63 protein-coding genes (2 of these 63 cut by a window edge) are annotated in these 55514 nt (G+C 59.1%); 12 read left to right on the top strand and 51 right to left on the bottom strand.

Annotated elements, in window-relative coordinates; all coding sequences use genetic code 11:
- The 3 genes in view from ACEE43_RS00530 to ACEE43_RS00520 are tightly spaced (at most 58 nt apart) and all read left to right on the top strand, a layout consistent with a single transcriptional unit that may run on beyond the window.
- Positions 1-1579 carry the 3' portion of an alpha-glucosidase gene (locus tag ACEE43_RS00530; protein WP_449107485.1) on the top strand. It extends 155 nt beyond the left edge of the window, so 1579 of the gene's 1734 nt are visible here — the last part of the coding sequence; its start codon lies beyond the left edge, outside the window; its stop codon occupies positions 1577-1579.
- A 3-nt stretch (positions 1580-1582) separates the two neighbouring features.
- Positions 1583-3322 carry a glycoside hydrolase family 13 protein gene (locus ACEE43_RS00525; RefSeq protein WP_449107484.1) on the top strand — a complete coding sequence of 580 codons (1740 nt, stop codon included), beginning with the start codon at positions 1583-1585 and terminating at the stop codon, positions 3320-3322.
- 58 nt (positions 3323-3380) lie between these two features.
- On the top strand, positions 3381-3713 hold the full coding sequence (locus ACEE43_RS00520; RefSeq protein WP_449107483.1) for a VOC family protein: 333 nt from the start codon (positions 3381-3383) through the stop codon (positions 3711-3713).
- A gap of 418 nt (positions 3714-4131) precedes the next feature.
- On the opposite strand, the gene ACEE43_RS00515 is transcribed toward ACEE43_RS00520, so the two are convergent.
- The 10 genes from ACEE43_RS00515 to groES form a co-directional block, all read right to left on the bottom strand.
- Entirely contained in the window at positions 4132-5088 is a 957-nt protein-coding gene (locus ACEE43_RS00515) for a hypothetical protein (RefSeq protein ID WP_449107482.1), read from the bottom strand.
- A 3-nt stretch (positions 5089-5091) separates the two neighbouring features.
- Positions 5092-5292: a hypothetical protein gene (locus ACEE43_RS00510; RefSeq protein ID WP_449122290.1), complete on the bottom strand. Its 201-nt coding sequence runs from the start codon at positions 5290-5292 to the stop codon at positions 5092-5094.
- A gap of 498 nt (positions 5293-5790) precedes the next feature.
- Positions 5791-7383, bottom strand: a complete 1593-nt coding sequence (gene guaA / locus ACEE43_RS00505) for a glutamine-hydrolyzing GMP synthase (protein WP_237210308.1) — start codon at positions 7381-7383, stop codon at positions 5791-5793.
- Between the two features lie 72 nt (positions 7384-7455).
- A complete protein-coding gene (locus ACEE43_RS00500; RefSeq protein WP_237222611.1) occupies positions 7456-8007 on the bottom strand; it encodes a DUF3817 domain-containing protein in 552 nt (183 codons plus the stop codon).
- 71 nt (positions 8008-8078) lie between these two features.
- Positions 8079-9026, bottom strand: a complete 948-nt coding sequence (locus tag ACEE43_RS00495) for an SURF1 family cytochrome oxidase biogenesis protein (RefSeq protein WP_449107481.1) — start codon at positions 9024-9026, stop codon at positions 8079-8081.
- Between the two features lie 88 nt (positions 9027-9114).
- A complete protein-coding gene (locus tag ACEE43_RS00490) occupies positions 9115-10242 on the bottom strand; it encodes a GuaB3 family IMP dehydrogenase-related protein (protein WP_449107480.1) in 1128 nt (375 codons plus the stop codon).
- Between the two features lie 111 nt (positions 10243-10353).
- Positions 10354-11871: an IMP dehydrogenase gene (gene guaB / locus ACEE43_RS00485; RefSeq protein WP_237199177.1), complete on the bottom strand. Its 1518-nt coding sequence runs from the start codon at positions 11869-11871 to the stop codon at positions 10354-10356.
- Positions 11872-12045: 174 nt separating this feature from the next.
- Positions 12046-14211: an acyltransferase family protein gene (locus ACEE43_RS00480; RefSeq protein WP_449107479.1), complete on the bottom strand. Its 2166-nt coding sequence runs from the start codon at positions 14209-14211 to the stop codon at positions 12046-12048.
- Positions 14212-14424: 213 nt separating this feature from the next.
- On the bottom strand, positions 14425-16020 hold the full coding sequence (groL, locus tag ACEE43_RS00475; protein WP_237186019.1) for a chaperonin GroEL: 1596 nt from the start codon (positions 16018-16020) through the stop codon (positions 14425-14427).
- A 55-nt stretch (positions 16021-16075) separates the two neighbouring features.
- Positions 16076-16363 carry a co-chaperone GroES gene (groES, locus tag ACEE43_RS00470; RefSeq protein ID WP_135013045.1) on the bottom strand — a complete coding sequence of 96 codons (288 nt, stop codon included), beginning with the start codon at positions 16361-16363 and terminating at the stop codon, positions 16076-16078.
- A gap of 264 nt (positions 16364-16627) precedes the next feature.
- Between groES and ACEE43_RS00465 the strand changes: the two genes are divergently transcribed.
- From ACEE43_RS00465 to ACEE43_RS00455, 3 genes are all read left to right on the top strand, one after another.
- The gene (locus ACEE43_RS00465) at positions 16628-17464 is read left to right on the top strand and encodes an MFS transporter (protein WP_449107478.1); all 837 of its coding nucleotides are present in this window, start codon (positions 16628-16630) and stop codon (positions 17462-17464) included.
- Positions 17465-17630: 166 nt separating this feature from the next.
- On the top strand, positions 17631-18911 hold the full coding sequence (locus ACEE43_RS00460; RefSeq protein WP_449107477.1) for a class I SAM-dependent methyltransferase: 1281 nt from the start codon (positions 17631-17633) through the stop codon (positions 18909-18911).
- A gap of 110 nt (positions 18912-19021) precedes the next feature.
- Positions 19022-20164 carry a glutamate--cysteine ligase gene (locus ACEE43_RS00455; protein WP_449107476.1) on the top strand — a complete coding sequence of 381 codons (1143 nt, stop codon included), beginning with the start codon at positions 19022-19024 and terminating at the stop codon, positions 20162-20164.
- Between the two features lie 31 nt (positions 20165-20195).
- Here the strand turns inward: ACEE43_RS00455 and tsaD are convergent, their stop codons facing one another.
- From tsaD to alr, 5 genes are all read right to left on the bottom strand, one after another.
- Positions 20196-21302 (bottom strand): tRNA (adenosine(37)-N6)-threonylcarbamoyltransferase complex transferase subunit TsaD, encoded by a 1107-nt coding sequence (tsaD, locus tag ACEE43_RS00450; RefSeq protein ID WP_449107475.1) that lies wholly within the window; start codon positions 21300-21302, stop codon positions 20196-20198.
- Positions 21303-21318: 16 nt separating this feature from the next.
- Positions 21319-21819 (bottom strand): ribosomal protein S18-alanine N-acetyltransferase, encoded by a 501-nt coding sequence (gene rimI, locus ACEE43_RS00445; protein ID WP_449107474.1) that lies wholly within the window; start codon positions 21817-21819, stop codon positions 21319-21321.
- A complete protein-coding gene (tsaB, locus tag ACEE43_RS00440) occupies positions 21819-22496 on the bottom strand; it encodes a tRNA (adenosine(37)-N6)-threonylcarbamoyltransferase complex dimerization subunit type 1 TsaB (protein WP_449107473.1) in 678 nt (225 codons plus the stop codon). Before tsaB ends, rimI begins: the two co-directional genes overlap by 1 nt.
- 91 nt (positions 22497-22587) lie before the next feature.
- Positions 22588-23181 carry a tRNA (adenosine(37)-N6)-threonylcarbamoyltransferase complex ATPase subunit type 1 TsaE gene (tsaE, locus tag ACEE43_RS00435; RefSeq protein WP_449107472.1) on the bottom strand — a complete coding sequence of 198 codons (594 nt, stop codon included), beginning with the start codon at positions 23179-23181 and terminating at the stop codon, positions 22588-22590.
- 3 nt (positions 23182-23184) lie between these two features.
- A complete protein-coding gene (gene alr / locus ACEE43_RS00430) occupies positions 23185-24444 on the bottom strand; it encodes an alanine racemase (protein ID WP_449107471.1) in 1260 nt (419 codons plus the stop codon).
- Between the two features lie 116 nt (positions 24445-24560).
- Between alr and ACEE43_RS00425 the strand changes: the two genes are divergently transcribed.
- The 3 genes from ACEE43_RS00425 (at position 24561) to ACEE43_RS00415 (ending at position 28201) form a co-directional block, all read left to right on the top strand.
- A complete protein-coding gene (locus tag ACEE43_RS00425; protein WP_449107470.1) occupies positions 24561-25766 on the top strand; it encodes a glycosyltransferase in 1206 nt (401 codons plus the stop codon).
- Between the two features lie 9 nt (positions 25767-25775).
- The gene (locus tag ACEE43_RS00420; RefSeq protein WP_449107469.1) at positions 25776-26552 is read left to right on the top strand and encodes a phosphatase; all 777 of its coding nucleotides are present in this window, start codon (positions 25776-25778) and stop codon (positions 26550-26552) included.
- Positions 26553-26728: 176 nt separating this feature from the next.
- On the top strand, positions 26729-28201 hold the full coding sequence (locus ACEE43_RS00415) for a sugar transferase (protein WP_449107468.1): 1473 nt from the start codon (positions 26729-26731) through the stop codon (positions 28199-28201).
- A gap of 55 nt (positions 28202-28256) precedes the next feature.
- Here ACEE43_RS00415 and ACEE43_RS00410 read toward each other — a convergent pair whose 3' ends face one another.
- The 3 genes from ACEE43_RS00410 to glmS form a co-directional block, all read right to left on the bottom strand.
- Positions 28257-29180 (bottom strand): ADP-dependent NAD(P)H-hydrate dehydratase, encoded by a 924-nt coding sequence (locus tag ACEE43_RS00410; protein ID WP_449107467.1) that lies wholly within the window; start codon positions 29178-29180, stop codon positions 28257-28259.
- Between the two features lies 1 nt (position 29181).
- On the bottom strand, positions 29182-29619 hold the full coding sequence (locus ACEE43_RS00405; protein ID WP_449107466.1) for a holo-ACP synthase: 438 nt from the start codon (positions 29617-29619) through the stop codon (positions 29182-29184).
- 129 nt (positions 29620-29748) lie between these two features.
- Positions 29749-31632: a glutamine--fructose-6-phosphate transaminase (isomerizing) gene (gene glmS / locus ACEE43_RS00400; protein ID WP_449107521.1), complete on the bottom strand. Its 1884-nt coding sequence runs from the start codon at positions 31630-31632 to the stop codon at positions 29749-29751.
- A 128-nt stretch (positions 31633-31760) separates the two neighbouring features.
- On the opposite strand from glmS, the gene coaA reads away from it, so the two are divergent.
- The 3 genes from coaA (at position 31761) to mscL (ending at position 33782) form a co-directional block, all read left to right on the top strand.
- On the top strand, positions 31761-32717 hold the full coding sequence (gene coaA, locus ACEE43_RS00395; RefSeq protein ID WP_449107465.1) for a type I pantothenate kinase: 957 nt from the start codon (positions 31761-31763) through the stop codon (positions 32715-32717).
- A 12-nt stretch (positions 32718-32729) separates the two neighbouring features.
- On the top strand, positions 32730-33242 hold the full coding sequence (locus tag ACEE43_RS00390; protein ID WP_449107520.1) for a M15 family metallopeptidase: 513 nt from the start codon (positions 32730-32732) through the stop codon (positions 33240-33242).
- A 159-nt stretch (positions 33243-33401) separates the two neighbouring features.
- Positions 33402-33782 carry a large conductance mechanosensitive channel protein MscL gene (gene mscL / locus ACEE43_RS00385; RefSeq protein ID WP_431463369.1) on the top strand — a complete coding sequence of 127 codons (381 nt, stop codon included), beginning with the start codon at positions 33402-33404 and terminating at the stop codon, positions 33780-33782.
- Between the two features lie 192 nt (positions 33783-33974).
- Here mscL and glmM read toward each other — a convergent pair whose 3' ends face one another.
- The 33 genes from glmM to rplD form a co-directional block, all read right to left on the bottom strand.
- Positions 33975-35330, bottom strand: coding sequence for a phosphoglucosamine mutase (gene glmM / locus ACEE43_RS00380; protein WP_237204780.1), 1356 nt, complete (start codon positions 35328-35330; stop codon positions 33975-33977).
- A gap of 25 nt (positions 35331-35355) precedes the next feature.
- Positions 35356-36441: a polyphosphate kinase 2 gene (gene ppk2, locus ACEE43_RS00375; RefSeq protein ID WP_449107464.1), complete on the bottom strand. Its 1086-nt coding sequence runs from the start codon at positions 36439-36441 to the stop codon at positions 35356-35358.
- 173 nt (positions 36442-36614) lie between these two features.
- Positions 36615-37103, bottom strand: coding sequence for a 30S ribosomal protein S9 (gene rpsI / locus ACEE43_RS00370; RefSeq protein ID WP_135013062.1), 489 nt, complete (start codon positions 37101-37103; stop codon positions 36615-36617).
- Positions 37104-37138: 35 nt separating this feature from the next.
- Positions 37139-37582, bottom strand: a complete 444-nt coding sequence (gene rplM / locus ACEE43_RS00365; protein WP_135013063.1) for a 50S ribosomal protein L13 — start codon at positions 37580-37582, stop codon at positions 37139-37141.
- A gap of 290 nt (positions 37583-37872) precedes the next feature.
- Positions 37873-38802 carry a tRNA pseudouridine(38-40) synthase TruA gene (gene truA / locus ACEE43_RS00360; protein ID WP_449107463.1) on the bottom strand — a complete coding sequence of 310 codons (930 nt, stop codon included), beginning with the start codon at positions 38800-38802 and terminating at the stop codon, positions 37873-37875.
- A gap of 113 nt (positions 38803-38915) precedes the next feature.
- Positions 38916-39596, bottom strand: coding sequence for a 50S ribosomal protein L17, sunset domain variant (gene rplQ, locus ACEE43_RS00355; protein ID WP_237185998.1), 681 nt, complete (start codon positions 39594-39596; stop codon positions 38916-38918).
- A gap of 98 nt (positions 39597-39694) precedes the next feature.
- Positions 39695-40690 (bottom strand): DNA-directed RNA polymerase subunit alpha, encoded by a 996-nt coding sequence (locus ACEE43_RS00350; protein ID WP_135013066.1) that lies wholly within the window; start codon positions 40688-40690, stop codon positions 39695-39697.
- Between the two features lie 146 nt (positions 40691-40836).
- Positions 40837-41241: a 30S ribosomal protein S11 gene (rpsK, locus tag ACEE43_RS00345; protein WP_083090739.1), complete on the bottom strand. Its 405-nt coding sequence runs from the start codon at positions 41239-41241 to the stop codon at positions 40837-40839.
- Between the two features lie 71 nt (positions 41242-41312).
- A complete protein-coding gene (gene rpsM / locus ACEE43_RS00340) occupies positions 41313-41681 on the bottom strand; it encodes a 30S ribosomal protein S13 (protein WP_083090738.1) in 369 nt (122 codons plus the stop codon).
- A gap of 159 nt (positions 41682-41840) precedes the next feature.
- A complete protein-coding gene (gene rpmJ / locus ACEE43_RS00335) occupies positions 41841-41954 on the bottom strand; it encodes a 50S ribosomal protein L36 (RefSeq protein ID WP_004005257.1) in 114 nt (37 codons plus the stop codon).
- 142 nt (positions 41955-42096) lie between these two features.
- Positions 42097-42318, bottom strand: a complete 222-nt coding sequence (gene infA / locus ACEE43_RS00330) for a translation initiation factor IF-1 (RefSeq protein ID WP_083090737.1) — start codon at positions 42316-42318, stop codon at positions 42097-42099.
- A gap of 381 nt (positions 42319-42699) precedes the next feature.
- A complete protein-coding gene (gene rlmN / locus ACEE43_RS00325) occupies positions 42700-43881 on the bottom strand; it encodes a 23S rRNA (adenine(2503)-C(2))-methyltransferase RlmN (protein ID WP_237185997.1) in 1182 nt (393 codons plus the stop codon).
- Between the two features lie 54 nt (positions 43882-43935).
- Positions 43936-44769, bottom strand: a complete 834-nt coding sequence (map, locus tag ACEE43_RS00320; protein ID WP_449107462.1) for a type I methionyl aminopeptidase — start codon at positions 44767-44769, stop codon at positions 43936-43938.
- 110 nt (positions 44770-44879) lie between these two features.
- The gene (locus tag ACEE43_RS00315) at positions 44880-45443 is read right to left on the bottom strand and encodes an adenylate kinase (RefSeq protein WP_185174287.1); all 564 of its coding nucleotides are present in this window, start codon (positions 45441-45443) and stop codon (positions 44880-44882) included.
- Positions 45440-46750, bottom strand: a complete 1311-nt coding sequence (gene secY, locus ACEE43_RS00310; protein WP_185174286.1) for a preprotein translocase subunit SecY — start codon at positions 46748-46750, stop codon at positions 45440-45442. The genes ACEE43_RS00315 and secY overlap by 4 nt, the downstream gene beginning before the upstream one ends.
- 219 nt (positions 46751-46969) lie before the next feature.
- Positions 46970-47422, bottom strand: a complete 453-nt coding sequence (rplO, locus tag ACEE43_RS00305) for a 50S ribosomal protein L15 (protein WP_135013750.1) — start codon at positions 47420-47422, stop codon at positions 46970-46972.
- A 2-nt stretch (positions 47423-47424) separates the two neighbouring features.
- Entirely contained in the window at positions 47425-47634 is a 210-nt protein-coding gene (rpmD, locus tag ACEE43_RS00300) for a 50S ribosomal protein L30 (protein WP_135013749.1), read from the bottom strand.
- A complete protein-coding gene (rpsE, locus tag ACEE43_RS00295) occupies positions 47634-48317 on the bottom strand; it encodes a 30S ribosomal protein S5 (RefSeq protein ID WP_135013748.1) in 684 nt (227 codons plus the stop codon). Before rpsE ends, rpmD begins: the two co-directional genes overlap by 1 nt.
- A complete protein-coding gene (gene rplR, locus ACEE43_RS00290) occupies positions 48317-48676 on the bottom strand; it encodes a 50S ribosomal protein L18 (protein WP_135013747.1) in 360 nt (119 codons plus the stop codon). The genes rpsE and rplR overlap by 1 nt, the downstream gene beginning before the upstream one ends.
- A 2-nt stretch (positions 48677-48678) precedes the next feature.
- Positions 48679-49215 (bottom strand): 50S ribosomal protein L6, encoded by a 537-nt coding sequence (gene rplF / locus ACEE43_RS00285; RefSeq protein WP_237222589.1) that lies wholly within the window; start codon positions 49213-49215, stop codon positions 48679-48681.
- A gap of 24 nt (positions 49216-49239) precedes the next feature.
- Positions 49240-49638 (bottom strand): 30S ribosomal protein S8, encoded by a 399-nt coding sequence (gene rpsH, locus ACEE43_RS00280; protein ID WP_135013745.1) that lies wholly within the window; start codon positions 49636-49638, stop codon positions 49240-49242.
- Positions 49639-49705: 67 nt separating this feature from the next.
- Positions 49706-50266: a 50S ribosomal protein L5 gene (gene rplE / locus ACEE43_RS00275; RefSeq protein ID WP_135013744.1), complete on the bottom strand. Its 561-nt coding sequence runs from the start codon at positions 50264-50266 to the stop codon at positions 49706-49708.
- Positions 50266-50601, bottom strand: a complete 336-nt coding sequence (gene rplX, locus ACEE43_RS00270) for a 50S ribosomal protein L24 (protein WP_185174282.1) — start codon at positions 50599-50601, stop codon at positions 50266-50268. Before rplX ends, rplE begins: the two co-directional genes overlap by 1 nt.
- A gap of 3 nt (positions 50602-50604) precedes the next feature.
- On the bottom strand, positions 50605-50976 hold the full coding sequence (gene rplN, locus ACEE43_RS00265) for a 50S ribosomal protein L14 (protein ID WP_135013742.1): 372 nt from the start codon (positions 50974-50976) through the stop codon (positions 50605-50607).
- A gap of 407 nt (positions 50977-51383) precedes the next feature.
- A complete protein-coding gene (gene rpsQ, locus ACEE43_RS00260) occupies positions 51384-51656 on the bottom strand; it encodes a 30S ribosomal protein S17 (RefSeq protein ID WP_237185979.1) in 273 nt (90 codons plus the stop codon).
- Positions 51657-51661: 5 nt separating this feature from the next.
- A complete protein-coding gene (gene rpmC / locus ACEE43_RS00255) occupies positions 51662-51895 on the bottom strand; it encodes a 50S ribosomal protein L29 (RefSeq protein ID WP_449107461.1) in 234 nt (77 codons plus the stop codon).
- A 2-nt stretch (positions 51896-51897) separates the two neighbouring features.
- On the bottom strand, positions 51898-52314 hold the full coding sequence (gene rplP, locus ACEE43_RS00250; RefSeq protein ID WP_135012890.1) for a 50S ribosomal protein L16: 417 nt from the start codon (positions 52312-52314) through the stop codon (positions 51898-51900).
- A complete protein-coding gene (gene rpsC / locus ACEE43_RS00245) occupies positions 52315-53112 on the bottom strand; it encodes a 30S ribosomal protein S3 (RefSeq protein ID WP_449107460.1) in 798 nt (265 codons plus the stop codon).
- Positions 53113-53478 (bottom strand): 50S ribosomal protein L22, encoded by a 366-nt coding sequence (gene rplV, locus ACEE43_RS00240; protein WP_237188168.1) that lies wholly within the window; start codon positions 53476-53478, stop codon positions 53113-53115.
- A gap of 64 nt (positions 53479-53542) precedes the next feature.
- Positions 53543-53824, bottom strand: coding sequence for a 30S ribosomal protein S19 (rpsS, locus tag ACEE43_RS00235; RefSeq protein ID WP_168614572.1), 282 nt, complete (start codon positions 53822-53824; stop codon positions 53543-53545).
- A 12-nt stretch (positions 53825-53836) separates the two neighbouring features.
- A complete protein-coding gene (rplB, locus tag ACEE43_RS00230; RefSeq protein WP_135012888.1) occupies positions 53837-54673 on the bottom strand; it encodes a 50S ribosomal protein L2 in 837 nt (278 codons plus the stop codon).
- A gap of 39 nt (positions 54674-54712) precedes the next feature.
- Positions 54713-55024 carry a 50S ribosomal protein L23 gene (rplW, locus tag ACEE43_RS00225; RefSeq protein WP_135012887.1) on the bottom strand — a complete coding sequence of 104 codons (312 nt, stop codon included), beginning with the start codon at positions 55022-55024 and terminating at the stop codon, positions 54713-54715.
- A protein-coding gene (gene rplD, locus ACEE43_RS00220; protein ID WP_449107459.1) for a 50S ribosomal protein L4 crosses the window boundary here: on the bottom strand, positions 55024-55514 show its 3' portion. Its footprint extends 133 nt past the window's final position; 491 of the gene's 624 nt are visible here — the last part of the coding sequence; its start codon lies beyond the right edge, outside the window — the gene reads right to left on this strand; its stop codon occupies positions 55024-55026. The genes rplW and rplD overlap by 1 nt, the downstream gene beginning before the upstream one ends.

Here is a 55514-nt window from a genome sequence, read left to right as displayed (position 1 = left end):
CTCCCCCATCTACAAGTCCCCCAACGACGATAACGGCTACGACATCAGCGACTACCGGGACATCATGGACGAGTTCGGCACCATGGCCGACTTTGATGAGCTCCTTGAGACCGCTCACGCAGCCGGCATCAAGATCATGATGGACCTGGTCGTCAACCATACCTCCGATGAGCACGACTGGTTCGTGCAGGCCAAGAGCAGCCGGGAGAACCCCTACCGCAACTACTACATCTGGAAGGACCCGGCGGGCTTTACCGAGGACGGCACCCCGATTCCGCCCAATAACTGGGTCGCGGCTTTCTCCCCCTCCGTCTGGGAATGGGAGCCTACCACCGAGCAGTTCTACCTGCACCTCTTTTCGACCAAGCAGCCCGACCTCAACTGGGAAAACCCTGTCGTGCGCAACGAGGTCTACGACCTCATGCGCTTCTGGCTCGATAAGGGCGTCGATGGCTTCCGCATGGACGTCATCAACCTGATCTCTAAAGACCCGGCCTACCCCGATGACCCCCAGGTAGCAGCCGGGGGCGGCACCGACTCCATCACCATGGCAGCCAACGGCCCCCGCGTGCACGAGTACCTGGCTGAGATGAACCGCGAGGTGCTCTCCCACTACCCCGTCATTACAGTGGGCGAGGCTCCCGGCGTCACCACCGCCGACGGCCTGCTCTACACCGGCTTTGACCGCGGCGAACTGCAAACCCTCTTCCAGTTCGAGCACATGGGCGTGGACGCCAACCCCAACCCGGCCCTGGGCAAGTGGAACGATGAGCGTTTCGACCTGCGCGACCTCAAGCGGATTCTCACCAAGTGGCAGGTCGATCTAGCTGGCAAGGGCTGGAACGCCAACTACTGGAACAACCACGACCAGCCCCGCGCTGTCTCCCGTTTTGGCAACGATTCTGCTGAGTACCGGGTGGTCTCAGCCAAAATGCTGGGCACCGTGCTACACGGTATGGCAGGTACCCCCTACATCTACCAGGGCGAAGAGCTGGGCATGACCAACGTCTTCTTCACCGACCTGGCCGACTACAACGACCTAGAAATCCACGACCACTACGCCAAGCTGGTCGGCTCCGGTGTGGTCGACCACGACACCATGCTGCGCTACATCTCAGCCTCCGGCCGCGACAACGCCCGCACCCCCATGCAGTGGACGGCCGGTGAGCAGGCTGGCTTCACCAGCGGCACCCCCTGGCTGAAGCTCAACCCCCGCTACACCGAAATCAACGCTGAGGCAGCCCTTGCCGATGAAAACTCGGTCTTCTACCACTACCGCGACCTCATCAATCTGCGCCATGCCCACCCCATCATGGTCAACGGTGTCTACGAGCTCATTGACTCAGCCGAGGCACCCGCCACCGAAGACGGCCAGGTCTACGCCTACCTGCGCCAGGGCACCGGCCCCACCGACGGCCAAACCCTGCTGGTCATCGCCAACTTCACTCAGGACGTCCTGACCCGCACCTTCACCGAACCGGCTGGCAAGCGCACTCTGATCAGCAGCAACTACACCGACGACCAGGGCGCAACCCTGCGCCCCTACGAAGCAAAGATTTACCTCTACGAAAGGGACTAAACCATGGCAGATAATTCAGGAAAGACCTGGTGGAAGGAAGCGGTCGTCTACCAGATTTGGCCGCGCAGCTTCAACGACTCCAACGGCGACGGTATCGGCGATATCCCCGGCATCACCGCCCGCCTGCCCTACCTGGCAGACCTGGGAATTAACGTCATCTGGCTCTCCCCCGTATTCGCCTCCCCCAACGACGACATGGGCTACGACATCTCCGACTACCGGGCTATTATGCCCGAGTTCGGCACCATGGACGACTTCGATACCATGCTCGAAACCGCCCACTCTCTCGGTATCAAGATCCTGATGGACCTGGTGGTCAATCACTCCTCCGATGAGCACGAGTGGTTCGAAAAGTCCCGTGCCTCCCGCGATAACGACTACCGCGACTACTACATCTGGCGGGATTCCTCAGGGGTTGATGAGGACGGTAAGCCCCTACCCCCCAATAACTGGGGCAGCGAATTCGGCGGCCCGGCCTGGGAATACGATGAAACCACCGACCAGTGGTACCTGCACATGTTCTCCCGCAAGCAGCCCGACCTCAACTGGGAGAACCCCAAGGTCCGCCAGGAAATCTTTGACCTGGTCACCTTCTGGCTCGATAAGGGCGTCGACGGCTTCCGCCTGGACGCTATCAACATCATCTCCAAGCCCGAGGGCCTGCCCGATGACCCCAGCGTCGACCCCGAAAAGCACTCATCTTCCATTCCTTTCGTGATTGAAAACGGCACCAAGGTGCACGAGTGGATGCACGAGCTCAACATGGAAACCTTTGACAAGTACGACTGCATGACCGTGGGCGAGATGAGCGCCACCGGCCCCGAGGAAGCCGTCCAGTTCTCCGGTTTCACCACCGATGAGCTGCACATGATCTTCCACTTTGAGCACATGGGCCTGGACTCTGATCCCGAGACCGGCATGGGCAAGTGGTCCCGCAAACCCGTTGAGCTGACCGAGATGAAGCAGATACTCAACACCTGGCAGACCGAGCTGGACGGCAAGGCCTGGGGTTCGCTCTACTGGAACAACCACGATCAGCCCCGCCTCATCTCCCGCTTTGGTAACGATTCACCCGAGTACCGGGAGCTCTCCGGCAAGATGCTGGCCACCGTGCTGCACGGTATGCAGGGCACCCCCTACATCTACCAGGGCGAAGAGTTCGGCATGACCAATGTGCAGTTCGACTCCATTGAGGACTACAAGGACCTTGATTCGATTAACTTCTACACCGATATGGTCACCGAACATGACCGCATGAGCTCGGATGAGGCTATGGCCCTGATCTACGCCAAGGGCCGCGATAACGCCCGCACCCCGGTGCAGTGGAGCGCGGACGCCGGTGCCGGCTTTACGAGCGGCACCCCCTGGATTGGGCTGAATGAGAACTACGCCGAGATCAACGCGGCTGAGGCTGTGAACCGTGAGGATTCCCTGTGGCGCTACTACCAGCAGCTGGTAGCCCTGCGCCGGGGCGAGCTGAAAGACCTGCTAGTCTACGCCTCCTTCCTGCCCTTGGACCCCGAAGATTCTGAGGTCTACGCCTACGAGCGCCACGGGGAGGGCGAGAAGCTGCTGGTCGTCGCTAACTTTACCGACGGCGTCCTGAAACGCACCTACCAGGTGCTGGAGGACGCGGACGCCCAGGTGGTGCTAGCCAACTACGCGGACGCCGCCGAGCAGGCTGCTGGCTCTGAGCTGACCCTGCGCCCCTACGAGGCCCGAATCTACCGTATCGCCGCCTAACACTAGGTACCATCTAAATCGGAAAAACCCACGAACCAGGTGGGTTTTTCTGATTTAGATGGTCTTTTCTGTTTTCAAGGACTTCCAGGCCCCCGTCGCCCCCGAACACGAAAACCTGGTCATGCACGCCGAACTCATCACCGAGCACGGCTTCAACCTGCGCGTCTCCGACGGCGCTGCCCTCTCGGAATCCCCGGCGCAGGCCACCACCAACATGGAAGCCTCCATCATCGGTCCCACCGAGGACGTCGACACCGCCCGCCCCTGGTTCGACAAGCTCTCCGACGGCGCAACCAACATCCAGCCCCTCACCGCTGCCCCCTGGGGCGCCACCTTCGGCTCCCTCACCGACAAGTACGGCATCGCCTGGATGTTCAACTTCGGCGGTTAACACATAACCCCGCAACCAAAACAGCCCCTGTCCTCTCCTCCCAGCAGGAGGAAAGGACGGGGGCTATTATCTGCTATCAGTACAAAAACGGAGCCATTACACGTTACCGTTTGGAAATAAGCTTTAACGCAATTGGTCCTGCCGCAGCTGCTACTGCTACCGCTCCTTTTCCTACCATCAAGCCGGCATCTCTTATTTTTTGACGCTTTTCCTTTTCGTTCCCCTCGCAATACCTACATATCTTGTGAGAGATACCTGAATCGGCTATCTGTTTTTTACACTTTAAGCATACAAACACCAAAGTATGTGAGCAGTCCGGGCAAACAACCACATCACTCCTATAGTATTTTGGCTTTCCCTTCGTCTCACATAAGTGGTTTCCACATACTTTTTTACGTCGATCTTTCATCTCAGTCCTTTATTGCTCAACTGCACGAATATAAACAGTTTTTTCACCATCAAGCTGGGAGTTGAAACATTCAACACTCTTCATCTTTCCAGCAAGATTAAACCAAGGGCTATCTGCGAATAAGTGAATGTCAGGGTCTAACTCAGACAGAATGGTTGAGTAGGGAATAATTTCATTGTTTAAAAATTTTGAATATTGGGATATCACTTCAAGCTGTGCATCGGATTCGCCAAGGTTTCCATATAGATGGAACTTTTCTGAATACGCTGCATGAACCAAAATCAAAGATGTTCGAATCTCGCCCATCTTTTGATTAATTACCTGAGTCTTTTTCCCCTTAACCTCAAGGTATTCCTTTTCTACCAGAAATTCAACATTCCTTGATATCTCTTTCTGGAGCTGAGAAATACCCAAACCCAGCTCAGCAAGCCCATTAGCCATCAACTGATATTTAAGGCCGCCCCCTAAAAGGCTTTCAGCTTCTCTTAAACTGAATTTTCCCATTTCAATTCTTGCTGACCGATCATCATGAAGTGAAACCAAGATTCTCTGATTAGTCAGCAAAATATTTGCAAGTAAATCTTTAATATTTTCAATTTCTTGTAACACCGCCTGGTATTGCATTTGATTGAACAAGTCAGGCCCATTCAAAATTCCGTCGACCTTTTCCTGGCGTATTGGAATTTTTGAACCAAACCTTCCCTTGTTAGAATACTGGGCAAAGATTTGCCCGTTCTTATTTTTTGTAAGCTTTACCGCACCATTTGCGATGTCTTTAGCTTGCGATGATGTAAGATCGAGAACATATTTTATTTCAGGATTTTTTATTGACTTCTGCAATGCACCAACTGCGGGTCCAAGCTCTAAAATATAATGAATAATATCATCAGTTGAGACTGAGTCAGATTTATGTATATCATTTTGTTTTACGTGGTTTTTGTTATCGTTCAGGCTACCCGTATCCATTTTCTACTTCTTAGCCGTTCCGTCTCCGTTACCACGTCGCGAGTTCAGTGCTGACTGAACATTATTTGCAGCCGTGTTTCCCAGGTTCTTCAAAAATTTTTGGACCTGCGGGTCTTTTGCTAGTCGAGTCACTTCCTTACGAAGCCATTCGTTCTGGTACGCCTTTTTTGCGACCTGAACTACTCGCTCAATGTTCTGAGCCATCAACCTTCCACCTTTCGAAAGACAAGTTACTCCTACTGAAATTCTATGTCATACCGTCGACAAAAGCTTGAACAGATGAAACACTGTGAACCTCAAATGCCCTCTTACTTACTCTCCATTTGGAGGTAAAACCCTACTTCAAGGATGATTAATCCTACTGTTGTCTTACTGTTTATGCTTCCATAGGCAGGGCAGGAAACCACACTTGGCGTTCTAGCTGGCAAGTTCAGCATCGTCTGGGTCTTCAACTTCGGCGGCTAAACCACAGCCCCACGCGCAGAACAGCCCCCGCCCAATCCCCTCAACGGGGAAGGACGGGGGCTGTTCAGGTATACGAGGCCCGCAAGCGGCGGTCGCACTAAGCCGGCCATTCCGCTCGCAGGCTCGCGGAATAACGAAACGAGGAGCTCACTTCGTTCGCAAGCTCCTCGCCTCGCCGCTACGCTATGCTCGGCGAATAAACCGATTTTTTATTTCGCCTGGGGGCGAAAAATCGGTTTATTCCCACTCAATCGTTCCCGGAGGCTTTGACGTCACGTCCAGAACCACTCGGTTCACCTCAGCAACCTCATTCGTAATCCGGTTAGAAATCTTCGCCAGCAGGTCATAAGGCAGGCGTGACCAGTCAGCAGTCATCGCGTCCTCAGAAGAGACCGGGCGCAGCACAATCGGGTGACCGTAAGTACGGCCGTCCCCCTGCACGCCCACGGAGCGGACGTCCGCCAGCAGCACCACGGGGCACTGCCAGATCTCCTCATCCATGCCCGCGGCAGTCAGTTCCTCGCGCACAATCAGGTCGGCAGCGCGCAGGATATCCAGGTTGTGCTTATTGACCTCACCAATCACGCGGATGCCCAGACCGGGGCCGGGGAAAGGCTGACGGGCAACAATTTTCTCGGGAACACCCAGCTCACGACCAATGGCGCGAACCTCGTCCTTAAAGAGGGTGCGCAGGGGCTCAACCAGCTCAAACTGCAGGTCATCAGGCAGGCCACCCACATTGTGGTGAGACTTAATATTCGCAGCGCCCTCGCCGCCGCCAGATTCAACAACATCGGGGTAGAGGGTACCCTGCACCAAGAACTTGATGTCGGTACCTTCAGCACCGGCCTCTTCAATCAGCTTGCGCTGAGCAGCTTCAAAGGAGCGAATGAACTCACGGCCAATAGCCTTACGCTTAGCTTCGGGCTCGGTAATACCGGCCAGGGCGCCCAGGAAGCGCTCTGACTCGTCGATGGTCACAACCTTGATACCCATGGTTGAAGCGTAGTCCTGCTCAACCTGTTCGCGTTCGCCCTCGCGCAGCAGACCGTGGTCGATGAAGAAGCAGGTGAGCTGATCGCCCACAGCCTTGTGAACCAGGGCTGCGGCAACAGATGAGTCAACGCCACCGGACAGAGCGCAGATGACCTGGTCATCGCCCACCTGCTCACGGATCTTAGCAACCTGCTCTTCGATGATGTTGCCGGTAGACCAGGTCTTCTTCAGGCCAGCCACGTTGAAAAGGAAGTTCTCCAGGGCAACCTGGCCGTAGTCGGAGTGCTTGACCTCGGGGTGCCACTGCACACCACCGAACTTACGCTTCTCATCGACGAAAGCTGCAACCGCTGCACCGGGGGTCTGGGCCAGCACCTCGAAGCCTGCGGGGGCTTCAGAGACAGAATCGCCGTGGCTCATCCAGACGTTCTGGGTCTTGGGGGTACCGGTCAGGAAGGAAGAGTTCTCTGCACAGACCACGGCGTCGGTTGCGCCGTATTCGCGCAGGCCGGTCTTAGCGACGGTACCGCCGAGGGTCTGGGCCATGACCTGGAAGCCGTAGCAGATACCGAAGACGGGTACGCCCGCTTCAAACATGGCGATGTCGCCCTTGGGGGCGCCGTCCTCGTATACGGATGAGGGGCCACCAGACAGAATAATTGCAGCCGGGTTCTTGGCGAGCATCTTCTCGGTGGGCATGGTGTGAGGAACCAGCTCCGAGTAGACACCAGCCTCACGCACGCGGCGCGCGATGAGCTGCGCGTACTGGGCGCCGTAGTCAACGACCAGTACGGGGCGCTCTTCGAGCTCCTCGATGGGGTTGTGGGTAGTCACAGGTATATACCTTTTCGGTTGGGGTTGAAGGGTAATCCTTGGGTTCTATTCTAGTGCAGGGAAGCGCTAGACCTAGTAACGTTTAGTGGCCTGCGGGTTCGCATCAAGCAGGGCAAGGGTTTCTGCGTAGATGCGGCGCTCCACGATGAAGGACAGGAAGGGAACCACACCGCCCAGGGCCATGACGATCATCTGGGGCAGGGCCCAGCGCATGAGCAGCCAGAGACGGAAGCAGGAGAGGAGATAGACGACGTAGAACCAGCCGTGAATAATCAGGATCCATGTGGAGATGTTCAGGCCCCCGTGCAGGTTGCCGGTCTCGAGGTTCAGCCAGCCCAGGGCCACGGTTTCACCGGTCTGGGCATCGACGCCACCGGCGATCAGGTCGTAGCCGAAGATGTAGCGGCTGATCATTTCAGCAACCAGCAGCAGCAGGAAGGTACCTGAAATCCAGGCGCACCACTTATAGAAGGTGAGAGCCCCACGAATCTGGGATTCGGTTCCGCCGAATTTCTTGCGCACGGTAAAGCCGCCGGCGGCATTCGTTTCGGTAGTTCCCGCGGCGAGGGTAACTTTCTTACCATCGGTGCGGTGGGTGGGGCGCGGGGTGGGGTTCTCGCTCACAGCTGTTTTCTCCCTTAGCTGGTATGGGTGGTCTGTTCGGTGGTGGGCGGACGCCTGCGGGCAGCTTGCCCTTAGCGGGAGGGCGGGGCGGGGGCGTCCGGAATATCATCAAAGTAGTAGTAGGCCTGGTCAGCCGGGTCCCAGTAGTAGGGGCGGCCGGTGGCCTCATCGACCCAGTATTCGCCCTCGTACTCGAAGTAGAGGGTGGGGTCGGTGGTCTTTTCGACCGAGTCTTTGAGCAGGCGGTACCAGAGGTAGAGGGCGAAGCCTGCAAAGACCAGCCATTCAAGGGCGTAGAAGATGTTGAGCCAGTCAACGGTTTCGTCGGTGACCTGCTCAGCGCGGATAGGCTGAAGGGTACCGCTGCTATCGAGCAGAGTTGCGGTATCGGCGATGGTACCCTGGGCGGTGAGCGGGGTGGCCCCGCTGCTTTCGGAGTCGAGGGTCAAGATGCCGTTGAAGAGGGCGGCGTTCCAGACGTTGGTCAGGTAAGAGGAGTTGGCGGAGGCAAGCACCTTGTCCTTCCCTCGGTTCTCTTCGCTGACGTCCTTGCTGGTGAGCGGGGCGTCGTTACCCACAACCCGCCCCGCGATAGTCACGGTGCCGGTGGGCTCAGCGGGAATCTCAGCGCTAGGGGTCCAGGCACGGGCCACCACGATACCGCGGGGCCCCTCCCCCAGGCTGGTGCTGACCTGCTGGCTGTCATCGGGTACAAAGAGGCTGACCAGCCAGTAGCCTTCAGCCCCGTCTTTGAGCTTGTTTTCTACCAGATAGGTGGAGCCCTGCACATAGCTGCCGGTAGCTTCCACAACTGTATCGGCCTCGGTCATGCTCAGCGGGTCGTGGGGCTGGAGCACCTGACTATAGGGGCGCACCACATCCTTAGCCGGGTCTGCGGTGACCTGCCCCAGGGTGGAGGCGTTAATTTGCCATTTGCTGAGCATCACAAAACCGCTAGCCAACGCCAGCACCAGGAGCAGGCCAAGGAGCCAGCGGGGGGTCAGGGCGGTTTTTAGCACGTTTGCTCTTTTCAGCGTGAAGTGGGCGGACGAAAGCAGGTCAGCCCCGCGCGCCTAGCAAGTTAGGTGCACGGGGCCGGGGCGTCATCTACTTGACGTAGGGGGTGACGTTGACGTCGATGCGCTGGAAGGACTTGAGGTCGGTGTAACCGCAGGTTGCCAGTGCTCGCTTGAGGGCACCCACCAGGTTAGCGCTACCGTCGGTGTGAGCTGAGGGGCCGTAGAGCACCTCTTCTAGAGAGCCTACGGTGCCCTGGTAGGTGCGGATGCCGCGGGGGAAGTCAGCTGAGTGAGCTTCGTTGCCCCAGTACCAGCCGGCACCGGGGGCTTCAGCTGCGCGGGCCAGGGGCGCGCCGATCATGACGGCGTCCGCGCCCATCGCCAGTGCCTTGACCATGTCGCCTGAGCGGCCCAGGGAGCCGTCCGCAATCACGTGTACGTAGCGGCCACCGGACTCGTCCAGGTAGTCAGAACGCGCAGCAGCGACGTCGGAAATCGCGGTGGCCATGGCAGCCTGGATGCCCAGGCCGCGGCGGGTGGTCAGGGCCGCACCGCCACCGAAACCTACCAGCACACCGGCAGCACCGGTACGCATCAGGTGCATAGCCGGGGTGTAGCCGGTCACGCCACCGACCATGACGGGGACGTCGAGCTCGTAGATGAACTTCTTGAGGTCAAGGGGCTCGCGGCGGGATGAAACGTGCTGGGCAGAGACTGCTGCACCACGAATCACGAAGAGATCAACGCCGGCCTTGACCACGGTCTGGTAGAACTCCTGGGTGTTCTGGGGGGTCAGTGAGCCGGCGACAATGACGCCCGAATCACGGATCTCTGCCAGGCGGGCAGTAATCAGCTCAGCCTTGATGGGCTCAGCGTAGATTTCCTGCATGCGACGGGTGGCGGCGGGGGCATCGTCAACGGGCAGGGCGTTGATTTCGTCGAGCAGGGGCTGGGGATCCTCGTAGCGGGTCCACAGGCCCTCAAGGTTGAGGACGCCGAGCCCACCGAGCTTGCCCAGGGCAATGGCGGTAGCCGGTGACATCACAGAGTCCATGGGGGCACCGATGATGGGGGTGTCGAACTTGAACGCGTCAATCTGCCAGCTAAGGTTCACGTCATGGGCGTCGCGGGTACGGCGGGTAGGTACCAGGGCGATTTCATCGAGTGAGTAGGTGCGGCGGGCGCGCTTGGACATACCAATCTGGATGTCGGTCATGGATCTTCCTTTCACCGGTGGTAGGCCGGTTGGTGCAAACGAGCGTGGTAACGTTCGGAAGCCCCGGCCCCTCACCGCAGGGGCGAGAGAACCGGGGCTGGCCGCTACAGTTTAGCGACGGTAGTTGGGGGCCTCGACGGTCATGGTGATGTCGTGGGGGTGTGATTCCTTCAGACCTGCTGAGGTAATGCGCACGAACTGGCCCTTGTTCTTGAGTTCTTCAACGGTGTGGGCGCCAACGTAGAACATGGTCTGACGCAGGCCACCTTCCAGCTGGTGCAGTACGGAGGACAGGGGGCCGCGGTAGGGAACCTGGCCTTCGATACCCTCGGGAATCAGCTTCTCTTCGGAGGACACATCGGCCTGGAAGTAGCGGTCCTTAGAGAAGGACTTCTTGCCGCCGCGGGACTGCATAGCACCCAGGGATCCCATGCCGCGGTAGGCCTTGAACTGCTTACCGTTGACGAAGATAAGGTCGCCGGGTGATTCAGCGGTGCCTGCCAGCAGGGAGCCCAGCATCACCGAATCCGCACCCGCCACCAGGGCCTTGCCGATTTCGCCGGAGTGCTGCATACCGCCGTCCGCAATCAGGGGAACACCGGCGGGGATAGCAGCCTTAGCTGACTCATTGATAGCGGTAATCTGGGGTACGCCAACACCGGCAATAATGCGGGTGGTGCAGATGGAACCGGGGCCAACGCCAACCTTAACCGCATCTGCACCGGCGTCGATGATAGCCTGGGCGCCAGCGCGGGTAGCAGCCTGGCCACCCACCACATCAACGTGGGCTGCGGCGGGGTCCTTCTTCAGGCGGGCAATCATATCGAGCACGCCCTGGGAGTGGCCGTTAGCGGTATCAACGAAGAGGGCGTCAACCCCTGCCTCAACCAGGGTCATGGCGCGCTCGTAGCCGTCGCCAAAGAAGCCGATAGCCGCGCCAACGCGCAGGCGGCCGTCCTCGTCCTTGGTGGCGCGGGGGTACTGCTCGCTCTTGGTAAAGTCCTTGACAGTAATCAGGCCGGTGAGCTTGCCGTCCTTGTCGATCAGGGGCAGCTTCTCAATCTTGTTTTCTGCCAGCAGGGCGAAGGCTTCGTCCTTGCTCATGCCCTCGTGGCCGGTAATGAGCGGCATCTTGGTCATGATGTCGCGCACGCGGGTGGTCTCAAAGGTGGACTCGGGCAGGTAGCGGGTGTCGCGGTTGGTAATGATGCCAACCAGTACGTTCTCATCGTCTACGACGGGCAGGCCGGAAACCTTGTAGTGGCCGCACAGGGCATCGAGCTCGGCGATGGTGGCGTCGGGGCCAACGGTGACGGGGTTGGTAATCATGCCCGATTCGCTGCGCTTGACGCGGTCGACGTGGTCGGCCTGGTCAGCGATGGAAAGGTTACGGTGGATCACGCCCATACCGCCCAGGCGAGCCATGGCGATAGCCAGGGCTGACTCGGTCACGGTGTCCATCGCTGCCGAGATAATCGGTGAGGCGATGGAGATGCGCTTGGTCAGGCGGGTGGTGGTGTCTGCATCTGACGGGATGACGTCGGTGTTGCCGGGCAGGAGCAGCACGTCATCGTAGGTGAGGCCGGTGAAGCCGAAGGGGTCTTCGCTCAGTGCAGTGGGAGTAGTCATGAAGGGTTCGCTACCTTTCGAGGGTATTCAGGTGGGCGCTTAGCGACACTGGTTTTAATCTTAGTCGGGTTAGCCCCGATGCGCGAGCGTAGGGCCCAGGCAGCTAACTGCCGCTTGCTCACATCACGGGTTTCGGCCCTGTTCGTACTGAGTGAAACCCCTCCCCCGCCGTTTCTATTCCACAGCCTCGTAGGGGGCGCTTCCGGCAGGTACTAGTTGGGCATGTGCCTGCGAGCTAGCGTCGGCTTTTCCTAGGGCTTCGAGCACGCGCGGGTCGAAGTAGGGGCCCAGGGTTTCGATGTAGGTTGCGGTGATGTGGTCGTAGTCGAAGTAGGTGTAAACGTTACCGATGGACGCCGGGCAGGAGTTCTCGGGGCAAATCAGGTCAGAGAGATTGAGGGCAGCAAAACCCGGGTAGGTTTCTTCGAGGGAGCTGAGAGGGTTGGTGGTGACGTCCTGGCCGGGGCTCATGACGCAGTCGTCCGCCGTGCCGAAGGCGTCCATGCAGTCCTTGTGCATGGTTTCCATGCGCGGAGTGTCGCGCAGGCCCAGAACCTGGATGCCTACGCCGGTAAGTTCCGCGATACGGCTTTCAGCATCGAGCAGCGGGGTGTCGGGCAGGTTGGGTTCTGACTTGGTGCCGTGCAGCAGGACGGTATCGGGGGCAAGTTCCTGGATGAAGGCAGCGCTGTCTGTTGCCCAGGTATCGCACTCAAACCCGCTAGCGTAGGCGGTGTTGTCGGTTTCACCGAGGAAGCAGCCGGGGCGGGTCAGAGCGATGACCGTCCAGCCCTGGGATTGGGCGAGCGGACGCATGGCCGTCATCCACATCTGCATGTGGGAGTTGCCCCAAGCCACGATGGTTCGGCTGGGTTGGGGTGAGTAGGCGACGTAGGTGCAGTCCCCGGCAAGAGAATCGGGAACGGCCAGCTCGGGGGTCACGTCAGTGCAGGCTGTGCCCAGGTCAGCCCAATCCGCATCGAGCACGGCACGGATGGGGATGACGGGGGCGTCTTCTTCCCCTGTGTACTCGTAGTCGGGCTGTAGCACTGCCGCCCCCACGTTATTGAGGGTGCGGTTAGCTTCAGCTTGCTCGGCCTGCCGGTAGATGGATGACTGCCAGGCGTAGGAGGGCCCTAAAGCAAGGCCCATGCATAGCGCACCGGTCACTAGCCCCGCTGTCATGGACCGGTTAGGTAGGGCCCAGTCCCGCAGGGGCTTTTCGACCAGCTGGGTCAGAGCCCAGGCGATAACACCCGAGAGAAGAAGCAGGCCAAGCCCAGCCCAGAACCCTGCCTTTTCCTGGCGGGTCTGGGATAGGTAGAACACGAGAATGGGCCAGTGCACCAGGTACAGGGCGTAGGAGAAACCTCCCAGGGCCAGCAGAGGTTTGGCGGTGAGGAGTTTTTCCGGCCCGAACCGGGTGCCTGTATCTCCGGCGATAATGACGAGCGAGGCCGCCAGGGTGGGCCACAGCGCCACATAACCGGGGAAGGTGCCGTTGACGTCCAGCACAAAGCCGCAAGCGATAATTGCCGCAATCCCAGCCCAACCCAGCACCGCACGCACTAGCGGCGGTAATTTCAGGACGGGCAGCCAGAGAGCCACCAAGGAGCCCAGCGCGAACTCCCACAGGCGGGCCTCGGTTTCGAAATAGGCCGCCTGCTGGTTAGCAGCGGTGACCTCAATCGAGTGGGACAGGGATAGCACAAAGAGGGCTGTAAAGGCACCGCTTAAAGCCCAGCGGGCAGAACCCCTCATACGCTTACCCAGCGCCAGGGCGAGGGCAACCATCAGCATCGGCCACAGTACATAGATTTGCCCCTGGACCGATAGCGACCAGAAATGGCGGAAGGGGGAGGCCAGGGAGGTATCGGCTGCGTAGTAGTCCACCGCGTTCTCGATCGACCAGTTGTTGTGCTGGTACAGAATCACGGCCTTTGCCTCATCGGCAATCGACAGCCAACGCTCTGCCGGAATAAAGAAGTAGGTGCCCAAGAGGGTCAGAACAACGGTAATAGACGCCAGGGGCAGGAGACGTTTAAAGACATGAACCCAATAGGCCACCAGAGTCTTCAGGCCGAACCAGGTGCCGGGCCCTACCAGCTTGCCCTGCTCAATCTTGCGAGCAAAAGAGCCGGTCAACAAAAACGCCGAAATCAACAGGAAGACATCGACACCGCCCGATACACGACCAAACCAGAAATGGTAGGCGGCAACCAGCAGGAGGGCGAGTGCGCGCAGCCCCTGGATCTCGGGGCGCCAGGTGCGTTCTGCTGAACGAGTGACGGTTGCGATGGTGCCGGTGACTGGTTTGGCCTCGGTTACTGGGCGGGGCACTGCGGTCTACCTCCTTTGCTGACAATCGTCTGGTGCCAAAACGTCGGTTGCTGAGGGGTAACGGGCAGGATGACACCAAGTTAAAAATGTTACTCTCGGTGGCTGGAAATTTGCTTTAAAAAGCAAATCCCGCCCTTACGGTGTTAGTCACTGCAAGAGCGGGATGTGCTGTACCCGAAAGGGGCTCCGGGTAAGGAGCCTTAGAGAGGGGCCTTACTTAGCTTCGTCCTCGTCCTTTTCCTCGGGCTTTTCGACAACCAGGGTCTCGGTCGTCAGCACCAGAGCAGCGATGGACGCTGCGTTTTCCAGGGCTGAGCGGGTGACCTTGACGGGGTCGATGACGCCGCGGGCGATGAGGTCCTCGTATTCACCGGTTGCGGCGTTGAAGCCGTGACCGATGGGCATATCTGCCACACGGGAGGTAACCACGTAGCCGTCCTCGCCGGCGTTCTCCGCGATCCAGCGCAGGGGCTGGACCAGGGCGCGGCGGACGATGTCTACACCCACCTGGGCATCGCGGGATTCGAGCTCAACGCCGTCCAGGGCTGCCAGAGCGTGAACCAGGGCGGTACCGCCACCTGCGACGATGCCCTCTTCGAGTGCTGCGCGGGTGGAGGACACGGCGTCCTCGATGCGGTGCTTGCGTTCCTTGGCCTCAACCTCGGTAGCAGCACCCACCTTGATGACGCCCACGCCACCGGCCAGCTTGGCCAGGCGTTCCTTGAGCTTTTCGCGGTCCCACTCGGAGTCCACGCGCTCAATTTCGGCGCGGAGCTGGTCAACGCGCTCAGCAACAGCCTCAGAAGTACCGCCACCATCAACGATGGTGGTGTTGTTCTTGGTGACGGTCACGCGGCGGGCTGAACCGAGCTGATCCAGGGTGACGGCATCCAGGGAAATACCCAGTTCACCGGTAATAACGGTGCCGCCGGTCAGGATAGCCAGGTCCTGGAAGATTGCCTTACGGCGGTCACCAAAACCGGGTGCCTTCAGGGCAACAACATCGAGGTTGCCGCGCAGCTTGTTAACGACCAGGGTGGAGAGGGCTTCGCCGTCCACGTCCTCAGCGATGATGGTCAGGGACTTCTTAGCCTGAACGATCTTCTCGAGCACGGGCATAATCTCAGCCACGGTTGAAATCTTGCCCTGGTAGAGCAGAATGGCGGTGTTCTCGAGAACAGCCTCAGCACGCTCCGGGTCGGTGACAAAGGAGGGTGAGAGGTAGCCCTTATCGAACTGCATACCCTCGGTTACTTCGAGTTCAATCTCGGTGGTGGAGCCGTCCTCGATGGTGATGACGCCATCCTGGCCCACCTTGCTGAAGGCTTCAGAGAGCAGTTCACCGATCTGGGGTGACTGGGCAGAAATAGCTGCTACGTGGGCAACTTCTTCGCCGGTTACCTCGCGGGCGTTAGCCAGCAGGCGCTCTGAGACCAGCTTGGTGGCGGTCTCGATGCCGCGCTTAACCTCACCGGGGGCAGCACCCGAGGTGACATTGCGCAGGCCCTCAGAAACCAGAGCCTGGGCCAGGACGGTTGCGGTGGTGGTACCGTCGCCAGCAACATCGTTAGTCTTGGTAGCTACTTCCTTAGCAAGCTGGGCACCCAGGTTTTCGTAGGGGTTTTCCAGTTCAATCTCGCGGGCAATAGATACACCGTCGTTGGTAATGATGGGTGCGCCCCACTGCTTATCAAGCACCACATTACGGCCGCGGGGGCCCAGGGTCACCTTGACAGCGTTAGCAAGCTTATCAACGCCTGCCTGCAGGTGCTTACGCGCATCATCATTGAATTCAAGCTGTTTTGCCATGAATCCTTACTTCTTTCTCGTGTTTCGTGTTGTATTCGGTAGAAACAGCGAAAACTTAGGAAACGACAGCCAGTACGTCGCGGGCTGACAGAATCAGGTACTCAGCGCCACCGTACTTAACCTCGGTGCCACCGTACTTGGAGAAGATAACGACATCGCCTTCAGCTACGTCAACGGGGATGCGGTTGCCCTTGTCGTCGATGCGGCCGGGGCCAACAGCGATAACCTTAGCCTCCTGGGGCTTTTCCTTAGCGGTATCGGGGATGACCAGACCTGATGCGGTGGTCTGCTCTGCTTCAACGATCTGAACGACAATGCGGTCTTCGAGGGGCTTGATAGCCATGATGAGGTACTCCTTCAAGTGAGGTCTCAGCGTAAAACGTACGGGGTAACCATGACGCGCTAAGAAAGCCAAGTCGGTATCGTCGCGGTGCTACCGACTGCCTTTTAGCACTGTCAGCGGTCAAGTGCTAACTAAAACTTTATTCCCCTCACCCCCGGCGGGCAAGATAAGGCGCAGGTTTCGCAGACAGCGCACCACCAGCATCACCACTGATGTGCAATAAAATACAGGTTGAAAGCCCCCAAGCCCGGCAGAAAGGCAAACATGCTCAAACTCATCTTCTGGCCGGTACTCGTCCCCTCCTTCCTCTTCGCAGCCGGCTTCGGGGCCGTCGTGCCCATCCAAATCATTGCAGCTATCAGGCTAGGAGCCTCACCCGAACTCGCCTCCCTGCTGGTAGCCGCCGCGGGCGTCCTCGCCCTCATCTGCACCGTCCCGGTAGGGGCAGGCATCGACCGTGTAGGCGACAAACGCGCCATGACACTGGCAACCCTCAGCGCCGCTGCCGCCCTTACCCTCTCGGCGCTCTCCCTCGCCCTACCCCTGGCAGGAGCTCTGTGGCTCTACTTTTTCGCCCACGTTGCCCGTGTGCCAGCCACCGTCGCCTGGGGGCTCGCCCGGCAATCCGTACTAGCTGAAACGGTACCAGCGGACGACCGCGGCAAAGCCATGACCGCCCTCGGCGGCGCCCAACGAGCAGGTGCCCTCGCCGGGCCCCTCGCCTCAGCCCTCCTCCTTCTCTGGCTCCCCCTCTGGACGGTCTTCCTCTTCGCCCTCGCCCTCGTCGTCGCAGCCACCCTCTGCCTGCGCATCCGCAAACTCAACCAACGTTTCGACACCGCCACCAGCACAGCCCGCTCAAACCGCACCGAAGAAGACCTCGCCCTAGCCGTCCGCTGGCCCGCAGTCTGGGTCGCAGGCCTCGGCATCATCACCCTCGCCATGAGCCGAGTAACCCAACCCATCGTCGCCGCCCTCTGGGGCCTACACCTGGGGTGGAGCGACTCCCAGATCGCCCTAGCCATCGCCCTGGGCGGAGCTGTCTGGGCGCTTGCCACCCAGCCCATCACAAAGCTACCTACGGGGAGAAAAGGCACGTAAGAGGGGCGGGGGAGACCCGCTTGCGCCGACTGACCCTCTCGGGCTCGCCCTGGGGGCTCGCCCGATTCACGCCAGCCCCAGCCAGTCGGCTTTCAGCGGGTCTTTCCCCGTCCCTCCTCTTTCTGAACCAGCGGGTCTTCCCCACCCAAACCTTTAAACTGGACACATGACCTTTTTCCCCCGCGCCGGTGCCCACCCTTTCTCAGCCGACCAGCTAGCAACCCTTGACCAGCTCGTCCCCTACAACCCCGCTGACTCCCTGCAGGCGGTCTCCAAGCTCCGGGCTCAGGGCATCAGCGCCGAGGACTCATCAGCCCTGCTGACCCAGGCCCGTCTTCGCACGCTGGGGGCTACCAAGTTCGGGGAAGAAGCCTCGCACATGCTTTTCACCGAGGCCGGCTATGAGCAGGCAACCCGCGCCGCCGTCGCCGACCACCACGCCGCCCGCTTCATCGAGGCCGGACTTACCTCAGTTGCTGATTTAGGCTGCGGCCTGGGGGCAGACTCCCTCGCCTTTGCCCGCGCAGGTTTAGCGGTGACGTCCGTTGAGCTCGACCCCGCTACTGCAGCCCTGACCGCCCACAATCTCTCCCCCTACCCGTCCGCCCAGGTGCTCGTGGGCAATGTAGAACAGGTTGAGCTCGAAAAACTCACCACCGTGAGCGGCGAGCGCGTCGCCGCTCTCTGGCTAGACCCAGCCCGCCGAGAGATTGAAGGTGGCTCTACCACCTCCCGCCTTTTTGACCCCGAAGCTTTCTCCCCACCCTTTTCCTTCCTGCAGAAGCTGGCGGCAACCGGTATTCCTATGGGGGTCAAGCTAGGCCCGGGCCTGCCCCACGAGGCCATTCCAAACGGGGTGGAGGCCGAGTGGGTCAGCCACGGCGGGTCCGTGGTTGAGGTGGTGCTCTGGTTCAATGCCCTAGCCCGCCCCGGGGTTGCCCGGTCGGCTACAGTGCTGGGGGCGGACGCCACCACCCGGCAGGTACTGGGGGAGATAAGTTCACCGCTTGCAGCGTCAGCTGATGAAGAGCCGGTTGAGGTCACTGAACTGGGCGCTTACCTGATTGAGCCCGACGGCGCGGTAGTACGGTCTCATCTGGTGGCAGACTTCGCACGATCAATCGGGGCTACCCTGCTTGATGAGAATATCGCCTACCTGACCTCAGACTCACCCGCCCCTAGCCCGCTAGGTCGGGCCTACCGCGTCCTGGGTACCATGCCCCTCAACGAGAAAAAGTTGCGCCGCTGGGTCAAAGAGCAAGGCATTACCGCCCTGACCGTCAAAAAGCGGGGAGTCGATGTGGTTCCTGAAAAGCTCCGGGCCACCCTACTCGCCGGGGTGAAAAAGAAAAAGGGAACTGCCGCGAAAGAAGCCGTTCTCATCCTGACCCGGTTGGGCGAGGGCGCAGCCTCCCAGCGCCTGGCTATCTGGGCTGAGCCAGCCTAGTTTATTACGTCTATCTCACCAGCGGCGTCATAGAGTGAGCCGGATTCTTCTGCGCTAGCCCCTGCCCCTAAGATAGAACCAGCACCGCACCGAGACCCTGGAGCCAGCGCATGATTTTTCACCCATCAGACCAGTCCACGATTGGTGTGGAATGGGAGGTCGCCCTCGTCGACCCCAAAACCCGCGAACTGGCATCCCGCGCAGACGAAGTGCTAGCGCTACTGAAAGAACAGCACCCGCAGGTTCTTGAAGCAGCCCCTGACCGGGCCCATATCACCGGCGAATTTTTGAATAATACCGTTGAGCTCGTTACCGGTATCTGCCGAACCCCGGCGGAGGCCGCAGACCAGCTCTCCCAGGCCACCGGCGTCCTGAAAAATGTAACCGACCAGCTGGGCCTAGCCTTCTTCTCAGCCGGAACCCACCCCTTCTCCCGGGCCCTGGACCAAAAAGTCGTTGATAAGGATCGCTACCTGCGGGTGCTCGACCGCTCACAGTTCTGGGGCCGCCGCCAAATTATCTACGGGGTACACGTACACACCGGGGTTGATTCTCGCGATAAAGCCCTACCGGTACTCAACGGACTCACAAACTTCTACCCCCACCTACTGGCTCTGTCGGCGTCCTCCCCCTTCTGGGAGGGAGAAGACACAGGGTTTGCCTCCCAACGAGCCCAGATTTTCCAGCAGCTACCCACCTCAGGTCTCCCCTTCACCTTCGAACGCTGGGAAGACTACGAGGACTACCTTAACGACCTGGTGGTCACCGGCGTCATCGACGACCCCAGCGAAAACCGGTGGGACGTCCGCCCCGTACCCAAATACGGCACGGTAGAAATGCGGGCCTACGACGGGCTGGCCTCTATTCGCGACATCACGGCCCTGACCGCCTTTACCCAGTGCCTGGTGGAGTGGTTCTCCCGCCAGCTCGATGCGGGCAAACGAATTGAGCCTCTTAAGCCCTGGCACGTGCAGGAAAACAAGTGGCGGGCTGCCCGCTACGGCACCGAGGCCATCGTCATTCTCGATAACCAGAACACCGAACGCCTGGTCACCGAAGATACCCTGGGGCTCTTGAACAAGCTAGAAGATATCGCTGCTGACCTGGGCTGTTCTACCGAACTGGCTGATGTGGAACGTATCTGCCTGACCGGGGCTGGCTACCAGCGTCAGCGTCGTGTCGCCGCCGAAAACGGCGGAAACCTGCAGGCTGTGGTGGACGACCTGGCCGCGCAAGCTATCAAGGGGCTGTAGCCTTCCGCCCAGTCCCTCGCACTTTCTACGGCTAGAGCGAAATCTTAGTGACGGGCAGGGACGAGTCTGCCGTGAAGTCGATACCCGACGGTGCCCGCCCCTCAGATACCAGACGAGCGCCCAGAGCCGCAACCATGGCCCCGTTATCGGTGCACAGGCTCAGCTGGGGAATCACCAGTTTGATCCCGTGCTCGGCACAGCGCTGGGCGGTGAGCTCACGCAGGCGGGAGTTAGCGGCCACACCCCCACCCAACAACAGGGTGGTGATACCGCGTTCAGTGCAGGCCAGCATGGCTTTCTTGGTAATCACATCGACCACAGCCTCCTGGAAGGAGGCTGCGATATCAGCAACCGGAACCTCTTCGCCCCGAGCCTCGAAGCCCTCAACGACGCGGGCAACAGCGGTCTTTAGACCCGAGAAAGAAAAGTCGTAGCGGTGGAGGCCGGGTTCCTCAGCGGTGCCCATAAACTTGCGCGTCGACAGACCCCGGGGGAAGGCGAAAGCCGCCCCGTTGCCGTCCTTAGCAACCCGGTCAATCACCGGCCCGCCCGGGTAGGGCAGACCCAGCAGGCGGGCCACCTTGTCGTAGGCCTCGCCGGCGGCGTCGTCCAGGGTTGCACCCAGCAACTCAACATCCCCGGTAATATCGCGCACGGCAAGAATCTCGGTATGCCCACCGGAGACCAGCAGGGCTCCAATTCCTTCACTGGGCAGCCCGTCCAGAAAATCAGCGGTATGCCCCTCGATACCGCAGTCATCGAGCAGGCCCACACCCACATGAGCAACCAGGTGGTTGATGCCGTAGAGGGGTTTGCCGGTAGCCGTAGCCAGGGCCTTGGCCGCAGAGACTCCCACCATGAGGGCACCTGCCAGGCCGGGGCCAGCGGTTACGGCAATAGCGTCCAAATCATCCAGGCTTACCTGGGCTTCATCCAGGGCTGCGTGAAGGGCCGGGACCATGGCGTCCAGATGAGCGCGGGAAGCAATCTCAGGGATGACCCCGCCAAAGCGCACATGCTCGTTCATAGAGGACGAGACGGTGTTGGTCAGCAGGGTTGAGCCCCGCACAATGCCAATGCCGGTTTCGTCGCAGGAGGACTCAATACCCAGCACCAGGGGTTCGATTTTAGCGGTCATGGCTGGTTTCTCCTTGCTAGGCGGTCTGTTGGGTGAGGTCGCGGCGCATGATGAGGGCATCGACCCCGTCGTTGTAGTAGCGGCGGCGCACGTGAATCTGCCGATAGCCGTTTTTCATGTAGAGATCCTGGGCCCGGGGGTTGTCGGCGCGTACCTCCAGTAGTATCTGTTCAGCGCCGCGGGCGGCTGCTTCACGGGCGAGAAAATCGAGCAGAGCCCGCCCGTAGCCGTGCCCCTCGTAGGCGGGGGCAACAGCGATGGTTTGCACGTCGGCGGTGTCGGCTACACTCATGAGTCCGGCATAGCCGATAACCTGCGGACCGGTTTCTGTAGGGATCTCCAGGACGACATATCCCCGGGTTTCGTGGGTGATTTCGGCAAGGAACATGTCCAGGGGCCAGGCGTCGGCCGGGAAAAGGTCGAGTTCTAGGGTATGGACGGCTGGGACATCGTGCAGGGTCATTTCCCTGGCTTGGGCTCCGTCGGCCAGACCCGTGGGGAGGTCAGTCAGTAGCATTAGACACTGGCCTTCTTGCGGGCGGCGGGCACCTTGGCATCGGATTCGCGCAGGTAGAGGGCGCTGGTGTCGGTGCTCAGCTGGGCCAGGCCCAGGCGGGCAGCGGCTGCCAGCAGGGCGGCGGCGTCCGGCTGGGTATGCTCAAAGCCGGGCTGGGCATCCAGGGACTCCGGGTAAAGGGAGGTGCCAAAACCGTAGGCTGGCAGGTCGGGAACCTCGCTGGCCGGGCCGACGGTGGGGCCGCTCTCCATCTGGTAGCCGCTCTCGGTTAGTTCATAGACAGCCGAGTATATTTCCTTGCGGCGGGCATCTGAGGCGACAAGAAAACGGGTATGACCGGACGCCCGCGCGGCACCTTCCGCGCGTTCTGCGAGGGCGGTAAGACTCATGATTCCGTAGAGGGGCTTGTTCCAGGCAAAGGCCAGGGAACGGGCGGTGACGATGCCGGCGCGTAGGCCGGTAAAGGGCCCAGGACCGGTACCTGTTATTACAGCGTCAATGTCTTGGCCCGTTACTCCGGCTTCAGCCAATACCTCGGTGACGAAGGGAGCCATCACTTCGGCGTGAGAGCGGGTGTCTTCGGTTGACCGTGAAGCGAGCAGGGTCAGGGTCAGCCCGTCCAGGCGCCCCAGGGCGACAGAAGCAATAGCGGATGAATCAAGAGCAAGAATAAGCACCCCACCAGTCTAGCGTGTTTAGGCTCAAAGGCTTGATACTCGGCATCCCGGGCTCGCGCTCGCTGCTAGCCCGCGGAGCTTCCAAAGACCCCTATGCTCCCCCTACACGAGTCAGATGTTCCGCTAATTCATCCCAAACATTTTCCCAACGGGGCCCGCTTCCGATGAGGCGGAGGCGGCGCGGTTCGGGGGCTCCGTCGTCCTCATCGTCTTCTTCCCAGCTTCTCGGGGCGTAGAGGGCGTAGGGGTCGGTCTCGGCCAGGTCTGCGCCTGTCACCCGGGTAAATTCCAGATCGAGAATAGATTCTGAGAGGTGTTCGGCTTTGTCGCGGCCCCATTCGATGACGGTGACGGACCGGTCGAGGGAGTATTCCAGGTCGAGGTCGTCGAGTTCTTCTGAGCTGGCGAGTCGGTAGGCGTCAACGTGCACGAGGTCAGGCCCGCCGGGGCGGGGGCCGTCGGGTAGATTGGGGTGGACTCGGGAGAGGACGAAGGTGGGTGAGATGACGCCCTCACGCACGCCGAGTCCTTCGCCGAGGGAGCGGGTGAAGGTGGTTTTGCCGGCTCCCAGTTCGCCGGTGAGAATCAGGACGTCGCCCGCGGTGAGGAGGGGCGCTAGGGCCAGGGCGATGGCGCGGGTGTGCTCGGGGCCGGTGATTTCGAGGTCAAGGACGCGGTCGGTCACTGTTTACTGCTCGCTTTCGGTGTCGCGCTGGTACCAGGATCCGCCGACGCTGATGCGGGTGACGCGCGGGGATATGCGGGTGACGATTTCGTAGTTAATCGTTCCGGAGGCTTCTGCCCAGTCGGTGACAGGCGGGTTGTCGCCGGTTCCGAAGAGGACGGCAGGGGCACCCAGGAAGCCGACCGCGGGGTCAGCCAAACCGGGTTCACCGAGGTCTACGACCAGCTGGTCCATGGCAATTCGTCCCACTGCCCGGTAGGTTCGGGCAGGGCCGGATGCCGGGTAGATACGAACCGGCCCGCCGGTTGCTACTCGGGGAACGCCGTCCGCGTAGCCGACCGGCACCAGGGCCAGGGTCGTGGGCTTGTCGGTCACGTAGTTAAGGCCGTAGGAGACGCCCTGGCCTGCGGGGACTTCCTTGACTGCGTTGATGAAGGTTTGCAGGTGCATGACCGGCTTGAGTCCCAGGTCTGCTGGGGTCTGCCCGGGCAGGGGTGACAGCCCGTAGAGACCGAGACCAACCCGGACGGCGTCCCGCAGCAGGCCTTCTTCAGCACCGACGGACGCCGCGCTGAAGGTCGCGGGAGTATTAGCAAGGTGGCGCAGGGTCGGTCGCAGGCCGGCAGAGTGCAGGAGGTCTAGTGCCCGGTCGAAGGTCTGGGACTGTTCGGCTGTTTCGGTACGTTCTGGTTCGTCAGCTACTGCCAGGTGGGAGAAGACCCCGACCACCTGCAGCACCCCGTCCTCTTCGAGCCGACGTGCGGCAGCGGCGAGCGCCGGTAATTCTGCCATGGTCACGCCGTTACGCCCTAAGCCTGTATCAACTTTCAGGTGAATCTTGACCGGTTCCTTCTGCCCGCTGGCGCGGTGGGCAGCGGCGATAGCCTCCAGTTCCCAGGTGCTGGAGACACCCAGCTCAAGTCGGTCTTCCAGGGCCTGGGCAAAGTTAGTGCGGGGTGTATGGAGCCAGGCGATGATGGGGGCAGCGATGCCGCCAGAACGGAGGGCACGAGCTTCTTTGACATGGACAACTCCCAGGTAGTCAGCTCCTGCCGCCACCGCTGATCGGGCTACGTCGAGAGCCCCGTGCCCGTAGGCGTCCGCTTTGACCACGGCGATGAGGGCGCGCTGCCCGATGAGGGTTTTGATGCGCCGGACGTTATGTTCGACGGCGTCCAGGTCGATGACGGCCAGGCGTTCTGCGTCTGTGGGGGCGTCAAGGGGCACGAAGCCGTGGGCGCGGTAGAGGCTGTCGATAGACACGGTGTCCTCCTTGGGCGTAGGGTCTTTTCTTCTCTAGCTTAGTTGAGTTTGCCGTTAGCGCACCTGCGCTGACGTCTACGGGGTGCGGGCAGATGTGGCAGGGGTAGAGTAGAGGTGTGAGTTTTTCTTTTCCGCTGCACCTGCATATCTTTTCGCTGCATACCTCACCCCTGGCCCAACCTGGATCAGGGGATGCTGGCGGCATGAACGTCTATATTGAGCGTTCTTTGGCGGCTCTCCTTGAGGTCAACCCGCAGCTGACAGTGGAAGTTTTTACGCTGGCAACCGACCGCCAGCAGGCTGGGCAGGTACGGTATCACGAGCGGGCTGCCGTTGCCGCTCTCTACCTACCTGAGGCTGAGGGAGCCCGTAAGGAAGATCTACCTGAGCTGGTTCCGGGGTTTGCTATGGCTGTTCGGGCTATAGCGTCGCGACCACCCCAGGTGGTTCACAGCCACTACTGGCTCTCGGGCCTGGCGGCCCTTGCAGCCTACCCGCAGGTACCACTCGTTCATACGATGCACACCACCGCAGCTGCCAAAAATGCCCGGCTGGGTGAGGGCGAGCGTCCAGAGCCCGAGGTACGTTTGCGTGGTGAGCAGGCGCTGGTCCGTAGGGCCGCCGCTCTAGTGGTCAATACGGAGTATGAGGCAGCCCAGATGCGCGACTTCTACGGGGCACAAGAATCCCAACTGGTGACGGTAGCCCCCGGCGTTGACCTTTCTGTTTTCTCCCCGCGCGAGGGCGTCCGCCCTCTTCATGAGGGGCAGGACGGCGCAGCCCACCTGGTCTTTGCCGGCCGACCCCAGCACCTCAAGGGCCCTCATCTACTGGTCGAAGCCCTCGGCCTACTTCCGCGAGAGCTGAACATTACCCTCGACATCATTGGAACCTCCGGCACAAACTATGAACAGGATCTCGATACCCGAGCAGAAGAGCTGGGACTAGGCGACCGCGTCCGCCTACTTCCCTCGATGCCCACCCCCGACCTCGCCCAGGCTTTCCGAAAGGCCGACATCGTAGCCTGCCCTTCATCCTCAGAAACCTTTGGCCTGGTTGCCCTGGAGGCCTCTGCCTGCGGCACCCCGGTACTCGCTAGCAAGGTGGACGGGCTCAGGGAAGCAGTAGCTGACGGCGTCACCGGTCTGCTAGTAGCCCAGCGGACGCCCGCCGCCTGGGCGGACGCCATCGAGCAGCTTGTGAGAGACCCGCACCTTCGACATGCACTGGGTACCGCCGGGGCCGAGCGCGCTCGCAGCTTTACCTGGCAGGCTACAGCCCAGAACTTCCTTCAGCTCTACCAGACTCTCAACCGCCTCTAGGAGAACCGGATGACCTTTCCAATGACCCGCCAAGAGTTCGCTGACTATCTCAATGCTTCGCGCATCACCGGGAATGTCGCAACAGTCCGTGAAAACAATCTCGCCCATATGCAAGGCTTCGTTGAAGGTAATGAGCACCTAGAATTCGGCGTGAAATGGACCAGGAACTGGACCGTTGACGATATCTTTGAGCTCATGGCCCGCAGGGTTGGCACCAGCGCCGACCCCAACCATAGAGAAGGTCAAGACACGATCAGCGCTGACCTCTGTATCGACGGCCTGACCGAATACGCCCGCATCTTCGGTGATGCTGTTCGTGCAGGCAAAAGTCTGCTCTTTGCAACCGGCCACCCCGCCGGCCTCTTCCCTATCTACGCCCGCCTTGCAGCAGCAGCTAAAGCCCACGGCACGACCGTCCTGACCATCGATGAGGGCGACCGTTTTCTTGACGGCGATATCCGCCAAATCTTTGACGTCATTATGTTCGAGCAGTACGGCAACCTGCAGCACACTCACTTCCCCGGCCCTATGCAGCTAGCGCTCGCCCAGCTTCAAGAACGGGGAAGTACTCCCGGTCTTGTCATCGCCGACCACGGGCTTGCCGGCTATGCGGCCTCCGCTGGGATTCCGACCATCGGTATCGCTGACTGCAACGACCCCGGGCTTTTTGTCTCCGCCGAACAGGGACAGATACTCGTTGCGGTGCCCATGGACGATAACGTCACCCCGCACCTCTACGAACCGGTGATCGATTTTATCCTGCATGAAGCTGGACTTACCCGCTAAGAACACTCTGACCAGCACTAACAAGTTACTTTCAGCTGAAAGTGTGAAGCATATTTCAGGATATCTACCTGCTCTTAAGCCAGCTAACACTGTAGTATTAAAAGCCTAATCGTACAGGTCTGCCCACCTCACTCTCGCACCCGGAGCAGACTCCATCTTTAGGGGAATACACACTAGTGAACGAACAGTACATTGAGGAGCGGTGGGCAGAAACGCGCAACCGCCGCACCTGGCACCCCAAAATTAGGGTTGCTCTCTACCTAGCCGACACTTTGGCTATTACACTCGCTATCACCCTGGCTCATATTGCTAGCTTCGGCTTTCAAAACTCAGAAGTCATGGGACGCACCAACCTGCCTTTAGGATACGTGGGAACAGGTGTAGCCTTTGGTCTTATTTGGCTCTTTGCACTCTCGATTGCTAATAGCCGCAATATTCGCTATCTGGGGCATGGTGTCGATGAGTACCGCTTGGTAACCAAAGCAACGACCTATTTCTTCGCGGTTATCGCAATCTTCTCCTACCTGACCAAGATCGATTTTGCCCGCACCTACGTCATGCTGGCCTACCCCATCGGCATTGTGCTCCTACTCTGTGCCCGCTGGGGCGTCCGCCGCTGGCTCGTTCACTGGCGGTATAAGGGGCGCGCGCTTTCCCGCGTCATGATTATCGGTGACTCAGCCTCGGGCGAGCACCTCTACAAGACCCTCCAGGGGGCCCGCACCTCAGGCCTCTCTCCGGTAGCAGCCTACCTGCCCCGCTCTCGTCCCGGCACCCAGCTCGTCGAGGGGGCTATCCCGACCCTGGGCTACTCGCCCGATGCAGCCGAGGTCCTCAAGGTAGTCCGTGAGAACAATATTCACGCGGTAGCTGTCTCCACCGGCCACGGCCTCAACCCCACAGAACTGCGTCGCCTGGGTTGGGCCTTAGCTGCCGCCCACGTTGCCCTGATCATGGCTCCCGCCATGACCGATATTGCCGGCCCCCGCATCCATACCCAGCCGCTGAACGGTGTGCCCCTCATTCACGTCCACACCCCGCGCATCGAAGGCATGCAGGCTGTGATGAAGCGAGCTATCGACGTTGTAGCATCGGGCCTTGGCCTGATTTTCCTGGCCCCCCTGCTGATTCCGGTTGCCCTGCTGGTCAAAAAGGACGGGGGCCCCATCTTCTTCCTGCAGGAACGCGTCGGCTACCGCGGCGCTCCCTTCCACATGATTAAGTTCCGCTCCATGGTGACCAACGCAGAAGAGCTCAAAAAGGAACTTATGGATAAGAACGAGGGTAATGGGGTGCTCTTTAAGATGGCAGACGACCCCCGTATCACTAAGATCGGTAAGTTCATCCGCAAGTACTCCATCGATGAGCTTCCTCAGCTCTGGAACGTCTTTGTCGGCGATATGTCGCTCGTGGGGCCCCGCCCCCCGCTGCCTTCTGAGGTTGAGCAGTACGAAGAGGACGCCTACCGCCGCCTTCTAGTCAAGCCTGGCATTACCGGTCTCTGGCAGGTCTCTGGCCGTTCCAATCTCTCGTGGGAAGAGTCTATTCGCCTAGACCTCTACTACGTTGAGAACTGGTCGGTGATGAGCGATATCGTCATTCTTTTCCGCACCGTCCGCGCGGTCTTCGCTAAGGATGGCGCCTACTAGGACTCGTATGCAAGAAGGCCGGTTACCGTCAGGGTAACCGGCCTTTGTTATAGGTCTACTTCTCAAGAAATATGGCTACGGCCTCGGGAATATTCTGGGCTACCAGGGTTGGTGGCATGGGGCCAGAAATCCCTGCTCCGTGCACCAGGTCTGCTGCTAACTGATGTATCTGAATGGCGGCGCCCGCTAGCCTGACGTAGTCAGTTGAGAGGGCACCGGGCTTGGATTCTTCTGCCTGATAGCGGGCAAGAAGAGCTCCCAGAATACCGGTGAGAGTATCCCCGCTACCGGCGGTGGCCAGCCAGTGGTTCTCGCTGGTTATCTGAAAGAGCTCACCGGTGGGTGCGGCTAAGATGGTCACACCGCCCTTAAGCAGAACGGTTGCCCGCGTTGCCTGAGCCAGTAGGCGGGCAAAGCGGTACGGGTCAGCTTCGACCTGCTCCCGGCTGGGTGGCTCGGTGAGCTCGGGGTCCACGGCATAGAGCGCGGATGGCGCCAGAGCCAGAAGCCAGGTCAGGGCATCAACCAGCTCGCCGGCGTGGGGTGTCAGAATATGGTGTGACGCCAGCTCTAGCCCATCAGCTACCAGCCGGGCAGCTAGGGATACTGCCCCTGCGTCAATAACAGCCGGCTGCCCTCCTGCAAGGACGGCCAGGGCTTCAGCTTCTCGTGATTCTCCGGCGATACCTGAGCCAAGAGCCCAGGCATCTATGTGTAGTTTCTCGGCTTCGCCCACGCTGCATACAGCTTCAGGCACGGCCAGCTGTACCTGGAAGTTCAGGGAGGACGTTCCAGCAAACCGCACCATGCCGACCCCGGTATTGACGGCAGCCCGGGCAGACATGAGGGCAGCACCCGGGTAGGTATCGCTCCCGGTCAGCAGGCCTAACACCCCGCGGGTGTACTTATGGGAGGAAGAAGTAGGGCAAGTGACATATTGTTCGACGTCCCCGTGGGTCAATTCTTTGGCGCTAACCACTCTAGTTCCCCTCTTCTACCGGGCGAGCTAACAGCAGCCCCCGGGCAGAGGGATCTAAACGCAACAGGTTCAACAGGTCACTGTCGCTCAGGTACTCTGCCACAACGGTTGCGGTAGCTATAGGTTCATCATGGCTCATCGTGAGGTGCCAGCGGTTGATCCCCAGTTCAGCAGCTCGCCGGGCAACCGTCCCTTCTGCGACCAGGTAGGGGGCGCCGTCCGCGCCCTTCTCCACCCAGCAATCCTGCCAGTTCAGACCGGCAGGGGCCCGCAAGGCCTTGGCAGCGGCCTCCTTAGCCGCAAAGCGGGCGGCTAGGGAGCGGACGGGCAACCCCCGCTCCCCCGGCGCAAAGAGCCGCTCCCGTAGGGCTGGGGTACGTTCTAAGAGCTCAGCGAACCGATCTATATTGACCACGTCAGTACCGGTACCAATAATCATAGGCTCTCTCTTCGCTCCTTCTAAAGCATCTTTCTCTTGCCCATTCTACGTTCCCGCCTATCAGTTTAAAGAGCGAACCCCGCACCCTACCGGGTACGGGGTTCCTATCTCTACTCGTGTAGAGAAGCTTTACTCGACGGTTACTGACTTAGCCAGGTTACGGGGCTGGTCAACGTCGTAGCCCTTCGCGTGAGCCACAGAGCATGCAAAGATCTGCAGGGGCACGGTGGACAGCAGGGGCTGGAGCAGGCTGGGTGAGGCGGGGATGCGGATGATGTGATCTGCATGTTCCTCAACAGCGGTATCGCCCTCTTCTGCGATAACGATGGTCACTGCACCGCGAGCGCGGACTTCCTGGATGTTAGAAACAACCTTGGAGTGCAGGGAGTCGCGGCCGTTGGGTGAGGGGACGATGACGAAGATGGGCTGGCCTTCTTCGACAAGGGCGATGGGGCCGTGCTTGAGCTCGCCCGCTGCGAAGCCTTCGGCATGCAGGTAGGCGATTTCCTTGAGCTTCAGGGCGCCTTCCATCGCTACGGGGAAGCCAACGTGGCGGCCCAGGAAGAGCACGGACTTGGCGTCCTTCATAGAGGTGCCGAGATCCTTGACCTGCTGCTCATTGTCGATAACAGCCTGAATCTTCTCGGGCATCTTCTGCAGCTCTTCAAGGATGGTACGGATTTCATCCTTGTACATGTTGCCGCGCAGCTGGGCCAGGTAGAGGCCGAGCAGGTAGGCAGCAGCAATCTGCGAGAGGAAGGCCTTGGTGGATGCAACTGCGATCTCGGGGCCCGCGTGAGTGTAGAGAGCTGCATCGGATTCACGGGGCAGAGTTGAGCCGTTGGTGTTACAGATTGAAATAACCTTGGCTCCCTGTTCCTGGGCGTGGCGCACTGCCATGAGGGTGTCCATGGTTTCGCCGGACTGGGAGAGGGCAACGACCAGGGTCTTCTCATCTACGATGGGGTCACGGTAGCGGAACTCATGGGCCAGCTCGACCTCGGTGGGGATGCGGCACCAGTGCTCGATAGCGTAGCGGGCTACCTGGCCAGCGTAGGCGGCGGTACCACAGGCGACAACGATAATCTTGTTGACGGAACGCAGGGTGGCGTCGTCAATCTTAAGTTCGTCGAGGGTCAGGTTACCCTTTTCGTCCAGACGGCCCAGCAGGGTATCGCGCACGGCTGCGGGCTGCTCGTGGATTTCTTTCTCCATGAAGGAGTCGTAGCCACCCTTTTCAACAGCAGCGGCGTCCCACTCGATGGTGAATTCCTTGCCGTTGGCGGGGAAACCTTCGAAGTCGATGATGGAGTAGTCGCTACCGGTGATGGTAACAATCTGGTCCTGGCCCATTTCGACTGCCTTCTTGGTGTAGTCGATGAAGCCAGAGACGTCTGAGCCCAGGAAGTTTTCGTTTTCGCCCAGGCCAATAACCAGGGGTGAGTTGCGACGGGTTGCTACGACACGATCAGGGTGGTCAACGTGGATGACCAGGATGGTGAAGGCGCCTTCAAGGCGGTTTGATGCCTGGCGGACGGCTTCGGTGAGGTCCTTGTTCTCCAGCTTGTTGTAGATGGAGGCAATCAGGTTAGCTGCAATTTCAGTGTCGGTCTGTGATTTGAACTCACAGCCTTCTTCAACCAGTTCAGCGCGCAGCTCTGCGAAGTTTTCGATAATGCCGTTGTGCACAACTGCCAGGCGGCCGTTGTCTACAACGTGCGGGTGAGCGTTATTGTCGGTAGGGCCACCGTGGGTAGCCCAGCGGGTGTGACCAATACCGATAGTGGTAGCAGGCAGCGGGTTAGCTTCTACTTCAGCTTCGAGATTAACAAGCTTGCCTGACTTCTTACGGAATTCAATGCCGTTATCGCCAATGAGGGCAACACCGGCTGAGTCATAGCCGCGGTATTCCTGGCGGCGCAGACCTTCGAGAACCACATCGTATGCGGTATGGTCAAATTTCTTACCGTCTGCGGCAGTGCCGAGACTTACGTATCCTACGATTCCACACATGGTATTCATCTTACATCTAAGAATTCATTGCCCTACTGCTGTCTTCGCCACAGTGTCGCGATCTGTCTTTTCCCTTTAGACCGTCGTCATATTAGGCTCGCTATCTACACCCCTCTAGACTGTTGTAAATGAGCATATCTGCGCTTTCTTCCAAATATTCTCCGTTCACGGAGCTAGACCGGGATACCTGGTCCCGACTCGCTAGCGAGATCTCAGTTCCGCTGACAGAGGACGAGCTGCAACAGCTACGCGGGCTGGGTGAGACCATTGATTTGGAGGAAGTGGCACAGGTTTATCTGCCTATTTCTCGCCTGCTCAACCTCTATGTCAATGCAGCCGCGAGCGCTAACCACATGACTAACGACTTTTTAGGTCTTCAAGGCCAGAAAGTTCCTTTTATTATCGGCGTGGCAGGGTCAGTAGCTGTCGGCAAATCAACTACCGCCCGCGTCCTGCAGGAGCTGCTTCGACGCTGGCCCTCAACCCCGAACGTCCAGCTGGTAACCACCGACGGCTTCCTCTACCCCAATGCCGAGTTAGAACGCCGGGGGCTTATGGGACGCAAGGGTTTCCCAGAGTCCTACGACCGCCGTGCCCTCTTGAGGTTTGTGTCAGAAGTGAAGTCAGGTGCTCCCCTCGTCACCGCCCCTAAGTATTCCCACCTCTACTACGACATCGTAGAGGGTGAGCGCATTGAGGTTACCAGCCCCGACGTTCTCATTGTCGAGGGCTTAAATGTATTGGCCCCGGCCAAGCTTGATAGCGAGAAAAGCTCGGCACTAAGCCTGGCTGACTTCTTTGATTTCTCTATCTACGTTGATGCTTCTACCAGAGATATAGAGCACTGGTATGTGCAACGCTTCCTGAAGCTCCAGCGGTCGGCTTTCACCAACCCCAACTCCTACTTCAAACGGTATGCCGACTTGTCAGAGGACGCAGCGGTTGAGCTGGCTTTGAGCATTTGGCGCTCTATCAACGAACCTAACCTGCGAGAGAATGTGCGCCCCACACGTGGGCGAGCCCGACTGATCTTGAAGAAGTCCCATGATCACAAGATTCGTAAGGTTCTGTTACGGAAGAACTAGGTATGCGCTCTTATTTTTCACAGTTTCGCTGGCTTTAGCGAGCTACCTCATAGCCCTGTCATACTTCATGCCGAGGCAGCGCAAGCAGCGCACCGCATGTTTGCCGATGCCTCTGCAGCGGGTGCCCCCATGGTCGCTCTCAGCGGTTACCGGTCGTATGAGACCCAGCAGGGAACTTATGCCAGCTGGGCTGCCCAGTACGGTACAGATCATGCAGATGTGGCTTCTGCCCGCCCGGGTTATTCGGAACATCAAACGGGGCTTGCCCTCGATATCGGAACCGGTGGCGCCTGCGACCTCCAGCCCTGCTTCAAAGACACGGCAGCTGCCCTATGGGCAGCCGAGAACGCCCACCGCTATGGATTTGTGGTGCGCTACCCCTGGTGGCACCACGAGACCACCGGCTATTGGTATGAGTCCTGGCACCTGCGTTATATCGGCATTGAGGAAGCCACCGCGCTAAAAGAATCTGGATTTGAAACACTAGAAGATTTCTGGGGTACGGGGCCCGCCCCCACCTACTAAGAAACGGGTACCGGCCGGCGGGTTGATGACTGGAAACCTACAAATTTTTAGCATAAGCTGATAGGTTACCCCCGCCTGTGAGTAAACCCACTGGTTTACAGCGAAAATTTCAGCTCAGACTGGTGTTCACCACTGGCAGAAAACGCTATTCTTGAACTCATGCTTAGTGGTTTTAAAGATTTCATCACCCGCGGTAACGTCATCGACCTCGCAGTCGGTTTGATCATTGGTACCGCCTTTACTGCAGTTGTTAACGCTCTTGTTGAGTCCGTCATGATGCCCGCCATCGCGATGCTGACCGGTGGAGATATCTCCTTCGATCAGTGGCTAGCATTCGGCGACGTCAAAATCGGTGTCTTCCTAACCGCAGTTGTTAACTTCCTCATCGTTGCAGCAGCCCTGTACTTCTGCATCGTTATGCCCATCAACAAGTTCAACGAGCGTCGTGCTGCCAAGCTCGACCTTGAAGAAGAGATTGAGGAAGAGGATCCCCAGGTTGCTCTGCTGAAGGAAATCCGCGACGCTCTGACCGTCAAGTAATTTTCTATCCTTTGATAGAGAAAGCCCCGGTAGTTACCTACCGGGGCTTTCTCATGCCCTGTTCTTTTTGCACAACCGGAGAAAACAACTTCTCACACCGGTTAGACAAGTATAGGCTTGAGCGCAAAAAGCCGGGCCCCGCTCCCCCGGTGAGGGAAAACAGGGCCCGGCAGAGGCTAAGAGGAGGCTACCTTAGATAGCGAGCTCACGAGCCACAACATCGGCTAGAGCCTGGGCGGTTGCATCTGCAACTTCCTGGGTCTCAGCTTCAACCATGACGCGCACCAGGGGTTCGGTACCCGAGGGGCGAAGCAGAACTCGACCGGTATCGCCCAGCTGGGCCTCGGCGTCCTTAATCGCTTCTTGCAGGGGCACACAGCCAGCAACGCCAGCGCGGTCAACGCCCTTGACGTTGATCAGCTTCTGGGGGGTTGCCTGCATGCGGTTAGCCAGCTCAGAGAGGGGCAGACCGGTACGGGCCATTTCAGCAGCCAGATGCAGACCGGTGAGCACGCCGTCACCGGTAGTGGCGTGGTCCGACATAATCACGTGGCCCGACTGCTCACCGCCCAGGTTAAAGCCATTCTTGTTCATGGATTCCAGCACGTAGCGATCGCCCACAGCGGTGCGCTCTAGCTTGATGCCGTGTTCCTTGAGGAAGATTTCCAGGCCCAGTGAAGACATGACCGTGGCGACCAGGGTGTCGTCCTTGAGAGTGCCTGCTTCCTTCATCGACAGCGCAAGAATCGACATAATCTGATCGCCATCGACCAGGTTGCCCTGCTCATCGACAGCCATACAGCGATCGGCGTCGCCGTCGTGGGCAATACCCAGGTCAGCGCTGTGGCGAACAACCGCTTCCTGAAGCTTCTCGGGGTGGGTCGAGCCCACACCGTCGTTGATGTTAATGCCATCGGGTTCAGCACCAATCACAAACACCTTGGCGCCCAGGGTGCGGAAGGCATCGGGAGAAACCCCAGAGGAGGCGCCGTTAGCACAGTCCAGTACAACCTTAAGGCCGTTAAGGCGGCGGTGCTCGGGCATGGTTGAGACCAGATGGGTGACGTAGCGGTCTTCACCATCAGTCAGCGGACGGACGCGCCCCACCTCACCGTGGGTGGGGTAACGGAAGTCCTTGGAGCGGTAGAGGGCCTCGATGGCGTCCTCAATCGCATCATCCAGCTTCTTACCACCGCGAGCCAGGAACTTAATTCCGTTGTCTTCAGCCGCGTTGTGGGAAGCAGAAATCATGACGCCGAAGTCGGCTTCTGTACTTGCCACTAGGTAAGCCGCGGCGGGGGTAGGCACCATACCCGCGTCGAGCACGTCAACACCTGATGCCGCAAAGCCTGCGGTCATTGCCGCGCCAATGAACTCACCAGAGATACGGGAGTCATGGGCGATAACAGCCTTGGGGCGGACACCTTCTTTAACCGTATTGAACCCAAGGACGATGGACGCGGCCTGCGCAAGCTCCATAGCAAGAGCAGGAGTAATCACTTCGTTAGCGAGGCCGCGAACACCGTCGGTTCCGAATAATCTAGACATTACTGATTATTCTACGCGCTCAGTTCTATTTTTCTTCGCGTAAGACGGGGAAACCCTCAGGGTTTTCGGGCACATCGTCTTCTAGAACGTCTGATCCCTTACCCACGATGAGCGGGTCGGTGGAACCGACCAGGGCGTGGTCCTTATTGGGGTAGTCGAACTGGTTGAGCACGTGGCGCATGGCTTCGAGGCGGGCGCGCTTCTTGTCGTTAGACTTCACGACGGTCCATGGGGCATCGCCGGTGTCGGTATAGAAGAACATAGCTTCTTTAGCCGCGGTGTAGTCATCCCACTTATCGAGGGAGGCCAGGTCGGTAGGCGATAGCTTCCACTGGCGTACGGGATCGGTGCGGCGGGAATTGAAGCGGGCTAGCTGTTCTGCACGGGTAACGGAGAACCAGAACTTAATGAGTTTGACGCCGGAGTTAACCAGCATGCGCTCTAGTTCGGGGACCTCACGCATAAATTCGTAGTATTGCTGGGAGGTGCAGTAGCCCATGACGCGCTCGACGCCTGCGCGGTTGTACCAGGAGCGGTCCATGAGCACGATTTCGCCGCCGGAGGGCAGGTGCTGGATATAGCGCTGGAAATACCACTGGGTCTGCTCAACGTCGGTGGGCTTTTCCAGAGCAACGACGCGGGCACCGCGGGGGTTGAGGTGTTCCATAAAGCGCTTGATGGCGCCGCCCTTACCCGCTGCGTCGCGGCCCTCAAAAATAATTAGAACCTTCTGGCCGGTTTCCTTAACCCAGAGCTGGAGCTTAAGGAGCTCAATCTGCAGAGCTCGCTTTTCCTTCTCATATTCCTTGCGGGAAAGCTTCTTGTCGTAGGGGTAGCCAGCCTTCCAGGCGTCCGACTTCTCGCCGTCACCGCTAAGTTTCTTGGTCAGAGATGAAATTTCGTCGAGCTCTGCGCTGTAGTCCTCTACGACCGATACGCGGCGGGTCTCTTTGGTGAGAGCCGCTTTAACTGCTTCTTTCTTGGAGTCAGTTGCCTGTTCGGGGGTAGCCTGCTCCGCAGCATCGGTGCTGGGAGTTTCTACGTCGGCTGCGGCGTCCTTGCCTGCGGCCTTGGTGGAGCGTGAATTGCGAGTGGTGTTCGAAGATGCCATGGGCACCCTTTCTCTCGTGTGTATGTTCCACATCTATTTTAGGCATAAGACGTGAGACACCCCACTGTTACACGTCTTTTGACCCTAAGCCGGGTAAGGCAAATGCCCCATTTCTGCAAAGAGAAATGGGGCATCTGACAACAAATCTGAGCAGTAGGCCCAGTAATCGTAGCTTAGCGCTTTGAGAACTGTGAAGCCTTGCGTGCCTTCTTAAGACCAGCCTTCTTACGCTCGATAACGCGAGCGTCGCGGGTCAGGAAGCCTGCCTTCTTCAGGGCGGGGCGGTTGTTCTCAGCATCAATCTCGTTCAGGGCACGAGCAACGCCAAGACGCAGAGCGCCAGCCTGGCCGGAGGGGCCGCCACCTGAGATGCGGGCGAAGACGTCGTAGGCGCCTTCGAGTTCAAGCAGCTTGAAGGGGTCGTTTACTTCCTGCTGGTGCAGCTTGTTGGGGAAGTAGTTGTCGAGCTCGCGACCGTTAACGGTCCACTTGCCGGTACCGGGTACCAGGCGGACGCGGGCAACGGCTTCCTTGCGACGGCCAACAGCCTGACCACCAACGGTCAGTGCAGGGCGGGCAGCCTTCTCAGCAACGGGTGCTGAGGACTCGGAAGTGTAGCTGGTGAGCTCTTCTTCGGTGGTGTACTCTTCGTTCTGAGCCACGATGTCTCCTTTAATAGTTCTTTCGTAGGCCCGAATTACTGGGCAACCTGGGTGAATTCGTAGGTCTTGGGCTGCTGAGCTGCGTGGGGGTGCTCGGAACCTGCGTAGACCTTGAGGTTCTTGAGCTGCTGGGCAGCCAGCTTGTTCTTGGGGAGCATGCCCTTAACAGCCTTTTCTACGGCGCGAACGGGGTTGGTTTCCAACAGTTCGGCGTAGTTGACTGACTTCAGACCACCGGGGTAACCCGAGTGGCGGTAGGCACGCTTCTGCTCAAGCTTGGCACCGGTCAGTGCAACCTTTTCAGCGTTGATGATGATGACGGAGTCACCCATGTCAACGTGGGGTGCGAAGGTGGGCTTGTGCTTGCCGCGCAGCAGGATTGCGGTCTGGCTTGCGAGACGGCCGAGAACAACATCAGAGGCATCGATGATGTGCCACTGGCGGTTGTTGTCGCCTGACTTCGGAGTGTAAGTGCGCAAAATTTCGCCTTTTCTCGTTTCTTGTAGCGCTAGTTGGGTATCGCGCTGGTTTACATAGGTGCGTTTACGCAGGGTTTGGGTGAGGGCCAAACGCATCTGCGGTACCGATTTCCTCAGACCTCTTGTTCCCCGTTATTGTCCTGCAACTAGACCGAAGAACAGGGTACGAAATGAGGGCGGCATACGCACAACGTATGAAACTATACAGAGTTTAAGTCTCTTAATCCAGGGCTTAGCCCTTTAAAGACGGGGTTTTGACTGACCTCACGTTTAAATCACAGGCTTGTGATTTAGAGGGTTCGCAGGTTTCGGGCTTTCTCGCTTTGGGCTGCGTAGCCGGACGCCTCGGGGTAGGTGATGGAGGCTAGGGCCAGACCGCGCGGGGCAGCTAGACGCACCTGGGAGTCTCGTACGGGCTCTTCGATGCGGGAGATCAGCCAGGCTTCGTCCTTTTTCCCCTCCCCCACCATCACCAGTGAGGCGATGAGGGTTCGCACCATATTGTGGCAGAAGGCGTCTGCCCTGATGTTTGCTTCGATGAGGCCGTCCGTCCGCCGCTCAAACCGAAGTTCGCGCAACTCGCGAATCGTGGTGGAGCCTTCGCGGGGCTTACAAAAGGAGAGAAAGTCGTTGAGTCCCAAGAGGTTCTGGGCAGCACGGTTCATCAGATCTATATCGAGTACGGGGTTGATTTGCCAGGCTACCTGCCGGTTCAGCGGGTTACTGCCCTTCTCTTCTTGCCCGTCTTCAAGCAGGTAACGGTAGGAGCGTTCGAGGGCCGAGAAGCGGGCATCGAAATCGCTTGGGGCCTCCTGGCATCTACTGACCGTGATCGCCCGCTGCATATATCCCTGCAGACGGGATGGTATTCCAAGTTGTACCTCAGCATCTGCCAGAGCCCTGCTGAGCGCCCCGCGCAATTTGCGGCGGAGGGCGGACGCCGGTGCGTCCTGGCTGCGCCCGGGTAGCCGCTCCCAGGCGTCCTTGGCAAGGTCGAAGTGCACCACCTGGTGCAGGGCGTGAACTCCGGCGTCGGTTCGCCCGGCTACCGTCGTGTAGACAGGGCGGCGGAAGATAAGGGCCAGGGCTTCTTCGAGGACTCCCTGAACGGTGATAAGCCCCGGCTGCTTGGCCCAGCCTGCGAAGGGGCCACCGTCGTAGGCAAAATCAAGGCGCACGCGTACGCGGGGCTCGTATAGCTGCTCGGGGGTTTCGGTCACGGCTCTCCTTAGAAGGCGGGGTACAGGCTCACTCCACTTTACCCGCTACAGACAAAGGCGGCCCTCCCCCGTGTGAGGGGAAGAGCCGCCTTTTATCTACCGGTGACTAAGAATTAGTCTTCGGAGATGGTCTGTGCTGCTGCACCACCGGCAGGTGCGTAACCTGCTGCTTCAGCTGATTCCTTGGTGTCGAACCAGATTTCAGCCTGGGTGTTTGCGTACCAGCGTGAGCCGGGTACGTGGTACTTCATGGAGTCAGCGTTGCCCTTGATTTCGAAGCCCTCGGGAGCTTCGCCGTTCTCGGTTGCTGCGTGTGCGCCTGCGGGCAGGTCTGATGACTCGGCTGCTGCGGGTGCTGCGGCCTTGGTCTCTTCTGCTGCGGGTGCTGCGGTCTCTGCTACCTTGGTAGCTTCTGAAACAGCTGCTGCGGTTGCAACGGGCTCCATGACCAGTTCGATAACTGCCATGGGGGCGTTGTCGCCCTTGCGGTTACCGATCTTGGTGATACGGGTGTAGCCACCGGGGCGCTCTGCCATTGCGGGGGCAATGACGGTGAAGAGCTCGTGGACTACGGTCTTGTTACCGATGGAGCGCAGGACGCGGCGGCGTGCGTTGAGGTCGCCCTTCTTTGCGAAGGTGATCAGACGCTCGGCGACGGGGCGCAGACGCTTTGCCTTGGTAACGGTGGTGGTGATGCGCTTGTGCTCGAAGAGCTGCTGAGACAGGTTGTTCAGCATGATGCGCTCGTGGGTCGGTGATCCGCCGAGGCGGGGACCCTTAGTGGGAGTAGGCATAATTTATTCTCCTGGTAAGCCGTTCCTTACTGCCTCACGGCAGGGGAACCAAAGATGTTTGACTGGTGTAACGCGTGGAAGCGTTGACTGCCGGTGTCTTAGTAGTCGCTGCCGTAGCTGTCGTCGTCCTGCAGGCGGGCTGAAAGGTCCATTCCGGCGGGTGAGTCCTTGAGGGACAGGCCAAGCTCGGTGAGCTTTGCCTTGACTTCGTCGATGGACTTGGCACCGAAGTTGCGGATGTCCATGAGGTCTGCTTCGCTGCGGGTCACGAGTTCACCCACGGTGTGGATGCCTTCGCGCTTGAGGCAGTTGTAGGAGCGGACGGTCATGTCCAGGTCTTCGATGGGCAGAGCCAGGTCTGCGGCCATTGACTCGTCAGCGGGTGACGGGCCAACTTCGATACCTTCAGCGGCGGTGTTGAGTTCACGGGCCAGGCCGAAGAGCTCAACGAGGGTGTTGCCTGCTGATGCGACTGCGTCGCGGGGAGCAATTGCTTCCTTGGTTTCGACGTCCAGGGTGAGGGAGTCGAAGTCGGTGCGCTGCTCAACACGGGTCGCGCTGACGCGGAAGGTGACCTTAAGGACGGGTGAGTAGATGGAGTCGACCGGGATGCGGCCGATTTCTGCGTCACCTGACTTGTTCTGTGCTGCCGAGACGTAGCCGCGGCCGCGTTCGATGGTCAGTTCTGCGTTGAAGTTTGCGCGGTTGTTGAGGGTTGCGATGTGGAGGTCCGGGTTGTGGATCTCGACGCCTGCGGGCACCTCGATGTCGCCTGCGGTGAGTTCACCTTCGCCCTGCTTGCGCAGGTAGGCGATGACGGGCTCGTCGTTCTCTGATGAGATGGAGAGCTTCTTGATGTTCAAGATGATCTCGGTGACGTCCTCGGTCACACCTTCTACAGTGCTGAATTCGTGCAGCACGCCGTCGATGCGGATGCTGGTTACAGCGGCACCGGGGATGGATGAGAGAAGGGTGCGGCGGAGGGAGTTACCCAGGGTGTAGCCGAAGCCGGGTTCGAGGGGCTCGATGGTGAAGCGTGAACGGTTTTCCGATACGTGTTCTTCACGCAGGATGGGGCGCTGTGCAATGAGCACTATGTTTCCTTTCGGTGAGCATCCGCTATATGAGCTCACAGGTTGGGAAAAACGAGTGAGGAAGCAGACGAAGCAGTCTGTTCATTGACCTGCAACTGGTAGGTTGCTGGTCGCCCGATGTTCGGGACGCGTCTAGCCGGTGGGGCTTAGACGTGGCGGCGCTTCGGAGGACGGCAACCGTTGTGGGCAACGGGGGTGACGTCCTGGATGGAGCCAACTTCGAGGCCGGTAGCCTGGAGTGAGCGGATAGCGGTTTCGCGACCGGGGCCGGGGCCCTTGACGAAAACGTCTACCTTGCGGACACCGTGTTCCTGAGCGCGCTTTGCAGCGGTCTCAGCGGCCATCTGAGCTGCGTAGGGGGTTGACTTGCGTGAACCCTTGAAGCCCATTTCGCCGGCGGATGACCAGGAAATAACAGCACCAGAGGGATCAGTGATTGAAACGATGGTGTTGTTGAAGGTTGACTTGATGTGTGCCTGACCGGCAACAATGTTCTTGGAAACCTTGCGGCGGCCGGTACGCTTGGCCGCTGCGCGAGTCTTGGGAGGCATTTTTGATTCTCCTACAAAGTTTTGGTTGAAGTGTTGGTCTTACGCGATGTGCAAGACTGAGGCAACACTGTTTACTTCTTCTTACCTGCGACGGTACGCTTCGGGCCCTTACGGGTACGGGCGTTGGTCTTGGTGCGCTGGCCGTGTACGGGAAGGCCACGGCGGTGACGCAGACCCTGGTAGCTACCGATTTCTACCTTGCGGCGGATGTCGGCAGCAACCTCGCGGCGAAGGTCACCTTCAACCTTGTAGTTGCCTTCGATGAAGTCACGAAGAGCTACGAGCTGGGTATCGTCAAGGTCCTTGACGCGGGTGTTGGGGTCAACACCGGTTGCAGCAAGCGCTTCTTTTGCACGGGTCTTGCCCACGCCGTAGATGTAAGTAAGAGCAATTTCCACGCGCTTTTCGCGGGGAATATCGACTCCAGCGAGACGTGCCATGGGGCGTTCTCCTTGTTTTCGCAGAGGTCTGTGACATCACTGCCCGGTTGTCCCGGTCCCCGGCCTCTGTGCCCGGAGGTATCCTGCTTTATTAGCAGGAGCGGTGCCATTTTCTGTTGTGCCACCTGGTGGGGTGGTCTTGTCAGCGTTGGCTAGTGTTTAGCCCTGGCGCTGCTTGTGGCGCGGGTTTTCGCAGATCACCATGACCACACCGTGACGGCGGATCACTTTGCACTTGTCGCAGATCGGCTTAACGCTCGGCTTGACCTTCATCGCATTCCTTTGCGTTGATGTTTCAGCTAATGCTTTGGACGGGCGAGGTAAGAGGTTCTATGTCCGGCTAGCCGGTGGGAGAACTGTTTACCCCTTTTACACGGCGTAAACGCCGCTGCTTAGCGACGTTTGCTGCTCGTGTTTACTTGTAGCGGTAGACGATACGACCGCGTGAGAGGTCGTAGGGGCTGAGCTCGACTACTACTCGGTCCTCAGGCAGGATTCGAATGTAGTGCTGACGCATCTTGCCTGAGATGTGGGCAAGTACCTTGTGTCCGTTGTCTAGCTCAACGCGGAATGATGCGTTGGGCAGTGCTTCGACCACGGTACCTTCAATCTCGATGACGCCGTCTTTCTTGGCCATATCCTCCGCTTTACTTTCGTGCTCCCAAGGTGTCTTGGGGGCTCTTGGTAGTGTTTTTTCTGTGTTCGGTGCGTTCTCCCGGGTTCGGGTACCGCTCCGCTTGCGTACTAAACGCATGGCACAGACAACCAACAAACTAATATACGGCAAAAGCCCCGGAATGTTAATGGTTTTCGCAAAACATAGCGAGCTTCACATTAAGGTCCGGGGCTTAAGCGCAGGAGCAGGACGCTTCGGCAGCCAGCTGACCAGACTCCCTACAACTGAGCACAGCAGATGCGCTGTCAGCCTGCTGGCTGGGGCTGGCGTGAATCGCTCGTGAGCGTTAGCGAACCAGCGAGAGGGTCAGCAGGCAAAAGCGCATCTGCTGTGCATCAGCATTTAATCTTCCTTAGCAGCAAGCTGGCCACAGGCACCGTCGATGTCACTTCCGCGGGTATCGCGTACGGTGGTGGGGATGCCGTGGGCGCGTAGGCGTTCGACGAAGTTTTGTTCGACGCCCTTGCGGGAGGCTGTCCATTTGGAGCCAGGGGTGGGGTTGAGCGGGATGGGGTTGACGTGTACCCAGCCGCGGCCACGGGAGGCGAGTTTTTTGCCGAGGAGGTCGGCGCGCCAGCCCTGGTCGTTGATGTCGCGGATGAGGGCGTATTCGATGGAGATGCGGCGGCCGGTGGTGCGGTAGTAGTCGTAGGCAGCGTCGAGGGTTTCGTCGACTTTCCAGCGCTGGTTGATGGGGATGAGTTCGTCGCGCAGTTCGTCGTCGGGGGCGTGGAGGGAGAGGGCTAGGGTGATGGGGAGTTTTTCTAGTTCGAATTTGCGGATGCCGGGGACGAGGCCGACGGTGGACATGGTGATGCCGCGGGCTGAGATGCCGAGTCCTTCGGGGGCGGGGTCGATGAGGCGGTGGACGGCGCCCATGGTGGCTTTGTAGTTGGCGAGGGCTTCACCCATACCCATGAAGACGATGTTGGAGACGCGCAGGGGGCGGGTGTCTTCGGAGCCGCCTTCGGCCTGTTCGAGGCCTTTCATGTCTTTGAGGTAGCGGGCGCCTGCGATGACCTGTTCGACGATTTCGGCGGTGGAGAGGTTGCGGGTGAGGCCCTGCTGGCCGGTGGCGCAGAAGGGGCAGTTCATGCCGCAGCCTGCTTGGGATGAGATGCACATGGTGACGCGGTTGTCGTAGCGCATGATGACGGATTCGACGAGGGCTCCGTCGAAGAGGCGGTGGACGACTTTGAGGGTGTCGCCGCCGTCGGCTTCGAGGGTGCGGACGGTGGTGAGCAGCTGGGGCATGGCGTCGGCGACCATTTTTTCGCGTTCTGCTGCGGGCAGGTCGGTCATCTGGGCCGGGTCGTTGACGAGGCGTTCGAAGTAGTGTTTGGAAAGCTGGGCGGCTCGGAAGGGCTTGTAGCCAAGTTCTTCGAGGAAGGCGCGACGGCCGGCCATGTCGAAGTCTGCGATGTGGCGCGGGGGTTTGCCGCGGCGGGGGGCTTTGAGGATAATTTGGCCGGGTTCGGGGCGGGCGCTGGAGATTTCCAGGGGGACGCTGGTGGTTTCGGTCATGGCTGCTGCTTTCGGTGCGATGCGGGGCGGACGCTGGGGGTTGGGTTGTGCGGTTTAGGCGGGGATGGGTTTGACGGTGACGCCGAGTTTGGAGAGTTCGGAGGCGCCGCCGTCCTCTGCGGTGAGAACCCAGATACCTTCGGAGTGCACGCAGACGGAGTGTTCCCACTGGCAGGCATCTCCCCCATCGACGGTTTTGATGGTCCAGTCGTCGTCGAGGGTGACGGTTTCAATTGAACCGGTCACGAGCATGGGTTCGATGGCGAAGGCCATGCCCTTTTTGACGCGGGGGCCGAGGTCGCGGGCGGCGTAGTTGAGGACGTCGGGGGCCATGTGCATGGAGGTACCGATGCCGTGGCCTACGAAGTCTTCGATGATCCCGTATTTGTCGCCGGTTTCTTCCCGAACGAAGTTTTCGATGGCGAAGCCGACTTCACCAATTTTTTTGGCGGTGGCGAGGGCTGCGATGCCGTGCCAGAGGGCTGCGCGGGTTATTTCTGAGAGCTCACGGCGGGCGTCTGAGACCTCGCCGATGAGGGCGGTACGGGCTGAGTCGCCGTGCCAGGTGGTGCCACGGGCGTCCTGGACGGTAGCACCGCCGTCAATGGAGATCATGTCCCCGTCGTGCAGGACGCGGGGGCCGGGGATTCCGTGAACGACCTCGTCGTTGACTGAGGTGCAGATGGTTGCTGGGTAGTCGTAGTAGCCCAGGAAGTTGGAGCCCGCGCCGTGTTCAGCGAGGACGCCGCGGAAGACCGTATCGAGCTCGGCGGTAGTGACACCGGGGGCAGCAGCTGCTACCGCTGCGTCCAGGGCACGAGAGGTAATCACACCTGCTCTGGCCATTTCAGCAAGCTGGCGGTCTGTTTTGTATTCGATGCGGCGCATAGTGCTCTTTCCTGGCTAGGTTTGTGGGGCGTAGTGGAGTCAAACTACACCAGTCTGCTTTAAAAACCTGTGCCCCCCGCAATGACCGGGGGCACAGGTGCAGCGGACGTTTACTTGAGTGCGTCCATGATTCGGGTGGTGACTTCGTCGATCTCTCCGAGACCGTCGATTTCGGTCACGAGGCCACGCTCAGTGTAGATAGCTACGAGGGGTGCGGTTTCTTCTTCGTAGACCTTGAGGCGGTGGCGGATGACCTCTTCGTTGTCGTCTGAGCGGCCTTCCTTAGCGGCACGGCCCAGCAGACGTTCGACCAGTTCGTCGTTGTCGGCGACGAGCAGCAGAACCTGGCCAATTTCCTGACCCATATCTGCGAGGATGGTGTCGAGCTCACCGACCTGGGCGGTGTTGCGGGGGTAGCCATCGAGCAGGAAGCCGTTGGCGGTGTCGTCTTCAGCCAGGCGGGCTCGGACCATACGGTTGGTCACGGAGTCGGGAACCAGGTTGCCCGAGTCGATGTAGCTCTTGGCTTCCTTGCCCAGCTCGGTTTCTTCCTTGATGTTCTTGCGGAAGATGTCTCCGGTGGAAATAGCGGGGATGTTCAGCTTTTCAGCGATTTTGACGGCCTGGGTGCCTTTGCCGGCGCCGGGAGGGCCAATGATGAGCAGACGGTTCATCGTAGTAGTCCTTCGTAGTTGCGTTGTTGGAGCTGGGCGTCGATTTGCTTGACGGTATCAAGACCGACACCGATAACGATCAGCAGTGAGGCACCGCCGAGCGGGAAATTCTGGTTGGCGCCGAAGAGGACGAAGGCTACCAGCGGCAGGAGCGCTAGTACTGCTACGTAGATGGCGCCGGGCAGGGTAATACGGTTGAGCACGTAGCTCAGGTACTCCTGGGTGGGGCGTCCTGCGCGGATACCGGGGATGAAACCGCCGTACTTCTTCATGTTGCCCGCAACTTCTTCGGTATTGAAGGTGATGGAAACGTAGAAGTAGGCGAAGCCCAGAATGAGCAGGAAGTAGAGGGTCATGTAGAGCGGGTGATCGCCCATGACCAGGTAGGTGTTGATCCAGTTGACCCATTCAGGCGGGGCTGAGCCGTCTGAGGGGGTGTTGAACTGGGCGATGAGGCCGGGCACCATCAGCATGGAGGAAGCGAAGATGATGGGGATAACGCCGGCCATGTTGACCTTGAGAGGAATGTAGGTGGTGGTACCGCCGATGGTGCGGCGGCCAATCATTCGCTTGGCGTACTGAACGGGGATGCGGCGCTGGGACTGTTCAACGAAGACAACGGCTACGATGACCAGCAGGCCGACCGCTACAACTGCGGAGAAGATGCCCCAGCCCTGGGTCTGCAGAATGGAACCAAAAGCGGAGGGGAAAGACGCTGCGATTGAGGTGAAAATTAGCAGGGACATACCGTTGCCCACGCCCTTTTCAGTGATCTGTTCACCCAGCCACATGACCACACCGGTACCTGCGGTCAAAGCGGTAATAATCAGCAGAATGTTCCAGATACCGTCATCGGGGATGATCGGCAGGGTGCAACCTTGCAGGAGCATACCGGAACGAGCCAACGAGACGATGGTGGTAGCGTTCAGCAGGGCCAGCAGAATAGTGAGGTAACGGGTGTACTGGGTCAGCTTGGTCTGCCCCTGCGCACCTTCCTCATGGAGCTGCTGGAAGCGGGGAATGACCACGCGAAGCAGCTGAACAATAATGCTCGCGGTAATGTAAGGCATAACGCCCAGGGCAAAAATCGACAGCTGGAGCAGGGCGCCACCGCTAAAGAGGTTAATCATGTCGTAAACGCCACCGGTTGCGGTAACGGTCGACAGGCACTGCTGCACGTTTCCGTAAGAAACACCGGGAGCGGGGATAAACACGCCCACACGGTAAATCACGATAATACCCAGGGTGAACAGCAGCTTATTACGCAGGTCGGGCGTCTTGAATGCCCGTCCGAAAGCGGTCAGCACATGTCCTCCTGTGAGAGAAAAATTTGGGGTGCCCCGAACGTCCTAACTGAACGAGCGATCGGAGCGATTACACAATCTTCTCCAGTCTATCGCTTAATGCTCAATCGTGTGTAGCGCAGGCTCTCAGAGCGAAAAAGCGGGGTGCCCCACCCACCGAAGTGAGCGGGGCACCCCGCAAGAGTTTGCCGTCCCCGGGGTTACCCCCGGTACGTCATGGAACTACTTGACGGTTACAGAACCGCCGGCAGCCTCAATCTTGGCCTTAGCTGACTCAGAAACCTTGTCAACGGTTACGTTGTAGGCTGCTGAGATTTCGCCGGTACCCAGAACCTTGACCAGTTCGTTCTTACGAACTGCGCCAGCTGCTACCAGAGCGTCAACGGTGATGTCGCCGCCCTCGGGGAACAGTTCCGCGATACGGTCCAGGTTAACAACCTGGTACTCGGTGCGGAAGGGGTTCTTGAAGCCACGCAGCTTGGGAAGGCGCATGTGCAGCGGAAGCTGACCACCTTCGAAGCCGGCGCGAACCTGGTAACGTGCCTTGGTACCCTTGGTACCGCGACCTGCGGTCTTACCCTTTGAGCCTTCACCGCGGCCTACGCGGGTCTTAGCCTTGTGGGCACCCGGTGCCGGGCGCAGATCGTGAATCTTGATAGCGTCGTTGTTTGCCATCTTTACTTGACCTCCTCAACCTGAACCAGGTGAGCTACGGTGTTGATCATGCCGCAGGTGACGGGGTCAGCAGTGCGAACAACCTTGTTGCCGGGGCGCTTAAGGCCCAGGGAACGGAGGGTGTCGCGCATGTTCTGCTTTTCACCGACGTAGGACTTGATCTGGGTGATTTCCAGCTTTGCGTCGCTGGGCTGAATACGCTTACCGGTCATTACGCACCTGCCTTTTCAGACTGAGCGACACGCAGGAAGCCGGGGATAACCTCGTCCTGGGGAAGACCACGGCGTGCAGCAACTGCTACGGGCTCTTCGAGCTGACGCAGTGCTTCGATGGTCGCGTGGACAATGTTGATCTGGTTCGATGAACCGAGTGACTTGGACAGAACATCGTGGATGCCTGCTGCCTCAAGTACGGCACGAACGGGACCACCAGCGATAACACCGGTACCAGCGGTAGCGGGGCGGAGCATAACTACGCCTGCTGCTGCTTCACCCTGAACGCGGTGAGGAATGGTGCGGCCTTCAACGCGGGGTACGCGGAAGAAGTTCTTCTTTGCTTCTTCAACACCCTTTGAGATAGCTGCGGGAACTTCCTTCGCCTTGCCGTAGCCAACGCCAACCATACCGTTACCGTCACCAACAACGACGAGTGCGGTGAAGCTGAAGCGACGACCACCCTTGACGACCTTGGAGACGCGGTTGATGGTGACAACGCGCTCGATGAACTTGTCCTTCTCTTCTTCGCGACCGCGGTTGTTGCGGCGCTCACCGCGGTTGCCGCGGCGTTCGCCACGCTCGTTGCGGCGGGCTTCGCGCTTTTCGGAGGTTTCAGCGGTAGCTTCTGCGGTTGCTTCAGTCACCTGAGTTTCCTTTTCGTTTACAGTCTGCTCGCTCATTAGAGTGCCAGACCTCCTTCGCGTGCGCCTTCTGCAACTGCTGCGACACGGCCGTGGTACTTGTTACCACCGCGGTCGAAAACAACTGCTTCGATGCCTGCTGCCTTGGCACGCTCGGCGACGAGTTCGCCGACGCGCTTTGCCTTAGCAGTCTTGTCCAGCTCTGCTGCGCGCAGGTCTGCTTCCATGGTGGAAGCTGATGCCAGGGTCAGACCCTTGGTGTCATCGATGACCTGAACGAACATGTGACGAGCTGAGCGGGTGACGGACAGGCGGGGGCGTGCTGCGGTGCCTGAAACGTACTTGCGGACGCGTGCGTGACGGCGTGCGCGCTGTGCTGACTTAGTCTTTACAGCCATTGTTACTTACCAGCCTTTCCGACCTTGCGACGGATCTGCTCGCCTTCGTAGCGAACACCCTTACCCTTGTAGGGATCGGGCTTGCGCAGACCGCGGATGTTAGCGGCTACCTGGCCTACCTGCTGCTTGCTGATACCGGAAACGGTCAGCTTGTTAGCGCCCTCAACAGCGAAGCTGATACCCTCGGGGGCTTCAATGGTGATGGGGTGTGAGTAGCCAAGTGCGAACTCGAGGTCGGAACCCTTAGCGGTTACACGGTAACCGGTACCAACGATTTCGAGCTTCTTGGAGTAGCCCTCGGTAACACCGATGATCATGTTCTGAATCAGGGTGCGGGTCAGGCCGTGCAGTGAACGTGATGCACGCTCATCGTTCGGGCGGGAAACGGTGACAACACCGTCTTCGAGTGCAACGGTGATGGGAGCAGCAACCTCGTGGGTCAGCTCGCCCTTTGCACCCTTAACAGCAACTACGTTGCCGTCGATCTTTACCTCAACGCCGGCAGGAACCGAGATGGGGAGACGTCCAATACGTGACATTCTTCTTCCTTTCTCTTCTACCGACTACCAGATGTAAGCGACGACTTCGCCGCCAACACCCTTCTTCGCAGCCTGCTTGTCAGTGAGCAGACCTGAAGAGGTTGACAGGATTGCGATGCCGAGGCCACCGTGTACCTGGGGCAGGTTGGTGGACTTTGCGTATACACGCAGACCCGGCTTGGAAATGCGGCGAACGCCTACGATGGAGCGCTCACGTGAGGGGCCGAACTTCAGTTCGAGGGTGAGGGTCTTACCGACCTTTGCTTCCTCTTCCTTGAAGTCAGCGATGTAGCCTTCAGCCTTGAGGATCTCGGCGATGCGAGCCTTGAGCTTGGAGTAAGGCATTGACACGGTGTCGTGATGTGCTGAGTTTGCGTTGCGCAAACGGGTCAGCATATCTGCGACAGGATCTGTCATAGTCATGGTGGGCTGAGCCCTTCCTCGTTATGGTTTCCTCACCGTGATTCGGTGCGGACCTATAACGTAGTCGTTACTGGGTCTTGAACGGGAAGCCGAGTGCCTTCAGAAGCGCACGGCCTTCATCGTCGGTCTTTGCGGTGGTTACTACGGTGATGTCCATACCACGTACGCGATCGATGGAGTCCTGATCGATTTCGTGGAACATAGACTGTTCGGTCAGACCGAAGGTGTAGTTACCGTTACCGTCGAACTGGCGGTCCGAGAGGCCGCGGAAGTCGCGGATTCGGGGAAGTGCCAGGGTGACGAGGCGGTCGAGGAATTCCCACATGCGATCGCCACGGAGGGTGACGTGTGCGCCGATGGGCTGACCTTCACGCAGCTTGAACTGTGCGATGGACTTCTTCGCGCGGGTAACGAGCGGCTTCTGACCGGTGATAGCGGTAAGGTCGCGGATAGCACCATCCATGAGCTTCGCGTCCTTAGCAGCTTCACCAACACCCATGTTAACGACGACCTTAACGATCTTCGGTGCCTGCATGACGTTCTCGTACTTGAACTCTTCCTGCAGGGCGGGGGTGACTACTTCGTTGAACTTAGTCTTGAAACGAGGGGTAATCTTTGCTTCGGTCATTAGATGTCCTTACCCGAGCTCTTGGCAACGCGAACGCGAACAGTGCGTTCCTTGCCATTGCGCTCTACGGTCTCGAGGCGGTAACCAACGCGGGTCGGCTTCTTGGTCTCGGGATCAACGATTGCAACGTTTGAAACGTGAATCGGTGCCTCAACCTTTTCGATGCCGCCAGCTTCGCCGGTCATGGGGTTAGCCTTGTTGTGCTTGGTGACGATCTTAACGCCTTCAACCAGCACGCGCTCGGTCTTGGGGAATACCTTCAGAACCTTGCCCTGCTTACCCTTATCTGCACCTGAAATAACCTGTACCAGGTCGCCAGACTTGATCTTAGCCATGAGTTAGAGCACCTCCGGAGCAAGTGAAATGATCTTCATGAACTTCTTGTCGCGCAGTTCGCGGCCAACAGGTCCGAAGATACGGGTGCCACGGGGGTCACCATCGGTGTTCTTGAGAATTACTGCTGAGTTCTCGTCGAACTTGATGTAGGAGCCGTCGGGACGACGAACTTCCTTCTTGGTGCGGACGACTACTGCCTTAACAACATCGCCCTTCTTTACGGTACCGCCGGGGATTGCGTCCTTGACGGTTGCGACGATGATGTCGCCAATGCCTGCGTAACGACGCTTTGAGCCACCGAGAACACGGATGGTCAGGATTTCCTTCGCACCGGTGTTGTCAGCAACCTTGAGTCGTGACTCCTGCTGAATCATATTTCTCCTGTCGTCTCGCCGGTTCCGACACACGGTATTTTGTGAGCCAGCCTTGCGGAACATTTCTACGGGATGTTGACGCGCCGGTCTCTTATAGCCCTTGAATGAGTCAAAGAGTTGGCGGACACGCCTGGGCTCCTATCATGCCGACGAACATCTAGACCCGCGTTAGCGGGCGAACCCCGCGTTTGAGCGGCATTATGCTGTGGCACGAAAAGAACCGTGGCTGTGTGGGTATAGAGAACCACACAGAATGAAAACTTTACCACAGCAGGGGCTGCCAGCCTAGAGAGATGCACCACTCTTAGGCAGTGAGCTAGCACCCTTAAAAATAGAGAGCTCCCCTCCCCCTCGGTATGAGGGGAAGGGGAGCTCTAGCTAGCTCGTAGCTTGAGTAAACGTAGTGTTTACTTAGCCTTTTCGAGGATCTCGACGATCCGCCACCGCTTTGAAGCGGAGAGGGGACGAGTCTCGGCCAGGAGAACGAGGTCGCCAATACCAGCAGCGTTCTGCTCGTCGTGGGCCTTGATCTTGGAGCTACGGCGCATAACCTTGCCGTAGAGGGCGTGCTTTACGCGGTCCTCGACCTCAACGACTACAGTCTTGTCCATCTTGTCAGAGACAACGTAGCCGCGGCGAGTCTTGCGGTAGCCGCGCTCTTCAGTCTTTACTTCACTCATGTGATTTAACCTTCGGTTGCGGGACGAATACCGAGCTCGCGTTCACGAAGCACGGTGTAGATACGTGCGATGTCGCGCTTGACCGAGCGGATACGACCGGGATTTTCAAGCTGACCGGTGGCTGCCTGGAAACGGAGGTTGAACAGCTCCTCCTTCGACTCACGCAGCTTCTCTACCAGATTCTCATGGGAGAGCTCTGCCAGCTTGTCGATGCTCAGATCCTTTGATCCAACTGCCATTTCTATTCACCACCTTCGCGACGCACAACGCGTGCCTTCATCGGGAGCTTGTGGATTGCTAGGCGCATAGCTTCGCGTGCCACTTCTTCGGATACGCCGGAGAGTTCAAACATGACTCGACCGGGCTTGACGTTTGCGACCCACCATTCAGGTGAACCCTTACCGGAACCCATACGGGTTTCAGCAGGCTTCTTGGTCAGGGGACGGTCGGGATAGATGTTGATCCAAACCTTACCGCCACGCTTGATGTGACGGGTCATTGCAATACGGGCAGCTTCAATCTGACGGTTGGTGACGTATGCGGGAGTCAGGGCCTGGATGCCCCACTCGCCGAACGCTACCTCGGTGCCACCCTTTGCCATACCTGAACGCTTGGGGTGATGCTGCTTGCGGTACTTTACTCGACGGGGAATTAGCATTTATGCCTCACCGTTTTCTGCAGTCTTAGCCTCAGCGGGTGCTGAAGCGTTGTCGGAACGACGGTCACGGCGGGGACCACGGCCACCTGCCCGACGACGGTCACCGGCGCGGCCGTTGCCACGGCGGTTGCCAGCAGCCTGCTGTGCAGCAAGCTCGTTGTCGGTGAGGTCACCCTTGTAGATCCAAACCTTGACGCCGATGCGGCCGAAGGTGGTCTTTGCTTCGAAGAAGCCGTAGTCGATGTTCGCACGCAGGGTGTGCAGGGGCACACGGCCTTCGCGGTAGAACTCGGAGCGGGACATTTCGGCCCCACCCAGACGACCGGAGCACTGGATACGGATACCCTTTGCCCCTGCCCGCTGTGCGGACTGGATGGCCTTCTTCATGGCACGGCGGAAGGCTACGCGGGAGGCGAGCTGTTCTGCGATGCCCTGGGCAACCAGCTGGGCTGACAGATCGGGGTTAGCAACCTCGATGATGTTCAGCTGAATCTGCTTGCCAGTTAGCTTTTCGAGCTCGCCACGGATACGGTCTGCTTCAGCACCACGGCGGCCGATGACGATACCGGGACGTGCGGTGTGGATATCCACCCGAACACGGTCACGGGTACGCTCGATTTCGACCTTTGCGATACCTGCACGTTCCATACCCTTGGACAGGAGCTCACGAATCTTCACATCTTCACGAACGAAGTCTGCGTAGCGTTCGCCTTCCTTGTTGGAGTCAGCGAACCACTTTGAGACGTGGTTGGTGGTGATGCCAAGTCGGAAACCGTTGGGGTTAATTTTCTGACCCATTTAGCGGCCCTCCTCCTTCTCCGGGGTAGCAACTACCACGGTGATGTGGCTGGTGCGCTTGTTGATGCGGAACGCACGGCCCTGGGCACGAGGCTGGAATCGCTTCATGGTAGGACCTTCGTTCGCGTATGCTTCGCTGATGAATAGCTCTTCTTCCTTGAAGGGCAGGCCCTGCTGGGCTGCCTTCTGACGAGCGTTTGCAACAGCTGATGCAACAATCTTGTATACCGGTTCTGAAGCGCCCTGAGGAGCGAACTTCAGAATCGCCAGAGCCTCTTCCGCCTGCTTGCCACGGATAAGGTTGATGACGCGGCGTGCCTTCATAGGCGTAACGCGTACGTAAGACGCAGTTGCCTTGGCTTCCATTGCCTATCTCTCTTTCGTCTATTGCCGAAAGGGAAACGTTTCTACTATACGGCTACACCGTATACTAGCGACGCTTGCCCTTACGGTCGTCCTTAACGTGGCCACGGAAAGTACGGGTCGGGGCAAACTCGCCGAGCTTGTGGCCGACCATGGACTCAGTGATGAACACGGGTACGTGCTTGCGTCCGTCGTGCACTGCGATGGTATGCCCGAGCATGTCGGGAATAATCATCGAGCGGCGGGACCAAGTCTTGATGACGTTCTTGGTGCCCTTCTCGTTCTGAGCTGCAACCTTCAGGAAAAGGTGCTGATCAACGAAAGGGCCCTTCTTCAAACTACGAGGCATGTTTCAGGCTCCTTAGCGCTTCTTGCCAGTACGACGGCGACGAACAATGAGCTTGTCGCTTTCCTTGTTGGGGCGACGGGTACGACCCTCGGGCTTACCGTTGGGGTTAACCGGGTGACGGCCACCTGAGGTCTTACCTTCACCACCACCGTGGGGGTGGTCGACAGGGTTCATGACAACACCACGAACGGTCGGGCGGATGCCCTTCCAGCGGTTGCGGCCTGCCTTACCCCAGTTGATGTTGGACTGTTCGGCGTTGCCAACAGAGCCGACGGTTGCCCGGCAGCGAACATCAACGTTGCGGATTTCGCCGGAGGGCAGACGCAGCTGGGCGTACTTGCCTTCCTTAGCGACCAGCTGGATGGAGGCGCCTGCGGAGCGACCCATCTTAGCGCCGCCACCGGGGCGGAGCTCAACAGCGTGGATGACGGTACCAACGGGGATGTTGCGCAGGGGCAGGTTGTTGCCGGGCTTGATGTCGGCAGAGGGACCTGACTCTACGATGTCGCCCTGAGCAAGCTTGTTGGGGGCGATGATGTAACGCTTGGTGCCATCAACGTAGTGGAGCAGAGCGATGCGGGCGGTACGGTTGGGATCGTACTCGATGTGTGCAACGCGTGCGTCGACGCCGTCCTTGTCGTGACGACGGAAGTCGATCAGACGGTACTGGCGCTTGTGGCCACCACCCTTGTGACGGGTAGTGATGCGACCGGTGTTGTTACGGCCGCCCTTCTTGGGGAGCGGACGAACCAGGGACTTTTCCGGGGTTGAGCGAGTGATTTCTGCGAAATCTGAGACGCTCGAGCCGCGGCGACCCGGGGTCGTCGGCTTGTGCTTACGAATACCCATTTAGATATTTCTTTCCTTCGCTAAAGTGGTCTCCGGTGCTTATGCAGCCGGACCGCCGAAGAGGTCGATTGAACCTTCCTTGAGGGTTACAATCGCACGCTTGGTGTTCTTACGAGCACCCCAACCGAAACGGGTGCGCTTGCGCTTGCCCTGACGGTTAGCGGTGTTGATGGAAGCAACCTTGACATCGAAAATAGTCTCGATGGCCTGCTTGATTTCCAGCTTGTTGGAGCGGGGGTCTACGAGGAAGGTGTACTTACCTTCATCGAGCTGACCGTAGCTCTTTTCCGACACGACGGGAGCGATGATCACGTCGCGGGGATCCTTGAAAGTTGAGGTGGTAACAGACATTACTTAGCAGCCTCTTTCTTAGCCTTGGAAGCAACTGCGACGAATACGTCGTAGGCATCCTTGGTGAAGATGACGTCGTCTGAGATCAGAACATCGTAGGTGTTCAGCTGATCTGCGTAGATGACGTGAACGTTCTCAAGGTTGCGTGCTGACAGTGCTACCAGGTCGTCCTTGCGGTCGATGACAACCAGTGCGTTCTTGCGGCTGGTGATCTCTGCGATTGCTGCCTTAGCTGCCTTGGTGGAGGGCTTGGTGCCTTCTACCAGAGCTTCAACAACGTGAACGCGGTCGTGACGAGCGCGATCTGAGAGAGCGCCGCGCAGTGCAGCTGCAATCATCTTCTTGGGGGTACGCTGTGCGTAGCTACGCGGGGTCGGGCCGTGTACGATGCCACCACCGGTCATGTGGGGTGCACGGATTGAGCCCTGACGTGCGCGGCCGGTGCCCGTCTGCTTGAAAGGCTTACGACCTGCGCCGGAAACTTCGCCGC

It is taken from the genome of Rothia sp. 11254D007BW (genome assembly GCF_053548195.1).
Note: the sequence above shows the minus strand (reverse complement) of the source record. Positions and strands in the feature narration are given on the sequence as shown.

Excerpts from the sequence above, each read along its gene's own strand:
- ppk2 (WP_449107464.1), bottom strand. The coding sequence starts at position 36,441 with ATGGCATCTTCGAACACCACTCGCAATTCACGCTCCACCAAGGCCGCA.
- rplF (WP_237222589.1), bottom strand. The coding sequence starts at position 49,215 with ATGTCACGTATTGGACGTCTCCCCATCTCGGTTCCTGCCGGCGTTGAG.
- guaB (WP_237199177.1), bottom strand. The coding sequence starts at position 11,871 with ATGACTACTCCCACTGCACTGAGCGAAGACCCCTTCGGCTTCACCGGC.
- rpmD (WP_135013749.1), bottom strand. The coding sequence starts at position 47,634 with ATGACCGGTAAGCGTATTCAGCCCAGCGACGCAAAGCTGGAAATCACC.
- ACEE43_RS00420 (WP_449107469.1), top strand. The coding sequence starts at position 25,776 with ATGACCTTTCCAATGACCCGCCAAGAGTTCGCTGACTATCTCAATGCT.
- rpsH (WP_135013745.1), bottom strand. The coding sequence starts at position 49,638 with ATGACTATGACAGATCCTGTCGCAGATATGCTGACCCGTTTGCGCAAC.
- ACEE43_RS00460 (WP_449107477.1), top strand. The coding sequence starts at position 17,631 with ATGACCTTTTTCCCCCGCGCCGGTGCCCACCCTTTCTCAGCCGACCAG.
- tsaD (WP_449107475.1), bottom strand. The coding sequence starts at position 21,302 with ATGACCGCTAAAATCGAACCCCTGGTGCTGGGTATTGAGTCCTCCTGC.
- ACEE43_RS00490 (WP_449107480.1), bottom strand. The coding sequence starts at position 10,242 with ATGACCGACATCCAGATTGGTATGTCCAAGCGCGCCCGCCGCACCTAC.
- infA (WP_083090737.1), bottom strand. The coding sequence starts at position 42,318 with ATGGCCAAGAAAGACGGCGTCATCGAGATTGAAGGTACCGTGGTCGAA.
- ACEE43_RS00455 (WP_449107476.1), top strand. The coding sequence starts at position 19,022 with ATGATTTTTCACCCATCAGACCAGTCCACGATTGGTGTGGAATGGGAG.
- rplB (WP_135012888.1), bottom strand. The coding sequence starts at position 54,673 with ATGGGTATTCGTAAGCACAAGCCGACGACCCCGGGTCGCCGCGGCTCG.
- ACEE43_RS00405 (WP_449107466.1), bottom strand. The coding sequence starts at position 29,619 with ATGATTATTGGTACCGGTACTGACGTGGTCAATATAGATCGGTTCGCT.
- map (WP_449107462.1), bottom strand. The coding sequence starts at position 44,769 with ATGCGCCGCATCGAATACAAAACAGACCGCCAGCTTGCTGAAATGGCC.
- glmM (WP_237204780.1), bottom strand. The coding sequence starts at position 35,330 with ATGTCTAGATTATTCGGAACCGACGGTGTTCGCGGCCTCGCTAACGAA.
- ACEE43_RS00525 (WP_449107484.1), top strand. The coding sequence starts at position 1,583 with ATGGCAGATAATTCAGGAAAGACCTGGTGGAAGGAAGCGGTCGTCTAC.
- rplR (WP_135013747.1), bottom strand. The coding sequence starts at position 48,676 with ATGGCTGTAAAGACTAAGTCAGCACAGCGCGCACGCCGTCACGCACGC.
- rplO (WP_135013750.1), bottom strand. The coding sequence starts at position 47,422 with ATGGCAAACAACGACGCTATCAAGATTCACGATCTGCGCCCGGCACCG.
- rpsM (WP_083090738.1), bottom strand. The coding sequence starts at position 41,681 with ATGGCACGTCTCGCTGGAGTCGATATTCCCCGCGAAAAGCGCGTGGAA.
- ACEE43_RS00315 (WP_185174287.1), bottom strand. The coding sequence starts at position 45,443 with ATGAACCGTCTGCTCATCATTGGCCCTCCCGGCGCCGGCAAAGGCACC.
- rpmC (WP_449107461.1), bottom strand. The coding sequence starts at position 51,895 with ATGGCAGTTGGATCAAAGGATCTGAGCATCGACAAGCTGGCAGAGCTC.
- rplX (WP_185174282.1), bottom strand. The coding sequence starts at position 50,601 with ATGGCTAAGATCAAGTCTGGCGACCTGGTACAGGTTATTTCAGGTGCA.
- groES (WP_135013045.1), bottom strand. The coding sequence starts at position 16,363 with ATGGCTATCAAGCCCCTCGAAGACCGCATTGTCGTTCAGATCGTTGAA.
- rpsS (WP_168614572.1), bottom strand. The coding sequence starts at position 53,824 with ATGCCTCGTAGTTTGAAGAAGGGCCCTTTCGTTGATCAGCACCTTTTC.
- rpmJ (WP_004005257.1), bottom strand. The coding sequence starts at position 41,954 with ATGAAGGTCAAGCCGAGCGTTAAGCCGATCTGCGACAAGTGCAAAGTG.
- glmS (WP_449107521.1), bottom strand. The coding sequence starts at position 31,632 with ATGTGTGGAATCGTAGGATACGTAAGTCTCGGCACTGCCGCAGACGGT.
- rimI (WP_449107474.1), bottom strand. The coding sequence starts at position 21,819 with ATGCTACTGACTGACCTCCCCACGGGTCTGGCCGACGGAGCCCAAGCC.
- rplP (WP_135012890.1), bottom strand. The coding sequence starts at position 52,314 with ATGCTAATTCCCCGTCGAGTAAAGTACCGCAAGCAGCATCACCCCAAG.
- ACEE43_RS00515 (WP_449107482.1), bottom strand. The coding sequence starts at position 5,088 with ATGGATACGGGTAGCCTGAACGATAACAAAAACCACGTAAAACAAAAT.
- rpsK (WP_083090739.1), bottom strand. The coding sequence starts at position 41,241 with ATGCCTCCCAAGACTCGCGCAGCGGCCAAGCGTACCGGCCGCCGCAAG.
- rpsQ (WP_237185979.1), bottom strand. The coding sequence starts at position 51,656 with ATGAGTGAAGTAAAGACTGAAGAGCGCGGCTACCGCAAGACTCGCCGC.
- ACEE43_RS00465 (WP_449107478.1), top strand. The coding sequence starts at position 16,628 with ATGCTCAAACTCATCTTCTGGCCGGTACTCGTCCCCTCCTTCCTCTTC.
- rlmN (WP_237185997.1), bottom strand. The coding sequence starts at position 43,881 with ATGACCGAAACCACCAGCGTCCCCCTGGAAATCTCCAGCGCCCGCCCC.
- rpsC (WP_449107460.1), bottom strand. The coding sequence starts at position 53,112 with ATGGGTCAGAAAATTAACCCCAACGGTTTCCGACTTGGCATCACCACC.
- rplN (WP_135013742.1), bottom strand. The coding sequence starts at position 50,976 with ATGATTCAGCAGGAGTCACGACTCAAGGTTGCTGACAACACCGGTGCG.
- groL (WP_237186019.1), bottom strand. The coding sequence starts at position 16,020 with ATGGCAAAACAGCTTGAATTCAATGATGATGCGCGTAAGCACCTGCAG.
- coaA (WP_449107465.1), top strand. The coding sequence starts at position 31,761 with ATGAGCATATCTGCGCTTTCTTCCAAATATTCTCCGTTCACGGAGCTA.
- rpsE (WP_135013748.1), bottom strand. The coding sequence starts at position 48,317 with ATGAGCGAGCAGACTGTAAACGAAAAGGAAACTCAGGTGACTGAAGCA.
- mscL (WP_431463369.1), top strand. The coding sequence starts at position 33,402 with ATGCTTAGTGGTTTTAAAGATTTCATCACCCGCGGTAACGTCATCGAC.
- rplQ (WP_237185998.1), bottom strand. The coding sequence starts at position 39,596 with ATGCCTACTCCCACTAAGGGTCCCCGCCTCGGCGGATCACCGACCCAC.
- rplE (WP_135013744.1), bottom strand. The coding sequence starts at position 50,266 with ATGACCGAAGCAAAGATTACCCCTCGTTTCAAGACTAAGTTCAACGAA.
- rplW (WP_135012887.1), bottom strand. The coding sequence starts at position 55,024 with ATGTCTGTTACCACCTCAACTTTCAAGGATCCCCGCGACGTGATCATC.
- rplV (WP_237188168.1), bottom strand. The coding sequence starts at position 53,478 with ATGGAAGCCAAGGCAACTGCGTCTTACGTACGCGTTACGCCTATGAAG.
- ACEE43_RS00520 (WP_449107483.1), top strand. The coding sequence starts at position 3,381 with ATGGTCTTTTCTGTTTTCAAGGACTTCCAGGCCCCCGTCGCCCCCGAA.
- ACEE43_RS00510 (WP_449122290.1), bottom strand. The coding sequence starts at position 5,292 with ATGGCTCAGAACATTGAGCGAGTAGTTCAGGTCGCAAAAAAGGCGTAC.